Origin of the sequence: Paraburkholderia sp. SARCC-3016 (assembly GCF_031119615.1) — a bacterium.
Taxonomy (GTDB): domain Bacteria; phylum Pseudomonadota; class Gammaproteobacteria; order Burkholderiales; family Burkholderiaceae; genus Paraburkholderia.
Window position 1 is genome coordinate 114,422 of record NZ_JAVHZD010000018.1, and the last position, 57,252, is coordinate 171,673.

Here is a 57,252-nt window from a genome sequence, read left to right on the forward strand (position 1 = left end):
CGTGTGCTTGCGTCGACAGGTAGTTGAACGGAAGTGTCGTGCCGTGCGGGCGTGGCGTCGAACACCCGTAGCCGGGCCGCGAGTAGAGCAGGCCGCGCATGCCGAGACGATCGCACAGCGACTGCGGCCAGTCCTTCCACATCGAGACCGAGCCGAGCCCTTCGTGCAGAAACACAGCGAGCGGCGCTTCGTGCAGATGCGCGTTCAGCCACCGGTACTCGATTGTCAGCGCGGATCGTCCGGCGTTTGCGGCGAGTACTGCAAATGCGCTGTCGGATTCTGACGGGTAGCCGCGCGCGGCGGCGGTGGAAGCGGGGTTCGGCGGGCTGTGCATCGCGTCGGAGTCCTTGGCGGACGGCGGTTTTCGGGTTCCCGGCAGCGTGACTTACGTATCGCGGCATTGCGCCGGGCTTGTTTTCGAGGGCCCGCGACGCGGTTTGCCCCGTGGAGGTGCGCATTGCCAAATGCACGGTTTCAGTCTAGTTTATTCCGCCACCGCATATAGTTAAAGCGCGAAATGCGTTGCTGAAATATAAGTCGTTTGCTACAGTCCGCGCACTCTGCGGCATGCATGATGCTGTGGTCGTCGCCTTGACGGATAGAACAAATTATCGGAGCTCACTCATGAAGTCGATTCGATCTCTTCTGGTTATCGGCCTGCTGCAGGTTGCGACCGCAACCGCCGCGTTTGCGGCGGATGGTCTCGCGCAGGTCAAATCCGCCGGCGTGTTCAAGATCGGCACCGAGGGCACGTACGCGCCGTTCTCGTTTCATGACACGTCCGGGCAACTGACGGGCTTCGACGTCGAGATCGGCCGCGAAATCGCGAAGCGCATGGGCGTGAAGCCCGAGTTCGTCGAAGGAAAGTGGGACGGCCTGATTGCCGGTCTCGACGTGAACCGCTACGACGCGGTGATCAACGAAGTCGCGATTACCGACGCGCGCAAGGTCAAATACGACTTCTCTGACCCGTATATCGTGTCGCACGCGGCGCTGATCGTCCGTTCGGACAATACGACGATCAAATCGTTCGACGACCTCAAGGGCAAGAAGTCGGCCAATACGCTCACGAGCAACTTCGGCAAACTCGCGGCGGCGCACGGCGCGGAGGTCGTGCCGGTGCAGGGTTTCAACGAGTCGATCGATCTGCTGACCTCGGGCCGCGTCGATGCAACGGTCAACGATTCGTTGTCGTTCCTCGACTTCAAGAAGCACAAGCCGGACGCCAAGGTGAAGATTGCCGCGATCGACACGGGCGAGCAAAGCGACAAATCCGCCGTGCTGATCCGCAAGGGCAATCCTGAACTGAAAGCCGCCATCGACAAGGCACTGCGCGATATGAAGGCCGACGGCACATATGCGAAGATCTCCGACAAGTACTTCGGCAAAGACGTCTCGCAATGAGCGCGACTGCGTACACGCCTGATCGCTTTCACGCCGCATCGACAACCCGAATCACGCGAGCCTGAATCATGCCTGCCTGGCTGCATCTGATGGGGCAGTCCTTGTGGCCCCTCCTGTACGCGGGCCTCGTCTTCACCGTGCCGCTGACGCTTGTTTCGTTCGCGCTCGGGTTGACGCTCGCGTTTATCGTCGCGCTGGTGCGACTGTTCGGGCCGCCGTGGGCCGTCGCCATCGTGCGCTTTTACGTGTGGCTGATCCGCGGGTCGCCGCTGCTCGTGCAACTGTTCGTCATTTTCTACGGCTTGCCGAACGTCGGCATCGTGCTCGATCCGTTGACGGCGGCGATTATCGGCTTTTCGCTCAATGTCGGCGCGTACAATTCGGAAGTGATCCGCGGCGTCATCGAGTCGATTCCGAAAGGGCAGTGGGAAGCGTCGTATTCGATCGGTATGACGCGCGGCCAGGCATTATGGCGCGTGATCCTGCCGCAGGCGGCGCGCGTTGCGCTGCCGCCGCTGTCGAACTCGTTTATCTCGCTTGTCAAAGATACGTCGCTCGCGGCCGTGCTGACGGTGCCGGAGATTTTCCAGGCAGCGCAACGGATCGCGTCCGTCACCTATGAACCGCTGATCCTCTATACGGAAGCCGCGCTGATCTATCTCGTGTTCAGTTCGGTGCTGTCTTCCGCGCAAGTGCGTCTCGAACGCAGGTTCGCGCGGCATGCGCTTTTCCAGTCGAGCAGCTGATGATCCGTCTCGAGAAAATCGACAAGTATTTCGGCAGCCATCGTGTGCTTTCCGCCGTCGACCTCGCGCTCGAACCGGGCAGCGTCACGGCGCTGATCGGTCCGTCGGGCAGCGGCAAGAGCACCTTGCTGCGCTGTGTGAACCTGCTTGAAATTCCGGAGGCAGGCACGCTCGAACTCGGCGATCTGCGCGTCGAATTCAGCCGCACGACGAAGCCGCCGCGCGACACCGTGCTTGCGATTCGCCGTCGCACGGGCATGGTGTTCCAGAATTTCCAGCTGTTTCCGCACCGGACCGTGCTCGAGAACGTGATGGAAGGGCTCGTGACCGTGCAGAAGTGGGACGTCGAACGCGCGCGTGCGCGGGCGCAGGAACTGCTCGCGAAAGTCGGGATCGCGCACAAGGCGGACGCGTGGCCAACTACGTTATCGGGCGGCCAGCAGCAGCGTGTCGCGATTGCGCGCGCGCTTGGGCCGTCGCCCGACGTGCTGTTGTGCGACGAGCCGACCTCGGCGCTCGATCCCGGTCTTGCGGCGGAAGTCGTCGAGGTGCTGCGCCAGCTTGCGCAGGAAGGGATGACGATGCTGATGGCGACGCACGACCTGCGCCTTGCGGCATCGATCTCGCGCGATGTGCTGTTTCTCAGCAACGGCGTCGTCGTCGAGGCGGGTCCGTCGCGCGAGATCTTCACGCGGCCGCGCGAGAACGAGACGGCGAACTTTGTCTCGACGCTGACGCAGAGCCTGCCCGACGCGTGGGCAAATTGATGGGGTGAGTGCGCGGCCGACAGCGCGGCCGACAGCGCGGCCGACAGCGCGGCCGACAGCGCGGCCGACTGTGTGGCTGCTTGCGGCGGCCGCCGGCCGCCGGTTACTGACGGCCGCCGTCGCGAATGTCCGGCCGGCTCCAGGCTACAATGCCCGGCAGATCAAGAACGGACGAGTTATGAACACCCGCGTTTTCACCGTTGTATCGTCTGCTGCGGCGCTTGCGCTGTTCGCCGGTTGCACCGTCTACAAGAACACTGCGGCTTGCGAAGACACGATGCGCAGCGCGGCCGCCGATCGGGCGGCATCGGAAACGTTGAAGATCAGCCATGCAGGCGCCGGTATTCACGGCAGCCGGGTGGTGGTCGAAGGTGCGTTCGAAAGCGTGGTGCCGGCCTCGTCGGTCGCGGCGATCACGGCGGCGTGGGCAAGGCCGCCTGCGTCGGACGCTGCGGAGGCTTCCGCGCCCTCCGCTGCGCGGCAGCCTTCGGCTGCGGCAACGCGCCCGGTTGCTTCCGCGACGGCATCGGCGCAGAAGTCGACCACCGGGGCCGCGCCGCAGACATCGGCCGATGTGCAACCGTCCACATCGACGCCCACGTCGGCGGGCATGGCCGGCGTTCTTGCGCCGACGTTCGCGACCTCGCAGGAGCAGACAGCGGCGGCCAGTCAGAAGCCGACCTCGCGTGCGTCGAGGAAACCGGTCAAGCTCGCCATTCCCGCGGCGATCGAATGCAGATTCGACGGCCAGAATCTCACGTCGTTCAAATGGCTCTCGCCGGGCAGACTCGTCAGTCATACCGATGGCGACGAGGCCCAGTCCGACTGAGTAGCGGGCGCACAGGCGGCGCTCCCTTACCCTTACCCGCACCCGCCTCGATCGTTTCGCGGCACGCGCCGACGCACTCGCGGCTCCATTCATCGTCAGCCGTCGCTATCGCATCGCAACATGCGTATCGGCATGATTTGCGTGCGTGCATGCCGTCCAGTGCTACGATTTCCAGTGTCGCGAAGCGGGAGGTCAGTATGGACGGCTATATCAGGCACCAGATAGAAGGCGCATCGGTCGACATCGATGTCGTGCCCGTCGCCCCGCATGGCTTCTGCGCACGCTTCCGGATTTTCCGCGATGCGTCCGATGAGCCCGAATGGCATCAGGTGCATGTGTCGGGCTCTGTGTTCAATACAGCCGCGGCGGCTGAAGAGGCGGCGCGGTCGATGGCGCTCGAGAAGGTGCTGGCGCGTGGCAATGGGTAGCGCTGCGCGCCATGCCGCTAAGCCGTTAAGCCGCTAAGCCGTTAAGCCGTTAAGCCGCGCTACGTTAGCGCTTCTTTTGCCCCGTTAGCGCCGGCTCGCGGCGTTTCCATCCGCAGCGCTTCCACCAGTCGCAACACGCGCTCGCCGAATACCGACGCGTCGCCTTCGAAGTACCGGTCGACCGCTTTCGTTTCGATCAGGCGTGCGCGCAGCGCTTCGCGCTCGCCATGTCCGTCGATCATCCTGACGGCGGCGTTCACATAGTCGTCGACGGACGCGGCGATGGTCCACGCCGGCATGTCCGCACGTGCGAAGAGTGCGCCGTCGATGCGCTCGAACACTTCCGGTCCCGTGACGCAGACGCCCGGCACGCCGAGCGTGAACGCGTCGACGATGCCGTTCGTGTTGCCGAACGGGAACGGGCTCAGAAACATATCCGCGCGATGAATGCGCGCGAGATAATCGGCGTACGCGTGAAAGCCGTGCACGATCGCGCCCGGCAGTGCGAGCGCGATGATCCGGCGCATATGTTCGAGCAGCAGACCGTGCCGCGCGCCTGTCATCAAATGAAACTGCACCGGCGTTTGCGCACGCTGTCGAATCCGACGGCATGCTTCGAAGAAGCGCGGATTGAGCTTCATCTGGCTCGCCGTGACAGCGATATCGAGCGTGTCGCGCCGCGCGGGCACGGCGGGTGCGATCGGCGGCAGCGCACTCGATGCAACATACGGTTGAGCGTTGCGCGGCAACGTCAGCAGTGTTTCGCTGAAGCAGGCCGGGTCGCCGACAAAGTCCTCTTCCACGCTCACATAGTCGATTCGCGCCGAGTGCGTCGTTGCCGGGTGGCCGAGCGCCGCGATCTGCAGAGGCGCCACGCGTAGATTCGACATGAAGACGGTCAACACGAACATGCCGACGCTCGGCATATAGAGCACGTCGGCCCGTTCCGCTTGCGCGAAATCGCGCACCGTCTTCAGGCATTCGCCGATGTAGTCCGGCTCCTTCAGTTCGATAAAGCGATCGAAGAGCGCGCGGCCGGTTTCGTCGACTGCGTAGCCGAAGCCGAATCCGACGACTTCGAAATACGCGCGTGCGGCAGCGAGCGTGCGCGAATGGGTTCGGTAAATCGAATGCGCGCTGCCGAACCACTCGAGCACGACGATCATGAGCGGCTTTTTCCGCTGCTTGCGTCGAGCGGCGCGGGCGGCGTCCGGCTCGGGCACGGCGCCCGGGAACTCGAGGTCGGCGAGCCCGAGTTCGTCGAGCTTGCGCCGCACGAGCACATTGATGTCCGCCTTGATCGCATGGCGGCGCGGCGTGTCGGCGTAGCTGCAATACATGTACGCGTTATGCAGTACGCCCGTGGGTAGCGCATCGAGGTCGCCGATTTGCGCCAGCTTGCCCGGCAACCATTCGAGCAGCACCTCGCGTTTGCCGTGCGCGCTCGCGGAGCCCTGGAACTCGGCCGCTAGCAAAGCGAGCGCGAGACTTGCGGCAGCGATCGGATGGCGCGACCAGATGTCGTCGAGTTCGAGCGGCAGGTCCGATTCGCTCGAATAGAGCAGGCAGAGTTTTTCGAGTGAGCCTCGCGCGGCGCTCGACATGTGCGCGGCAGGGCTGCCTTGCCACGCGCGGTAGAGAGAACGCGCGAGGTAGTCGGCATTGCCGGGCGGCGTTGCCGCGAAAAGCGAACCGATCCACGCGTGCGCCGACATCAGCGCCTTATTGACCGGGGCGGGCGGACGAAACGAAGCATCGGCGAAGAGCACGGTAATGGCCGTAGCGGCGCGCGCGCAGAAGCGCTGCTGCTGCAACGGTCCCGGTAAATCTGCAAGACCCGACGCGCAGAAGTCGTCATCGAGCTCGCCGCGCTTTTGCTGGAGCAGCGCAAGCAGCGCGATCAGCTGTTCGGTTGCCTTATCGTGATCGTGCGTATAGACGCATTGCTCGAAGTCGTCGAGCAGGAAAGTGGTTCGCATCGGGAACATCGCCAGAAACTTTGCATCGCTAAATTGTATGGGAACACCGTTGGCGGCTCGTCAGAAAAGTTTGCTACCGACATCATTTTGAGAGTTTTCTTGTATCGAAACATTCCGAATCTTTGTAGGATTCACCTGCTGTCGACGTAAGCAAACGTGTCGGACCACGTCGTGGCTTCGTCGGTGCTGGCAGGTGCGTTGATCAGGGCGCTGATCGGCTGCGTTCACAGTTCGAAGCGGAGTGGGTGTGGCGAAGCAGCGAGGAAAGTGGTTCGTGAAGTTGCCGGTGTCATCAATTTAATTCGACGTCCATATTAATAAGCGGGCGTGAATCGAAAATCCTGGCGGTTGAAGCCGGGAGGTCGGAGTTCGCCCGGTTCAGTCGGTCATTTACGAGTATCAGGCTAGAGATGAAGAACAGACGATATGTCACGCGTGCGCGCGACAAATATGCATCGGTGGTGGGTGGCGAGCGTAGTGCGCGGCGTTGGCGGTTGCGACCGCCTGCGGGCAAGGCGCGGCTGGCGGTGCTTGCGGTCGGTGTCGGGGCGGCTTCGTTTGCGCATGCCGCCGGGGCGGCCGATGCGGCCGAAGCGCGCGAACTGGACGGCGTGCCGCTTCAGACGATGCAGCAGCTTTCCGCGCAGCAGCCGGCGCTGCCGTTGCGTGCCGCCATGCTCGCCGCGGCGCCGGTCACAGACTACATTTCGGTCAGCGCGAATACCACGCCGGGCGCACCGACACATGCATCCGACGATCTGAACGCGATGGCGGTCGGCCCGACCTCGGCGGCGTCGGGTATCAACGCGACCGCGTTCGGCGCGGGCGCGTTCGCGGCACGCAGTTATTCGACGGCGGTCGGTTCGGGCGCGGGTGCATTGGGACTGCGCTCGACCGTGATCGGCACGAGCGCGACCACGGGTTTCGACGCGGACGGCGCGGTCGCGATCGGTTATCTGGCGCGCGGCGACGGCGCCGCGACGCTCGCGATGGGCTCCGAGGCAACCGCGTCGGGCGTGCAGTCGGTCGCGCTCGGATCGAGCGCGGTTGCCTTTGCGGACGCGGCGCTCGCGCTAGGCGCTAACACGCTCGCAAGCAGCACGGGCAGCGTCGCGCTCGGCGCGGACTCGTTCGCGGACCGGCAAAACGCCGTGTCGGTCGGCAATGCGAAACTGCAGCGGCAAATCATCAACGTGGCCGCGGGCACGTCCGATACCGATGTCGTCAACATCGCGCAGTTGAAGGGCGTCGTGACGGCGCTCGGCAGCGGCGCCGCGGTGAACGCCGACGGCAGCGTGTCGTTGCCGGCCTACGGCGTCGGCGGCATGGTCTATTACACCGTCGGCGATGCCTTGAAGAATCTCGATGGGCGCGTCAAGGCGAATACGGTCCGTATCGACGATCTGACCAGCGTGGTCAATAACATCACGGGCGGGACCACCGCGGCCGTCCGCTACTTCCGCGCGAATTCCGCGTTGAGCGATGCAGCGGCGACGGGCGTCGAAGCGGTCGCCATCGGTGGCAATGCACGCGCGACGGCGGAGGGGTCGATCGCGCTCGGCGCGAACTCGATCGCGGACCGCGAGAACGTCGTGTCGATCGGTTCGGCCGGGTACGAGCGTCAGATCGCAAACGTGGCGGCGGGCGTCGCCGATACCGACGCAGTCAACGTGGCCCAGCTGAACAGCGCGATCAGCCAGGTCATCATCAACGACCAGCCGCGCGCGGCGAGCCCGTTCGTCGCCGTGAACGGCAATGCGGCGACCGAAGCCGCGCAGGCGAGCGGCACGCGTGCCGCGGCGCTTGGCGCCAACGCGTCGGCAAATGGCGAAGCGGCGCTTGCGTTCGGTGCGAATGCGAACGCGACCGGCGACACGGCGAGTGCGATCGGGGCTCAAGCCGTCGCGAAAGGTAATGGTGCATCGGCGTTCGGCTGGAACAGCGCCGCCTCCGCCGACGGCGCGGTTGCGCTCGGCGCCGGGTCGGTTGCCGATCGTGCGAATGCGGTGTCGGTCGGCAGCGCGGGCGCCGAGCGGCAGATCACGAACGTCGCACCGGGCACGCGCGGCACCGACGCGGTCAATCTCGATCAGTTGAATGCCTCGTTCAACCAGGCGAACCAGGCGCTCAACGATCTCGACCGCAGCACGCGCAAAGGCATCGCATCGGCGTCCGCGCTGCAGATCGTCACGCCGTATCTCCCCGGGCGCACGACACTCAATGCAGGTGTCGCCGCCTATCGCGGCCAGGCGGCGCTCGCGATCGGTGTGTCGCGCTGGAGCGAGAAGGGCACGTTCAACGTCAACGCGGGCGTTGCTTCGTCAGGCGGCAACAGCACGATTGTTCGCGCGGGAGTGGGCATCGTGATTGGAGACTGACGCGCCGCGCTCAGCCGTCGAAGCAAACCAGATCAATGAACGAGCGCCGTGCGTGCGGAGTTTTGCCGGATGCACGCGCGGCGCGTATGCCTAAGGGAATGAAATGAAGCAATGGGTCGTCGCTGCGGCCGCGCTTGCCGCCTTTTCAGGGTGCACAAGCGAGGTGGCGCGCGAAAAGCTCGCCATTCGCGATCCGTCGGTTGCGCAGCGCGGATTCGGCACGCCGCAAGACGCAGCGGCGGGCGCAGCAGTCAAACAATGGACCGACACTTATACGCCGATCAAGCGCCGCGGCGCGACGCTCGATGCGTTGCAGACGAGGCTCGACCGGCTCGGGGCGAAGAAAGATTCGTACGCGGGCGCGAAGGCGCAATGCTGGATCGACACGGGCAAAGCGGCCTTCGCGGCGCATGACGAATGGGGCTTCGTCGAGGAATCGATCGGCGAGGCCGCGGCGCTGATCGACGGGCTCGAATCGGGCCCGGGCCCGGGCACGGGCACGGGCACGGGCGTCGGCCATGGCGGGGCAGCCGAAGCGCAACATCTGCGCACCTCGGTACCGGTGCGCCCCGATCTGTGGACGCAACTGAATGCGCTCAAGGCCGATAGCCGTTTCGCCGCGTGCATACCGGCGCAAAGGCGGGCCGCATGCGCGGAAGTCGCATTGACGCGCGCCGGACATGATGCATGGACGCGCGCTTTCGCGACCGCACAGCTACGTGCCGACCAACTGCAAACTCCTTTGCGCGAAGCCGGACAGGCGCTCGCTGCGTGTACCGTCGCCCGACCAGTGCCGCACGAGCCCGAAGTCATTTCGCTGTCGGCCGACGCGCTGTTCGAGTTCGGCCGCGGCGATCTCGCGGCGATCAGCGACGAAGGGCGCCGGCAGCTCGACCGGGTCGCGGTGCGGCTGCGCGCGCTCGACACGATCGAGCGGCTCGTCGTATCGGGCTACACGGACAGGCTCGGCCCGGATGACTACAACCTGCGTCTGTCGTGGCTGCGCGCCGATACGGTGCGGCGCTATCTGATCGACAGCGGCGTGGCCGTGCCGATCGATGCGCGTGGTCTCGGCAAGGCACAGCCGGGCAGTACGTGCGCCATGCGCGATCGCGCGGCGCTGATCGATTGCCTTGCGCGCGACCGGCGCGTGGAGATTCGTGTCGTCGGCGCGCAGTCCAGGGCGCTGCAAGCCGGCTAACCGACGCGCCGCGATTCAGAAGGCGTAGTACGGCCCGTCGCCCGCGGCCGTCGCGCGCGCTTCGATCGCAGTATAGACACGCCGTCCGAAGAAGAATGGCAGCCCCCAGTCGAACATCGTGTTCGACGGCCCCGCGAGGTTGTCGAATGCGTTGTTCGTGCTGGCGAGCAGCGTCTGCGCGTTGCCGACCGGAAACGACAGCGTAATTGCAGCGCCGTCCGCGCCGGTCATCGTGGCGGTCAGCGTCGCACCGGACGGCGGGCAGTACCACAGTCCGCATTGGGCCAGCGTCGTGGCGAAGAACATGCCGTTCGAGCCGCTGTCGATGAAGCTGTTCGGCCAGGTCTGTCCGTCCGCGCTGGTGACGATGCGACCGGTTTGCGTGTTGGTTCGGATGACGGTCGCGCCGCCGAGCGTGTTGTTTGGCTGTGTGCCGATACCGAAAATCAGCTGGCCCGTGACGGACTGCGCGCCCGCGTCCGGAATCGCGGGCAACTCGATGATCACGCCGTTATTGTTTTCCGCGAAGTCGGCCACCGGGTTGCCCACTTGCGAGGTGAGCGGTTGCGAGCCTGGCGTGCAGGTGCCGCCGGACACGCAGGTGTAGTACCAGCGCGGCAGCGCGTTGCGCGTGCATGCGCTACCGCAATCGGTGCTGAACAGGCCGATGCCGAGAATGCCGTTCACGCGCAGCGTCGCCGGCGACATCATCGGTGGGCCGGAATTCGCGCAGTCGGTGGGAACGGCTGGCAACGTGGGATCGGCGATCACCTGGATCGGCAGCGCGGCGGCGATTTGCCCCGCCATCCGCACGTCCGCGGTTCGCACCGCACCCCACGTATAACCGCTGCCGAACACGCCGCACGAGCCGCTTATCGTGCCGGCGCCCGCCGCACCGCCAGCGCCGGCGACGGCCGGCAAGTCGAGCGAGGCCGGGAGCGCGGACGCCAGTATGCGCAGTCCGCTCGATCCGGTGTCGACCTGCACATTGTCGATCGTCGCGCAGTCGCTGGTGGACGGCGCGCAGACCGTGACGCTCGTCGTCAACATGTTGCGCGTGCGGGTCGGCAAGGCGTTGATCGCGATTGGCTGCACGTTCGGCGTGCTCGACTGCGGGATCGCGGGCGGCGACGATGGCGGGGAGGGCGGCGCCGGGTCGGCGGCCGGGTTGCCGTTCCCCGCCGCGACGGGCGGCTGTCCGCTGTCCGCGCCACCACCGCCACCGCCACACCCGGCCAGCGCGGCCGCCGAAACAACGACCATCGCCACCACGACGCTGTGCGTGGCAAGCCCGGCAACGAGGGCCAGTTTCGCGTAACGGACCTGCAAATGGTGGAGGACGAGACCGGGGTAAAGATGAAGAGCGTTTCGCGTATCCACGAGCATTCTCCTTCACTGCAAGTCCGAGGGGGAAATGCCGGGGGGGATCGCCGCCGGCAGCCATGCACGACCCACGTAACTGCGCATTTGCCCGCCGGAATCGACGATCACGTCGGGCTGCACGACGCGCGACGCGTGCAGGCTGGCTCGCGAGCCGGCAAGCTCGGCCGCTTTCGCGCGATAAGATCCGCTGTACCGGCCGAGCAACCCGTCGAGGTTGGGCATCGTCGGGCCTTCCCACGTGTAGGCGAAGATCAGTCCGTCGCCGGTTGCGTATTCGTGGATCGTCGTGCCGCCTTCGTCGGTCCACGCGCGTATCCGGATGCTGGCGTCGGCCAGATGGTTCGCGACGGCCGCGCTGCCGGCCTGCGCGGTGGCGGGCATCGTGCCGCCGAGTTGCGCGCGGGCGGGCGCCGCGATCAGGATTGCCGCCGAACCAGCCGCGAGCACGACGCCGCGGCGCATGATGCGCAGAGTTATCGCGAAATTCATTTGGCTAGGTTTCCTAACTTTATGGGGACCGTTAATTCAAGATAGCACCACGTTTGTCCGGCCCATCAACTGCGCGGGATAACGCGTGGTTTCGATCTCAAAATTAGGTATGCGGCGCGCCCGAAATTTCCAGACAAAACAATAGACTTATCTCAAATTCGATGGTTTGCTCGAATGTCGGCGAAAACCTTGCCGAGTGTTAAATTTCGGTGCGCTTGCGCGCCGAACGCGAGCCGGCCGCCCCGGTTTTTGCCATCGGGGTCGCCGGACCGGTAAAATAGCGGGTTGATCCACGGATACTGCCGTGGCGTAGCGGAAGGATTCCCCGAACATGACTGATCTTCGTCTCACCAAGCGGTTTGCAGCATTGCTGATGGCAGGCGGTCTGGTCGCCGGCTGCGGCACGTCGTCGCCGACCAAAATCGACTACAAAAGCGACCAGAAATCGAAGGAAGTGTCGCTCGCCGTCCCGCCGAACATGATCGACGAGACTGCCGATCAGCGTTCGCTGCCGCCGCAAAGCGGCCAGACGTCCCTGTCCGCGCTGCAGCAGGTGCAAAGCTCGGCGCCGCCTGATACGGCGGTCGTGCCGGCCGTCTCCAACATGCATATCCAGCGCGATGGCACCGAAAGCTGGCTCGTCGTCGACAACGAATCGCCCGATCAGGTGTGGCCCCAAGTGCGCCGCTTCTGGCAGGAACAGGGCTTTCTGCTGGTCGTCGACGACCGTAAGCGCAACGTGATGGAAACGGACTGGAACGAAACCCATCCGGCAATCAACGACGGTCTGATCCGCAGCACGCTGACAAAAGCGCTGGGCAATTCGTATGTGACTGCCGAGCGCAACAAGTACCGCACGCGTCTCGAGGCGGCGCCGAACGGCGGCACGTATGTATTCGTGAGTCAGAAGGGGCTGCGCGAACAGCTGACCGGCGCGAACAACGATTCGAGCACGTGGGCCGTGAAGCCGAACGATCCGGCGCTCGAGGCCGAATACCTGAAGCGTCTGATGGCGTCGCTCGTGCAGGCACAGGCGCGCGCGAACCCGTCCGGCACGGCGGGCGGCGGCGAGATCCAGAATGTCGCGCTGTCGCCGGCCGGCTCGCAAACGGCGCCCGGCGCCGCGTCGATCGCAGGCCCGACCGCCGCGAACTCCGCTGCAGCAGCCACGGCCGCGCAAAACGTCGCGCTGGCCGCGCAAACGCCGACGGCCGAAGAACGCGCGGCGAACGGCGCCGCCAGTGCCGGTCCGACCGCGCAGTACTCGAACGCCGAACTGATGCTTGGCGAACCGTACGATCGCGCGTGGTTGCGCGTCGGCCTCGCGCTCGATCGCAGCAACTTCACGGTCGACGATCGCGACCGTACAAAGGGCATCTACTTCGTCCGCTACGTCGATCCGAAAGACATGAGCTCCGCCGAGCAGGGCTTCTGGAGCCAGGTTTTCCACGGCCGCAAAGAGAAAGTCGCAAAGCAATATCGTGTGAACGTGCGTGCGATTACGCCGAACCAGACGCGTGTTGCCGTCATCGACGACAAGGGCACGGTCGATACGTCGTCGCAGGCGAAGCAGATCATGTCGCTGATGGTCGATCAGCTGCACTGATTGCCGCGGTCATTGATCGGCACGGGCCGCCGCAACGGCGGTCCACGGAAAGCACAAAGCCGCGAGACGATGTTCGTCCTCGCGGCTTTTCTGTTTGCGGCTCGTCTTTCCCGGCGCCTTATGCGGCGCCGGTGCATCGAATCAATGTTTGTCGGCGGCGGCAGCGGCTGCGGCGTTTCTGCCAGCGCGTGCACCTGAACCTGGAATGCGCTTGACGACACCGGTTGCAAGCGCGGTGCCGACGAGTATCACCGCGCAGCCCGCGAGCATGCCGGCCGACACGCGCTCGCCGAGAAAGAGGGCGCCCCACAAGATGCCGAACACCGGAATCACGAACGTCACGGTGATCGCGCGCGCGGGACCGGCGACCGCGATCAGATGGAAGAACAGCATATAGGCGATACCGGTGCAGCCGATGCCGAGCCCGAGTATCGATGCCCACGCGTGCAGCGTAACCGGCGCGGCCGGCCATTGTGCGATTGCGAACGGCAGCAGCACGATGGTCGCGCCGATCATCGTGCCGGTTGCGACGCTCAACGCATCGACGCCCATCAGATGCCGCTTCGTATAGCTCGCGGCGATGCCGTACAGAAGCGTCGCGCCGAGCGCCGCGGCGGCGGCGAGCGCCGTTGTCGCGGGCGTCGCGGCGCTGCCCGCGCCGGGCGCGACGATCTGGTCCCAGACCAGCATCAGCACACCGGCAAAGCCGATCGCGAGGCCGACGCTGCGCAGCGCGTTGAGCCGGTCCTTGAGCCACGCGAACGCGACGAGCGCGCCCCATAGCGGCGTCGTCGCATTGATGACCGACGTCACGCCGGCGGAGAGCGTGAGCTCGGCATAGGCGAACAGGCAGAACGGCGCGGCTGAATTGAGCACGCCGACCACGGCGAGCGGCCACGCACGCTGCCTGAGCGTATCGATCGACGCACGCAACGGCCGCCGGATAATCAGTACGACGACGAGAAACAATGCACCGATGCCGACGCGCAGCGCCATCAACGGCGCGACGCCGAAATCGGCCACGCCGATGCGAATGAACAGAAACGATGCGCCCCATAGCGCGGCGAGGATCAACAGTTGAACGATATTGACTGGAGTCATGGGCGGGACGTCGCGCGCAGTTGAGTCGCGACGCGCACGCATGGTATCACCGGGGGTAAGCGCGACGGTTCACGATGGAATGAAATAGCAAGAAACAGGAAGGGGAATGGAAGTAGATAACGCGCCCTGCGCGTGGCGCGGCACATATGAAAACGGGCGGCGCTTTAGCGGCGCCGCCCGTCAGGCGATCACTTCAGACAACCGCGCGCGCGGCGCGGTCTGCTGCGATCAGTCGATCAATCGATCAATCGATCAATGCGGAATCATCCCTTGCAGGTAATTCTGCTGCAGCCAGACAAGAATGCCGAGCACGATCGTGAGGATGATGGAGTGCTTGAAGGTCTTCGCGAAGACGACGCCTTCCTTGCCTTTCAGTTCTGTTGTCGCGACACCGGTCGAGATGTTTTGCGGCGAAATCATCTTGCCCATCACGCCGCCCGACGAGTTGGTCGCGGCCATCAGCACCGGATGCAGCCCCAGCTGATTGGCGGCGACTACCTGCAGGTTGCCGAACAGCGCATTGCCTGACGTATCGCTGCCCGACAGGAACACCGCGACCCAGCCGAGGAACGCCGACACGAGCGGGAAGAACGCGCCGACCGACGCAACGCCGAGACCCAGCGTGTAGTTGAGGCCCGAGTAGTTCATCAGATACGCGAGACCGACGATCGTCGCGACCGTGAAGATCGCGATGCGCGTCTGCACCCACGTGTCGACGACCGCGCGGCCGAACTCCGACGGCTTCAGGCCGACGACGAACGACGTGATGATCGCCGCGACGAGAATCGCGGTGCCGGTTGCGAGCGGCTGGAAGTCCCAGATCGCGCCATACGGCTGGTTATACAGCGTGATGTAGACCGCCTTGTCGAGACCCGGCCATGGCACCTTGACGTCGCCGATCAGGAAGACCTTCGCGACGGTCCAGATGATCACGACTGCCGAGACGATCAGCCACGGATACCAGCCCTGAATGCCGCTGATCTCGCTGCGCACTTCGCTCGCGCGATCGACGTTGATCGCGAATTCCGGATCGGGCGCGGGGCGCCAGACACGCAGAAAGAGAATCGTGACGACCAGCGACACGAGCGACGACAGCACGTCGGTCAGGCTGTAGTTGATGTAGTTCGACGTGACGAACTGCGTCAGCGCAAAGCTGCCACCGGCCACCAGCAGCACCGGCCAGATCGCGGCCATCTTGCGGAAGCCCGCATACACGGCCATCACATAGAACGGCAGCAGGAACGCGAAGAACGGCAACTGACGGCCGACCATCTTGCCGAGCGTATCGGCAGGCAGGTGCGTGACTGCGCCGAGCACCGTGATCGGTACGCCGAGCGCGCCGAACGCGACGGGCGCGGTGTTGAAGATCAGCGTGAAGGTCAGCGCTTCGAGCGTCGGGAAGCCCATCATGATGAGCAGCGAACTCGTGATCGCGATCGGCGTGCCGAACCCCGAGATGCCTTCGAGCAGCGCGCCGAACGAGAAGCCGATCACGACGAGCACGATGCGCCGGTCGTTGGGCAGGTGATCGATCATCCACATGCGGAAAGCCGCGAAGCGGCCCGAGCGCACCGCGATGTTGTACAGCAGGATCGCGGTCACCACGATCCACATGACGGGCCAGACGGCGAACACGGCGCCCGCGACGACCGAATTGATCGCGAGCCCGACCGGAAACTGCCACACGAAGATCGCGACCGCGAGGCCGACGATCAGGCCCGCGAGCGAAGCTTGCCATGCGGGGCGGCGAGCCCAGCCGAGCAGGACGAGTACGACGATGATGGGTAGAGCAGCGACGATGAACGACGGGAACAGCGAATTACCAATAGGCGTCAACAGCTGGTGAAACATCACGTCTCCTTCTTTGTTGTTCGACTCGACATGGCTCTGGCTTTACCGCGCATCGCATGGCGAATCGAGGGCGAGCAGTACGGATGAAGATGGCGCCGCGCGAACGCGGTTCCCCTTTTTTAAGCAGGCGTAGCAGTGGCAACCGCAAGGATAGAGCGCGCGCGAATGCAGTCAATAGGGAAACAACCTCGAAGCGCGCGTCGACCTCGCGAAGTTCGCCAGAAGAGGTCAACACTTCACGTCGACCACTATTCCTTGGTAATTAAAATGAATGGTTGATGCGGGGCATTTGGAAGGATGTGCGCGGTGCCGCCAACATCGGCTAGTGATGATGGCCATAGTGGCCGTAGTGACCGTAGAAGCCGAAGTTGAGCGAGACGCCCGGTCCCCACCAGCCCGGGCCGCCGTAGCCGTACGGCGGATAGTATGCGGGATAGGCAGGATAAACGGGATAGTAGGCAGGTGCAGCCACGACTGGCGCAGGCGCATAAGCTGCATCGGGCGGTGGCGCTTGCGGGGCCTGTTGTGCGTTCGGATCGAACTGCGAGCTGGCCGCCTGGTCGTCGGGACCGGCAGGTGCAACGTATGGGTTGTTTGATTCGTCGCCTTGCGCAACGTCCGGTGTGCCTTGCGCCGTTCCTTGCGTTGCATAAGCGGCGGGATAGGGCGCTGCGCCGTAAGAACCGTATGGGTAGGGGCCGACGTAATAGCAGCCCGATAGGACCGATAAGCCGAGGGCGACAGCAGTAGTGCCGCTCACGCGAGCCGCGGCGGATGAGTGGTTCATGAGGTGCTCCTGATACGGCCTCGCGACGCCATGCCGCCATGGCGCGCGTTCGAACGATGCGAGGAGCTTACGTCAGCGGTGCAACGCGCGCGTTGCAAAGTGGTTACTGCATATTTCACAGCGTTGCAAAACATCGCGACGCGTGACTTCACGCGTAACTCACTTCGCACGCTCGCGCAGCCGGTTGGCGACGTCGGCTGGTGGACCATTGTCGCCGATGTTTACAGGTTACTTGCCCACTTCGTGACCGATCAGGCCGCCAGCCGCAGCGCCACCGACCGTCGACAGACCCGTGCCGCCGATAGCCGCGCCGGCCGCCGCGCCGACACCGGCGCCGACCGCGGTATCGCGACCCTGTCGCGACATGCCACCGCACGCCGACAGACCCGCGACGAAAACCGCGATCACCGTACACGCTCCGATTCGCTTCAACGCTTTCATGATCTCGCTCCTTATTCTTGAACGGGCGGGCTACGAGCCGTCCGTAGCCTTGAACCCCTCACGCATCATGGTATCGCCGGGTGCGGTTTCGATTTGTATGGGCTTGTCAGCAAAGTGTCCGTTCGGTAATCAAATGTTTCGCTGCGGCCCGAATCTTGCAGCGAACCCGAGGCCTGGCCGCGTCAGGCGCAAAAAAACCCGCGCGCGCGGAAGCACGGCGGGCTTGGCTTCACGCGCATCGCGGAAAGTTTGCGTGATGCGCGAGCGTGATGGCCTGCGACAAGGCGCTTTTACTGCCGCTGATAAATCTCGGCGCCGCTCTTCACGAATTCGACGGCCTTCACTTCCATGCCTTTGCGCAGCGCTTCGTCGTCGCTGACACCCTGTTGCGCGGCGAACTCGCGCACGTCCTGCGTGATTTTCATCGAGCAGAAGTGAGGGCCGCACATCGAACAGAAGTGCGCGACTTTAGCGGAGTCTTTCGGCAAGGTTTCATCGTGGAATTCGCGCGCCTTGTCCGGATCGAGACCAAGGTTGAACTGGTCTTCCCAGCGGAATTCGAAGCGCGCCTTCGAAAGCGCGTTGTCGCGCACCTGCGCGCCCGGATGACCTTTTGCCAGATCGGCTGCGTGCGCCGCGAGCTTGTACGTGATGATGCCTTCCTTCACGTCGTCCTTGTTCGGCAGGCCGAGGTGTTCCTTCGGCGTGACGTAGCACAGCATCGCGGTGCCGAACCAGCCGATCATCGCCGCGCCGATGCCCGACGTGATGTGATCGTAGCCCGGCGCGATATCGGTCGTGAGCGGTCCGAGCGTGTAGAACGGCGCTTCCTTGCACCAGTCGAGCTGCAGGTCCATGTTCTCCTTGATCAGCTGCATCGGCACATGGCCCGGACCTTCGATCATCGTTTGCACGTCGTGCTTCCACGCGATCTGCGTGAGTTCGCCGAGCGTCTTCAGCTCGCCGAGCTGGGCTTCGTCGTTCGCGTCGTAGATCGAGCCGGGGCGCAGGCCGTCGCCGAGCGAGAAGCTTACGTCGTAGGCTTTCATGATCTCGCAGATGTCCTCGAAGTGCTCATAGAGGAACGACTCGCGATGATGCGCAAGACACCACTTCGCCATGATCGACCCGCCGCGCGACACGATGCCGGTCATGCGGTTGGCCGTGAGCGGCACGTATTGCAGCCGCACGCCCGCATGAATCGTGAAGTAGTCGACGCCCTGTTCGGCCTGCTCGATCAGCGTGTCGCGGAAGATTTCCCACGTCAGTTCCTCGGCCTTGCCGTTGACCTTCTCGAGCGCCTGGTAGATCGGCACCGTGCCGATCGGCACCGGGCTATTGCGGATGATCCATTCGCGCGTCTCATGAATGTGCTTGCCGGTCGACAGATCCATGACCGTGTCGCCGCCCCAGCGGATCGCCCACGTCATCTTGTCGACTTCCTCGCCGATCGACGACGTGACAGCCGAGTTGCCGATATTCGCGTTGACCTTCACGAGGAAGTTGCGGCCGATGATCATCGGCTCGCTTTCCGGGTGATTGATGTTGGCCGGAATGATCGCGCGGCCGCGCGCGACTTCTTCGCGCACGAACTCGGGCGTGATTTCGTTCAGTGCATTCGTGCCGGACGCCGCTGCGCCGAATGCGGTCGCGCCGAACGCCTGGCCCGGATGCTGGCGGCCCATCATGTCGGCCAGCTTGGCGCCGGTCGGGCCGCTCGCACGCAGGCTTTCGATATATTCGGCGCGCCGCTGGTTCTCGCGAATCGCGATGTATTCCATCTCGGGCGTGACAATGCCTTTCCTTGCATAGTGCATTTGCGACACGTTCGCGCCGGCCGCCGCGCGGCGCGGCGTGCGGTGCAGACCCGGGAAGCGCAGTTGCGCGGTGGCCGGGTCGGCTGCGCGCTCGCGGCCGTAATCGCTCGACAGGCCGTCGAGCGCTACGGTGTCGCCGCGCGCTTCGATCCAGCGCTGGCGCAGCGCAGGCAGGCCCGCGCGGATGTCGATGCGCGCGTCGGGGTCCGTGTACGGGCCCGACGTGTCGTAGACGTAGATCGGCGGATTCTTCTCGCCGCCGAAACCGGTCGGCGTGTCGGCTTGCGTAATCTCGCGCATCGGCACGCGAATATCGGGCTGCGACCCGGTGACGTAGACCTTGCGCGAATTCGGCAGCGGCTCGACGGCAGCCGCATCGACATGCGCTTCGGCGGAAATGAATTTCGGGTTGGCGTTCACGTGGCTCTCCTGTGGCGGACCGCTTCTGGTTGCGCTACACGGGAGACGAGAGGAAGTGGGACGGGTTCGCGAGAGGCTTGCAACTGAAGGGCGAAACCCGAACGCTTCCCTGCGCTGGCATTATCCAGATCAGGTTCAAAGGGTATTTCTCACCCACGCTACGCGATATTGTCTGCGGAACCGGTTAAAGGCGCGCTTACCGGGCGCTTACCGGGCGCTTACTGCGCGGTTAGCCCCCGCGGTTAGCCCCAGCAGTTCGCCCGAACAATCAGGCCGGATCCAGCGGACAACGATGCGTAACGCAGGACCCCCGCGTTAGCAGCGGACAAGATAACCTGGCTTGGTGCTGCTTGGCAACTGTCGATACAGGTGTTAGTCGCCCCATACCTTTGTACGGCTGGCGAGAGCCGGGTTGACTACTACAATCTTGACAGGCACGTCGAAGATAACGGGGCGCTTCGCCCTCCCTCCTGACCGGCGTGATTCATCCCGAAGAAAAAAAATTCGTGCGCGGCTGTCATATCGGCGGCGGCGCTTCGACAAACGTCCATCAACTGAATAACGGAGTCTGTCATGCAACCTTTCGCGAAGCTTGCCGCCCGACCGGGCGATCCGCAAGCCCCCGCTGACGCGGATGCCGCGCCGCCGCCCGTCGCGGGCTCGCGGACGATTCACCCGCGCTGGGTACGCATCGGGCACTGGCTCAATGCGCTTGCCGCGATTGTCATGATGCTGTCGGGCTGGCGCATCTACGACGCGTCGCCGGTATTTCACGGCTTCGAGATTCCGCCGAACCTGACCCTGGGCGGCTGGCTCGGCGGCGCGCTGCAGTGGCACTTCGCGGGCATGTGGCTGCTCGTGTTCAACGGCATCGTCTATCTCGCGCTCAACGTCGCGAGCGGACGTCTGCTGCGCAAGTTCTTTCCGCTGTCGCCGCGCGCAATCCTGCGCGACTTCGTCGCCGCGCTGACCGGCAAGCTGTCGCACGCGGACCTCTCGCATTACAACGCGGTGCAGAAGTTCGCGTATCTGTTCGTGATCTGCGATCTGATCGTGCTCGTGCTGTCGGGGCTCGCGATCTGGAAGTCGGTGCAATTCCCGCTGTTGCGCGATCTGATGGGCGGCTACGACAACGCGCGCGTCGTGCACTTCTGCGCGATGGCGTTGATGGCGGCATTTATCGTCGTGCACCTCGCGATGGTGGCGCTCGTGCCGCGCTCGCTGATCGCCATGCTGCGTGGTCGCTGAGAAGAACAGGAGAAGGTGATGAACGACAAACTCAAACCCGCGAGCAAACTCGACCGCCAGTCCATTTTGCAGGATGCCCATCGCGAACTCACGATGCCGTCGCGGCGCCTCTTCGGCAAGCAGTTGCTGACGTTGGGCGGCCTGTCGATGCTGACCGGCTGTTCGCTGACCGACGACGATTCGGTCAACAAGTTTCTCATGGCGGTGTCGCGGCTCAACGATAGCGCGCAGGCGTTGCTGTTCAGTCCGACGCAGCTTGCGCCGACCTACACGGAAGCGCAGATCACGCGGCCGTTCCCATTCAATGCGTACTACGGCGTCGACCAGGTGCCGCACGTCGACGAAGCGTCGTACCGTCTGCAGTTGAGCGGCCTCGTCACCGGCAAGCGGACGTGGACGTTGCCCGAACTCGTCGCGCTGCCGCACGAGGAACAGATCACGCGGCATATCTGCGTGGAAGGCTGGAGCGCGATCGGCCGCTGGGGCGGCACGTCGTTCGGCGATTTCCTCAAGCGCGTCGGCGCCGATACGAGCGCGAAGTACGTTGGCTTCAAATGCGCGGACGACTACTACGAAAGCATCGACATGCCCACCGCGCTGCATCCGCAGACGCTGCTCACGTTCGACTACGACGGCGAGCGTCTGCCGGCCAAATACGGCTTCCCGATGAAGCTGCGGATGCCGACCAAGCTCGGCTACAAGAACCCGAAGCACATCGTCGAGATTTTCGTCACGAATAAGTACCCCGGCGGCTATTGGACCGACCAGGGGTACAACTGGTTCGGAGGCAGCTGATGCGCGTCATTGCTCGCGCGATGGCTTGCAGCAGCAGCCTCGGAAGGCACCCGGCAACGCCGGTTCATGGAAGTACACACACACGGAGTCAATCATGAAGAAATTCGCAATGGCAGCAATGGCAGCAGCCTTCCTCGTAACGGGCACGGCCGCTTTCGCACAGGCAAGCGGCGCGATGTCGAACGATGCGATGTCGAAGGACTCGATGTCGAAGGACGCAATGTCCCACGACAAGATGTCGAAAGACTCGATGTCGAAGGATGCGATGTCCCACGACAAGATGGCGAAGTCGGGTTCGAAAGACAAAATGAAGCACGACAGCATGAAGAAGGGCGACGCGATGAGCCACGAAGCGTCGGGTGCGATGAGCCAATAAACCGCCGGGCAACCGGAACCGGAACAGCGCGTCGGCGGGCGGCACGGCGCGCGAACGTTTCGTTACGAGTGCGCCGCCACGATTTCGCCGGCAAGCGGAGCGGTTACTGCATAATTGCGGGGCGTCGTTTTACACGCCCATCTATCGCTCCACTGCCATGCGTTTCCGCCCCGTCCGTCTTGCCGCCGCCGCGCCCGTTTGCGCGGCGTGCCCCGCCGTATTGCTGCCCGACCATCGTGGTCCGGCGCGAGCGACGACCGGCAGCGGCAGGCGGCGTTCATGCGCGTAAATCTGCCTGCGCGCTTTCCCTTCCGTTTGCCGGGATCGAGAGGCGGCCGCATTGCGCTTGCGCTCGCGGTCGTCTATCTGGTCTGGGGCTCGACCTATCTGTGCGTGCACGTCGCGCTCGGTTCGTTTCCGCCGCTTCTGATGTCGGGCCTGCGAAACTTTTTCGCCGGCATCGGCCTGTTCGTCTTCGCAATCCGTCGGCGTCCGTCGCTGCCGAGTCTCGAGCAGGTGCGCAATGCGGCGCTGGTCGGCACGATGCTCGTCGGGCTGTCGAGCGGCATGCTCGCCTACGGAATGCGCACGGTCGGCACCGGCACGGCGGCCGTGATGGTCGCGACGGTGCCGCTGTTCGCCACCGTGATCGCCGCGGTGGCGGGGCGCCGCATTGCGCGCGGCGAGTGGTTCGCGGTCGGCCTCGGGCTGATCGGCATCATGATCCTCAGTCATGGCGATACGTCGCCGGGCTCTGCCGGCGGCAGCCTCGCGATTCTTTGCGGCGCGCTCTTCTGGGCAGGCGGTGCCCATCTGGCCGGCCGCCTGACGCTGCCGTCCGATCTGTTTCTGTCGACCGCGTTGCAGATCGGTCTGGGCGGGGCGATCTCGACGTTCGTCGCGTGGGTGTCCGGCGAGCGGATGCTCGACCTGCACTTCGGCCCGCTGGTCGCCTTCCTCTATCTGATGCTCGTCGGCACGATGGCCGCGTACGTTGCGTACGGTTATCTGATCCGCCACACGAGTCCGATCATCGCGAGCAGCTGCATGTACGTGAATCCGCTCGTCGCGGTCGCGCTCGGCGCGCTGTTGCTGGCCGAGCCCGTCACGCGCTCGACGGTGATCGCGACGATCGTCATTCTCGCGAGCGTCGGGCTCGCGTTCTGGTTCGACTACCGGCGGCGTCCGCGCGCATGAACGCGCCGCCGCGCGCACGCAGACCCGCATCTTCGGGTTCGTTCCCGCTCGCTCCGCTTACTCGCGCGACGTGACATCCGCTGCACACGGTAACGGCTGCACATGCGTGTGTAACGTTGGCTATTCCCGGCCGGCGCTTGCGTGGTACGCCGCTTCGCAGCAAACGCCTTCGATGAAGACCTCTAAACATCGGGCGTCCTTTATCTGACAGGTCACCTTTGATGTTTGCAGTGCGTATCGCTTTCGCACGGCACACCGTTTGCTGAATGCGCACCGTCCAAACGACGCGGACAGCGACGAACGACGCAACGGCGTTCGCCGCCGCCCGTGACCCAAGGGACAGGAAAGGCATGCCGCTGTTTGGAAGGCCCGCCGCGTCGACAACGACAACCGGAAGCGCAGCGCGTCTGCGGCAAGCCGTATCAATGGGCGAGGACACGCCCGATATCAGAGAGGTGGCAAATGAAGCTCATCCGTACGATCGCGGCACTAGCTAGTGCGGCATCCTTGTTGACGGCTTGCGGCGGGGGCAGCGACGCGAGCAAGGAACTCGGTTTGACCAATCCCGAGATGCGTTTCGTGCACGCAATCGCGGGCGGTCCGGCGGTCGATTTCCTTGTCAATGGCGCCGCGTTGCAGACGAACATCAACTACAAGGGAGTCACCAATTTTGCAAACGTGAATACCGGCCAGACGGTGGTCGGCTATTCGTTGACGGGAAGCATGACCGCGCTGGCGAGCGGCACCTTCCCCGACGTCGCGAAGGGCCATGAGTACACGGTGCTGGCCGTGCCGGGTTTGACCGCGCCCGACATCGGCCTGATCGACGATCCGTTCGACAAAGGGCTCTTGTCGAATAGCGCGCGCGTGCGTGCGTACAACGCGACGGTCAACGCGCAGAACGTCGACTTCTATATCGTTCCGCAAGGGACGAACATCAACACAGTGGGCCCGACGCTGTCGGCCGTGTCGTTCAAGAACGCCGTCCCTGCGTCGGGCCAGGACTCCGTTTACATCGACGGCGGCACCTATGTGCTGATTGCGACGACGGCCAGCACGAAGACGGTCGTCTTCCAGTCGGCCCCGTTCGCGCTGTCGAACAACGCGGACTGGCTCCTGACAACGGTGCCGATCGCCGGCACGCTGAGCCAGCTGCTGCCGAACCAGATCGACGTGCTCGTCGCGCAGGGCGGTAATACATCGCAGCCGGCCGTGCTGCTGACCAATACGTTGACCGGACAATAACGACGCGGCTTCAGGGAGGAGCTGTTGAGGCGGCCCGCGTCACGCGGGCCGCTTTTTTTTGAGGACGGGTCAGGAAACTGGCGGCGCACACCTGCTGGTTGCGTTGCGGGTGGACGCCGCCAGCTACGGAATTACTCCTTCGCCTTGTCGGCGGAGTTGGTGATGGCCTGCCCACCCTTCGAGATATCCTGGCCGGCGCCGGAGACCGTATTGCACGCAGAGAGCGTGGCCGTGCCTGCCGCCACGAACAGAAGCAAAGCGATGAGTCGAGCCATGAGTCTTCCCCTTATAAGGATGCACGATGGATTCGCGCGCGCTGCTCAAGGACCGAGCGAGCCCGCGTTCATTCGACCCGGCTCAAGACAGCAGCCGATCCGGTCTGATTTCAGGGGCGAGCAAGCGGCGTTCCCGCCCTCGTCAAGACGATTCGGCGCCATATCGCGACGCGGGCCCGTTCCGTGCTAACGACCTTCATGTAAATCAATCGACCAACAGGAGGGATCCATCATGCTGAAGTGGGCGCTGTTCTTCGCAGTCGTGGCCGCGATTGCCGGGTTGCTGGGTTTTACCGGCGTAGCGGCGGGCGCGGCGGCGATCGCGAAGATTCTGTTCATCGTGTTCGTGATTCTGTGCGTTGTGTTTCTCGTACTCGGCTTCGTCGTGACGAAGAAGATCGTCGATTAGCGACAGACGTCGACGGACAAGCACGCATCGTTGAAAAGGGAGCGTCGCCATGCTGCATTACGCACTCGTATTCTTCGTGATCGCGATCATCGCCGCGGTGTTCGGATTTACCGGCATTGCGGCGGGCGCGGCCGAAATCGCAAAAATTCTGTTCTACATCTTCCTGGTGGTGTTCGTCGTCACGCTGTTGCTCGGCGTGTTCCGAACGTAGCCGAAGCATCTTTCCGATAAACGCGGCGGCACGCATGCGCATACCGCCATGATCCCCACCCATCGCATAAGGAGCCGATAAATGTCGAACTCATCTGAAGCCCAGGGCAGCGCAACGAAAGGCCCATTCGTGATGGACCTCGAAAGAATCCGCGCACAGGCGCGTCAGGATATGGACGACGGTCCGGTCACGCAAACCTACAAGGCCGATCGTGAAACCGTGCTCAAGCTGTTGAACGGTGCGCTCGCGACGGAAATCGTCTGCACGCTGCGCTACAAGCGCCACTATTTCATGGCGAAGGGCATCAATTCGGAAGGGGTCGCGCAGGAGTTTCTCGAACACGCCAATGAGGAGCAGCAGCACGCGGACCAGCTCGCCGCGCGCATCGTGCAGCTCGGCGGCGAGCCCGACTTCGCACCGGACAGCCTGACCGCGCGCTCGCACTCGGAATACAAGGAAGGCGCCGACCTCAAGGATATGATCCGCGAGAACCTCGTCGCCGAGCGGATCGCGATCGATACGTATCGCGAGATCGTGCGCTACCTCGGCGACGCCGATACGACGACGCGCCGCATCTTCGAGGAAATTCTCGCGGTCGAGGAAGAGCACGCGGACGATATGGCGGACCTGCTCTCGAGCCGCTGACCGCGTCGCGGCGGACGCAACGTGCTCGCGCGAAAACAAAGCGGCTGCGTTGCGTCTGCACTTGTTGCAGCGATCGACCTTGTTGCCGGCACTTTTTGCAACGTGGCCGCGACGTGAATGCGATGTGATCGTGCCGTGATCGCGCGCCGTTATTGCGGCGCGGCCACGACCTTGCGCCCGGTGCGCAGATGATTCCATGCGGCGAGGCCCGTGAAGAGCAGTCCCGCGATGCTCACGCCGACCCAGCCGAAGCGCGGCCACACGAGCGCTGCGGCCAGCGAGCCGAGCGACCCGCCGATGAAGTACACGACCATATAAACGGTATTCACGCGGCTGCGCGCCTCGGGCTTGAGCGCATAGATGCGCGACTGGTTCGAGATCTGCGCGGCCTGCACGCCGACGTCGAGCACGATCACGCCGATCACGAGCCCGACGAGGCTCGCCCCCGACAGTGCGAACACGACGAACGATAGCGCGCAAAGCCCGATCGACAGCGTGACGACCGCGCGCGGACCGCGACGGTCCGCCGATTTGCCGGCGAGCGGCGCAGCCAGCGCACCGGCCGCGCCGACGATGCCGAACAGGCCCGCCGCCTGCGGCCCGAGATGGAACGGCGGCCCGGCGAGCAGCAGCGCGAGCGTCGACCAGAATGCGCTGAAGCCCGCGAACAGCGACGCGCCCGTGATTGCCGCTTCGCGCAGTCCGCGCAGTTCGACGGTCAGATGCCACATCGATGCGAGCAGCTGGCCGTACGGCAGCGTCGAGGTCGGCCTGCTGTGCGGCAGGCGCATGACGATCACGGCCGCGAGCGCGATCAGTACGACGATCGACACGCCGAACACCGTGCGCCAGCCGAAATACTCCGCGATGAAACCCGCTGCCGTACGGGCGAGCAGGATGCCGAGCAGCAGCCCGCTCATCGCGATGCCGACTGCCTGGCCGCGCGCCGATGGCGGCGCGATCTCGGCCGCGAACGGCACGGCCTGTTGCGCGATCGTCGCGAGAATGCCGATTGCGAGACTGGCGGCGACGAGTATCGAAAGCGTCGGCGCGAACGTCGCGCACAGCAGCGCGATGCACATGCCGGCCGTTTGCAGCAGGATCAGCGCGCGCCGGTCGAAACGGTCGCCGAGCGGCGCGAGCAGCAGCATGCCGGCCGCATAGCCGAGTTGCGTCGAGGCCGGCACGACGCCGACCCATTCGGCGCTATGCGGATACGACTTGCGGAAGTCGTCGAGCAGAGGCTGGTTGTAGTAGATGTTCGCGACCGAGATACCGGCGATCGTCGCGAGGAGCAGCAGCAGGCCGCCTGGCGAACGATCGGACGGTCCGGAGCTTTCGGAAGTGGGCATGAGGTGCGGCTGATGGTTGAAACGGCGGAGCGCCTCGCGGCGAGGCGCCCTGATCGCACGTGCCCGATCGGGACGCGCCTGGCGAGGCCGATGATAACCCGACAGACGCCGATCGCGCAGCGAGGGGAAGGGAGAGGAAGCGCCGCGTATCGACGCCCCGCGCGTGCGCAGCAGTCTTCAGTCGATCAGCGCACCGGCGGGCTCATGGAACGGATACGGGCCGTCGCCCGCATCGACATACGCATGATGCGTGACGAGCCCCGTCGCCGCGTCGTACCGATGCAGCGCGAAAGCCGGCGCTTCCATGCGGAACGCGGATGGCCCGTCGTCGCGCAGATCGAGCGCGACCTGATGGGCAGGCGCCGGCACTGCCGACGCGATCGTGCCGGCAAAGCGCGCGAACATCGGCCGGTGCACATGTCCGCAGATCACGCGCTCGACGTTCGGATGGCGCGCGATCAACGCTTCGAATGCGCGCGCGGCCGCCGGGTCGAGGCGCACACGATCCATATGACCGATGCCGGACACGAACGGCGGATGATGGAGCGCGACGATCACCGCTTTGTCGCGCGCCGCGTCGAGTTGCTGTTCGAGCCACGCGAGGCGCGCCGCGCACAACGTGCCGCCGCTCGCGCCGGGCACGATCGAATCGAGCGCGAGCACGCGCAGCGCGCCGATGTCGACTGCGTACTGCACGAACTCGCCGCCTTCGAAGAGCTCGCGTCGTTCGCCGAACACCGTGCGCAACGCGGCGCGGTCGTCGTGATTGCCGACCAGCAGGTAGCAGGGAATCTGCAGCGGCGCGAGCAGCGTTTTGAGGTGCTCGTACTGTTCGACGTCGCCCTGATCGACGAGGTCGCCGGTCACGATCACGGCGTCCGGGCGCGGCTCGAGCGCATTGAGCGCCGCGATGCAGCGGCTGAAGTACGCGGCCGTATCGACGCGGCGGTAAGCGAGCGCGCCGGGGCGTTTGATATGCAGGTCGCTGATCTGGGCTAGCAGCATGTAAGTCTCGGACGGTTCGGAAAAAGGGGCGAGGGTCGTCGGCGGGCGGCGCGTGTCGTTCACGATAGCGCAATCAGCGCATCCTGCGCGATCGAGATGCCGACGGCCGTGCCGCGGGCGAGCTCGACGCGGCCCGCGACATCCACGATCAATGCGTCGGGTGCCGCATCGCGAATCGTGAGCCGCGTGCGTTCGCCGAGAAACGCAGCGTGCTCGACGACGCCGCGCAGCGGCGCGGTCGACGGATCGGCAAGCCATGCGTCTTCGGGGCGAAAGAAAACTTCGTGAGTATCGCTATCGCGCGCATCGCCGAATGCCTGACTATTTCGCGCGGTCTGCGCGGCGCGCGGCTCGGGCACGCGTAACGCGCCGCCGCGCGTCGTCAGCACACCGTCGCGCCACGCGCCGGCCACGCGGTTGATCGTGCCGATAAACTGCGCGACCGCGCGATTAGCAGGACGATAGTAGATGTCGCGCGGCGCGCCGATCTGTTCGATGCGTCCTTCGCTCATCACGACGATGCGGTCGCCGAGTTCCATCGCTTCGGCCTGATCGTGCGTCACGTAGACGGTCGTGATGCCGAGTTCGCGCAACAGCGCATTCATCTCGCCGCGCAGCGCATCGCGCAGCCGCGCGTCGAGCGCGGTCAACGGCTCGTCGAGCAGCAGCACGCGCGGTTGCGGCGCGAGCGCGCGGCCGAGGGCGACGCGCTGCCGCTGGCCGCCGGAAAGCCGGTCGACGGGCTTGTCCGCATGGTCGGTGAGCCGCATCATCGCGAGCAGTTCGTCGACGCGGCGCCGCGTTTCGTGAGCGGCAACGCGCCGGATCCTGAGCCCGTAGCCGACATTGCCGCGCACCGTCAGGTTCGGAAACAGCGCGTAGTTCTGAAACACCATGCCGACTGCGCGTTTTTCGATCGGCAGCGCGGTGACGTCGTCGTCGCCGAAGCGGACGCGGCCGCCCGGGTCCGGCGTTTCAAGCCCGGCGATCAGCCTTAACGTCGTGGTCTTGCCGCAGCCCGACGGGCCGAGCAGCACGAGCGTCTCGCCGGCGCCGATCTGCAATTCGAGCGGCTCGAGCACGCGCGTGCCGCGAAACGTCTTCGCGCAGTTCGACAAGGTGATGGAGACCGGGGCGAGCTTCATGATGGGGTTGAGTCGTCTGCGTAATCGGAGCGCGAAGAGCGCGCCGGCGCTGTGGCTGCGACTGCGGTTTTCGCGGTCCGCGTCGCGCGGCGCTGGCCGGTCGCGTCGACGCCGAGCCATTGCATGGCGACGAGCAGCGGCATCGTCATGATGAAAAACAGAATGGTGTACGCGCTGCCGATTTCGATGCGCATCGACGCGTACGTATCGGCGAGGCCGACGGGCAGCGTTTTCGTATCGGGCGTATGCAGCATCCACGTGAGGTTGAATTCGCCGATCGACAGCGTGAGCACGGCGAGCGCGCCCGCGACGATGCCGGGCCGGATATTCGGCAGCACGATCGTCGCGAAGCGCTGCGTGAAGGTCGCGCCGAGGCTTGCCGCACCTTCTTCGAGCGTGCGCAGTCCGGTGCCCGCACAGACGGCGGCGACCGCGCGCACCATGAACGGCAGCGTGAACACGACATGGCCGACGACGATAAACGCGGCGCTCATGCGAAACGCAGTGAAGCCGCCGTAGACGACGAGCAGCGCGAGCGCCGACGCAAGCCCGGGCAATGCCACGGGCAGGACGAGCAGTTCTTCGACGACGCGCGCAAAGCGCGTGTTGCTGCGCGCGAGCGCATAGCCGGCCGGCACGCCCGTGATCAGCGTGATGGCGAGCGCGGCCGCCGCGACTTCGAGAGACAGGAATACCGACGTGTGATACTGCGTCCACACCTCGCCGAGCCAGCGCAAGGTGAGTCCGCTCGCGACACCGCGAAAGTAATTGACGGTCAGGCCCGCGATCACCGACATCACGATCGGCACGATCAGGAATGCGCACAGCGCGAGCGTGACGAGCCATTGGCCCGCCGCGAGCCAGCCGCGCAGCGACGGCCGCGCGAGCACGCGGCGGCGTGGCTGCGCGCGCGCCTTCTGCGTGCCCGGTTCGGCGTGCCGTCGCAGCTCGGGCGCCGTATTCGCGGGCCGGCGTTCGTCTTCGTGCGCGCGCGCCATCATGCGGTGGCCGCCACGGCCGAGCCGGTCGCGCTGCGTGCCGCTGCGAGCACCGCCCACGTGACGATGCCGAGCAGGATCGACAGGCCCGCGGCCGTGACCATGTTCGCGCTCAGCGTGAACTGCGTGTAGATCGTCATCGGCAGCACGTCGATGTCGGTAGCGAGCGTGAAGGCGGTGCCGAACGCGCCCATCGAGGTCGCGAAGCATACGGCGCCTGCCGCGATCAGCCCTGGCGCAAGCGCGGGCAGCACGATGTCGCACATGATCCGCCACGGCGATGCGCCCAGCGAGCGTGCCGCTTCTTCGAGCGACGCATCGAGCCTGGTCGCCGACGCCATGACGGTGACGATCACGCGCGGAATCGAGAAGTACAGATAGCCGATGAAAAGGCCCGCCATCGAATAGGCGAACACCCAGCGCTCGCCGGTCAGTTTCATCGACAGCGTGCCGATCAGGCCCTGCCGTCCCGCCAGCATGATCACCATAAAGCCGACGACGACGCCCGGAAACGCGAGCGGAAAAGTGAGCAACGCGAGCAGCGTGCGTTTGCCGGCGAACTCGCGGCGCGCGAGCAGCAGACCGGCGATGACCGATAGAACGAGCGTGGTGACCGTCACGGCCGCCGACAGCACGACGGTCTCGCCGAGGCTTTGCATATAGCGCGCGTTGGTCAGCAGCGCCGTGTAAGTCGCAAACGGCCGGCCGTCGCCGCTCAGCTGCACGAGCGCAGCGATCGGCAGCAGCCAGAACGCGATGAATACCGACAGCGCCGGCGCAACGAATGCGATGCGCCAGAGCCGCGGGAACGTGATGTCGTTCAATGCATCACCTGCAGATATTGCTCGCCGAAGGTTTGCTGCTTGCCGGCCATCTTCGCGAAATCGACGGCTTTGGCGCGTGCGTAGTCGCTTGCGGGCAGGAATCTGCTTGCTGCATCGGCGCTTATTTCGCTCGCGCGCACCGGGCGCAGATAGGCGTTCGCCCACAGCTTCTGTCCTTCGTCGGACAATACGAAGTCGAGCACCTTCTTGCCGTTCGCGTCGTGCGGCGCGCCCTTCACGAGGCTCATCACGTACGGCACGGAAATCGTGCCTTCCTGCGGAATGACGAACTCGACGTTCGCATGGTCCTTGTATTTCGCGCGATACGCGTCGAAGTCGTAGTCGAGCAGGATCGGAATTTCGCCCGACAGAACGCGCGCATAGGCGGTTTGCTTCGGCACGATCGGATCGTTGGCTTTGAGCTTGCGGAACCAGTCGAGGCCCGGCTTGAAGTTATCGAAACTGCCGCCGAGCGCCTCGTTCACGGCGACCGCGCCCGCATAGCCGACGAACGCGCTCGATGGATCGAGATAACCGATCATCCCTTTGTATTCGGGTTTCAGCAGATCGGCCCATGAGCGCGGCACGGGCTTGCCTTCGAGCGCGTCCTTGTTGACGAAAAAGCCGAGCGTGCCCGAATGGATCGCGAACCAGTAGCCTTGCGGGTCCTTCATGTTCGCGGGGATGTCGTTCCAGTGCGCGGGCTTGTACGGCTGGATCACGCCCTTGTCCTTCGCCTGGAACGCCGACGACACGCCGAGATAGACGACGTCCGCGACCGGGCTCCTGGCTTCGGCGATCAGTTGCGCGATGGCCTGGCCGGAGTTCTTGTTGTCGACCGGCACACGGATGCCGGTCGATTGCTGGATCGCCTTGATCTGGCTCGCCCAGTCGGCCCATTCGGGCGGGCAGTTGTAGCAGATGGCGGTTTCTTCCGCGTGCGCGAGCGGAACGGCGCCCATTGTGCCGAGTGTGCCGAGCGCGGCGAGCGTCGCAGCGGCTGCTGCAAGACGGGACGCGAGCGCGGCAGCGGTGCGGCGTCGCCGGGCGAACGGACGCAGCAGCCTGTCGATGATCGTGCGGCGATGCGGATTCACAGCGTTTCTCCAAGGCGGTGTAATGGGAGTCGGCGAGTCGTGTGGCGTGGCGAAGCGCAAGCGCGGCCTGGTCTTTGACTGCTAGGTCGGGTGAAACGGCGTCACCGGGGGCGCCGCATGCGTCGCGTCGAACGCGCGCATCGTCGGCACCGTGTCGACGCTGTTCGAAATCGCCGCGATCGTTGCGCCTTCGCGCAGCGTGTGCGGCAAGGTCAGCGACAGCGAGGCGTCCGAGTATGTGCCGTCGAGCCGCCCGATCAGACGCCGCCACGCTGAGCAGCCGATCTCGCGATTCGGCGAGCCGATGCTGGCGAGCGGCGGCGCGAGCAGTTCGCCCATTGCGAGGCCGTCGAAGCCGAGAATCGACATGTCGCGCGGCACGTCGAAGCGCGCGCGGCGCAGGCCGCGCATCACGACCATGGCGAGCAGATCGTTGCTGCAGAAAAGGGCGGTCGGGCGGTGCGCGCCGGTCAGATGCGCGAGCACCGACGGCGCGAGTTCGTCGGCGTTGAAATCGATTTCGAGAGCCGGCGCTGGCGCGAGGCCGGCCTGCTGCATGGCCTGCGTGTAGCCGAGGTGGCGCAGCCGGGCGCGATCCGATGCGGCGAGCGTGCCGGCCAGCATCAGGATGCGCCGGTGGCCGTGCGCGATCAGCATGCGCACGCCTTCGAACGCCGCGAGCCGGTTATCGACCGACACCGACGGACGGCGCACCGTATCGTTGTGCATCAGCACGTAGAGCACGCCGGCACGGTCGAGTTCGTCGAGCAGCGGGTGGGTATCGGCGTCCGCGACGGTCAGGATCAGCCCCTCGACGCGCTGCTCGCGCAGCGTCTCGATCGCGTGACGTTCGCGCTCGGCGTCGTACTGCGTGGTCATCAGCATGAGGCGGTAGCCTTGAGCCGCGGCGAGTTCGTCGATGCCTTGCAGACATTCGGCGAAGACCGGATTCGCGAGCGTCGGCAGCACGACGCCGATCAGGCGGCTGCGCTCGCCGCGCAACTGGCGGCCGAGCGGGCTCGGGCGAAAGTCGAGCGCCTCGATCGACTGACGGACTTTTTCGAGCGTCACCGGGTTGACGGTGTGCGGCGCGTTGATGGCGCGCGAGACCGTGGCGATCGAAAAGCCCGCGTGCGCAGCGACATCCTTGATGGTCGGAGTCATTGTGTCGGCCCGGTTTCGTGTAAACGTTTTCGTCGCGCATTATCGGCAACGAATATGACGGAACCGTGACGTACAAAAGGCTGACACGCCGTTTTGGTGCGGCTCGCCGGGCGGTGGTAGAATCCGGTCCGCCCTTGCCGGGGTGATGAAATTGGTAAACATAGCGGACTTAAATGATTGAGTGCCCGGTCGGAAACGGCCGGTGCAGAACCCCTCAAATTCGGCGAAACCCCTGGACGGCTTATCGAGCATGAGCTTCCGCGGCAACGCCGAGCCAAGCCGGCCGCCGCCCACGAGGCGAACGCGCGGAAGGTGTAGAGACTAGACGGGGGGCGCCTAAGGCAGCACGCAGCTCGATGCTGCGGTTCGCGGCGATGGCGAAGGCATAGTCCAGCGCACGAACGGCAATACCGCCCGGTATGCGCCGGCGTCGAAAGACGTGGTGTGAAGAAAATCCGCCGCTTAACGGCTTGCCGGTTCGAGTCCGGTCCCCGGCACCACCCCATCTCCCGACAGTTCCCAGGATCTACCAGAAAACACGCTAAGTAATGGTCCCGTGTACAACGGATAAAACCGTTGCGTACAAGCATTTGACTTCGATTTTGGGTTGAACTGCCGTTATAGCGGGACTACGTACATCACATTCCACGGGAGAGCAGCTATGAACACCAAGGACACGAAGAAGACTTCCGTCTCTGGTCGCCGAAGGGACGATAGGGTTGGAGCGATTCGCGGAAATACTCTGGTTGATCGTCCTCGGGGACGATGATTTCGATCCTCTCGATTGAGGACGATCCGCGTGCTGTATCTTAGTTTGGGAGGGCCTCCTCCTCACTTGATGCGTCCGACCTGCACCGGGTTTGCGCCCATCGCGCCGAGCCGTATCTTCCCCGTGATGTGACGGCACGTCACGAAACACGAAGCGGTTTCCTCGCGCGCGGCACTCGAGGCATTGGCGCACGCGTAGCAGGCCGATGCCGAGCCACGCCCCGAGCCCGCTGCGGCGGGCTTTTTCCATTTCACGCAACCTCCTCAAGCCTCGCCCCCAATCTGCCGATATCGTCAGGCAAGCACCAGCGGTTCGCCCACCGTGGCGGCCCGCGGTATCCGGAAACCACCCCTCCGATCACCTTACATGTCGACTCCTATCAGCGGCAGTACCGTTCCCGGGTTGCTGGGCGCACTCAATCCTCAGGACCAGTCCGCCAACGCAAACCGGACCAAAGCCAGCCAGGCGGGCACGGCGTCCGATGCCGGCTCGCTGGCGGCCGCCGCGCTTGCCGCTGCGATGCAGGCGGCCGCAAGCGTAGGTCAGCTTGCGCAGGCCTTCGGACAAGCCGCGCAAGGCGCAACGACGGTCGACCCGTCGACCGGCCTGCGCGAAGTATCGGCGACGTCGAACGCCCAGCTGGGCTCGGCGCTCGACCAGTTCCTCGTGCAAAACGGCTTCAGCCAGCAGCAGGCCGACGCGGCCAGCGAAAGCTTCGTCGAGCAGCTGCAGAAGGGCGGTCCGGTCGACCTGAACGCGAGCTTCGACGAATCGACGACGGTCGCGACGGCCATCTCGTCCAGCTACGGCTCGACGACGATGTCGGCGTCGTCGGTTGCGGTCAACGAGCGCTCGGGCTCGGTCTCGATCGACTTCGATCCGACAACCGGCAAATTGTCGATTTCGCTGAAGGAGCAGCAGATCAGCTCGGTTACGTCGGTCACCGAAATTTCCGGGCCGGGCGCCGCGGCATTGCCGATCCTCGCGCTGCAGGCGCCGACCGGCATCCTGAATCTGCTGCCGGGCCACGCCGGACGCGGCAACGGCGACGGCAATGACGCAACGAACGATCAGAATCCCGCCACGCTGCCCGCCGGCACCAACAACAGCACGGCCAACGAGGCAGCCCAGGTGTTGAGCCAGTTGCTCGCCGCGCTTGCGCGTCCGACGCTGCACGGCACCGGGGACGCGTCGAACCGGCTGAGCCAGGCGAACCGGAACAAGGGGTCCGGAACGGGCAGTGCGGAGGGCGCGGACGGTGCTGACGGCACGAACAGCGCGAGCGCAACGAACGATGCGCCGTCGTCTGCCGGTCAAGCCGCTGACGAAGCCATCTCCGTGACGATCGGCTTCACGCAGGCCGTGTCGATCTCGCTGCTCGATCTGAACGGTCATGGCACGACGATTTTCCGGCGCCCCGATGGCAACACGGGCGCGATGTCGTTCGAGCCGACGCACGTCGTCGCGAGCTGAGCCCAGCTACGCGCGGCGCGATGCAGTCGCGCCGCGCATCACCTTCAAAACGCTTCCGCTCGCGGCAGCCGCGCACGCCCGCAACGTGCGCAATTGCCAGTCGCCAGTCGCCAGTTGCGCGCCATTCGTCTAAAGTAGCTGCTCCATCGTGCCGTCGCTCGCACGAGCGACCCAAAAAAAACAACCCAATAGAGGAGCGCAGACCATGCAACTGATCGGCATGCTCGATTCCCCGTTCGTCCGTCGCGTTGCGATCTCGCTCGCGATGTACGGCATCCCGTACGAGCACCGCGCGCTTTCGGTGTTTCGGCACTTCGACGAATTTTCGAACACGAACCCCGCCGTCAAGGCGCCCACGCTCGTCACCGACGACGGCACGACGTTGATCGACTCGACGCTGATCCTCGACTACCTCGAACGCATGGCCGCGCCCGAGCGGCGGCTGATGCCCGACGATCTCGGCGCACGCGCGCAAGCACTGCATCTGATCGGCTTCGCGCTCGCCGCATGTGAAAAGACCGTGCACACCGTTTACGAAAACATGCTGCGGCCCGAAGAGAAACGCCATGAGCCGTGGCTCGAGCGCGTGCAGCGGCAGTTGCATGGCGCATACGGTCAGCTGGAAGCGGCGCTCGCCGCTAGCAATGGGGAGAATCACAGCGGGACTGACCAAAGCGGGCTGAAACGCGATGCATGGCTCATCGGCGAGCGGATGATGCAACCCGACATCACGATTGCGATCGCGTGGCGGTTCACGCAGTACATGTTGCCGGGCGTCGTCGATCCGGCCCGTTATCCGGCGCTCGCCGCGTTTTCGGCGCGCGCCGAGGCGTTGCCGGTGTTCATCGATACGCCGCTCGAATAGCGGCGTCGACCGAACCGCCACGCTCGATGCCGTAGCCCGGTGCGGCCGCGTGCCGGGATTGTTGTCTTTCGTTGACAAGTGACTTCGTGCTGGCGGCATTTATCCAAGGGGCGCCCATCTCTAAAATTGCTTCCATGGAAACGCAGGTTGGCGGCGCGCTCGGGGGTGTGAGGGCTCCGCGCTTTGGGAGCAGTCATGAAAACCTTGATCGGGCGGCAGATCTACCATCCGGCAGTGGTGCTGCCGATGTTGTCGCTGATGCAAATGATGGTGTCGACCGACTTCAATCTCGGGCAGGTTGGCGTACTCGTCGCGACCAACGGTGCGCGCGCCGCACTGCAGCGCTCGCGCGAGCTGATGTGTCACATGGTCTGCCATGGCGACGAAGAGCGGGCGCATTGAACCGGCAACGTTTCAGGTAACTGCAGAGGTTTCGCAAAAATCGCTATTCAGGCCGCAACAAGGATCGAGGGTGGCGCGCGCATGACGCGCCGCCGCCGCGCAAACCGGGCGCATGTCGCCCGGTTTTCTTTTGTTGCACGCTTCTGGCATGGGGCTGTGCCCCGCGGCGGGCGCTGCGATCGCCAGGCTGGCGTAAGATGACCGATCCTCGACCGCGCTTGGGAGATCCGCCATGCCACAGCACTTCGACGCAATCGTGATCGGTACGGGACAAGGCGGTTCGCCGCTTGCGGTACGGCTCGGCAGGAGCGGCCGCAAGACCGCCATTGTCGAGCGCGAACTGTTCGGCGGCACCTGCGTGAACGTCGGTTGCACGCCGACCAAGGCTTATGTCGCGAGCGCGCGCGCGGCGCATGTGGCGCGCAACGCCGCTGCATACGGCGTGCACGTGAGCGGCGATGTGACCGTCGATCTCGCCGAGGTCAAGGCGCGCAAGGACCGGATCATCGGCCAGTCGCGCACCGGCGTCGAGAAGTGGTTGCGCTCGACGCAAAATGTGTCGGTGTTCAACGGCCATGCACGGTTTACCGGCCCGCATCGGATTTCGATTGCCGATCACGAAGGCCGCATCGTCGACGAACTCAATGCGGACGAATTCTTTCTGAACACCGGCACACGTCCGGTCATTCCGCGCATCGACGGGCTCGAGCGGATCCGCTACTTCACGAACTCGTCGCTGCTCGATCTGACCGAGCTGCCCGAGCATCTCGTGATTGTCGGCGCGAGCTATATCGCGCTCGAATTCGCGCAGGTGTTTCGCCGCTTCGGCAGCCGCGTCACGGTGCTCGCGCGCGGCGAGCGCGTGTTGTCGCGCGAAGATGCGGACTTCTCGGACGCCGTGCAAAAGGTGCTCGCGCGCGAGGGCATCGCGTTTCGTTTCAATTCGGAGCCTGTGCGCATCGAGCCGCTCGATGGCGACGGTTCGACGGCTGCGCGCGTGTCGTGCGCTTCCGGTATTCCCGTGGAAGGATCGCATCTGCTGTTCGCAACGGGCCGCCGGCCGAACACCGACGATCTCGGCCTCGACGCCGCCGGGGTCCACATGGACGCGCACGGCACGATTCCGGTCGACGGCGAGTTGCGCACGAACGTGTCCGGCGTCTGGGCGATCGGCGACGTCAACGGCCGCGGCGCATTCACGCACACGTCCTACGACGATTTCCAGATCGTCGCGGCGAATCTGCTCGATAACGGCCGGCGCAGCGCCGACGACCGCATCATGGCGTACGCGGTGTTCGTCGACCCGCCGCTCGCGCGTGTCGGTCTATCGGAAACCGAGGTTCGCCGGTCGGGCCGCGCAGCGCTGATCTCGACTATGCCGATGGCGCGCGTCGGCCGCGCGCGCGAGCGCGGCGAGACCGACGGCTTCATGAAGGTGCTCGTCGATGCGCAGACGAAACAGATTCTCGGCGCGACGATTCTCGGCATCGAAGGCGACGAGGCGATTCACACGATCATCGACATCATGACGGCGCGCGCACCGTATCCGACGCTGCAATTCGCGGTGCACATCCACCCGACGATCAGCGAGCTCGTGCCGACGCTGCTCGACGGTTTGAAGCCGCTCGAGTAAGGCGCGTTCGCATGACATCCGGCGCAAAGGAACCGCTGCCGGCCGCCGCAGCGGGCAATCTGTTCGGCGCTGTCGAACCGGGTCCGCTCGAGCATGTCGACGTGCTCGTCGAGCGCGGCGACCTGACGGTCGAGCGCATCGTGTCGATGGCGCATGCGAGTGCACCGGACTTCTGGTACGACAGCCCGCGCGAAGAATGGGTCGTGCTGCTCAGCGGCGCGGCTGCGCTCGAGTTCGAGCATGGCGAAGCACTACACGAGATGCGGCCCGGCGACTATATCCGCATCGAGGCGCATCGCCGGCATCGCGTTGCATGGACGCATCCCGATCGGCCGTCCGTGTGGCTGGCCGTGCACTACGGCGCGGCGGCGTCCGTGCTCCAGCCCGAGGTCGACAAGTCGCCTGGTGATCGCTGATAATCGGCCGCAGCGCGCCTGCTTGCCGCGCATACACCGTCGTCATCGAATCGATCAACAAGGAAACCGGCAGATGGGCAAAGGGCGTATCGAAGCGTTCAGCGACGGCGTGATCGCGATCATCATCACGATCATGGTGCTCGAACTCAAAGTACCCGAAGGGTTCGATCTCGAGTCGCTGCGCCCCGTGGTGCCGGTGTTCTGCGCATATGTGCTGAGCTTTATCTACGTCGGCATCTACTGGAACAACCATCACCATATGTTCCACACCGTGCAGAAGGTCAACGGCGCGACGCTATGGGCCAATCTGCATCTGCTGTTCTGGCTGTCGCTGCTGCCTGCGGTCACGCATTGGCTCGGCGAAAGTCATCTGTCCGCGTGGCCGACCGCGTTCTATGGCCTCGTGCTGTTCATGTCGGCGATCGCGTATTTCATTCTTGCGCACGTGATGATTCGCCAGCACGGTCCCGACTCGACGCTTGCCCGTGCGCTCGGCAGCGACAGGAAGGGCAAGCTTTCTGTGGTGCTGTATCTGGCCGGCGTCGTGTTCGCGTTCGTGCTGCCGTCGGTGTCGGCTGCGCTGTACGCGCTCACCGCGGCGATCTGGCTCGTACCCGACCGGCGCATCGAACACGTGCTCAAGGAGTGAAGGGCGATGGGTTCGACGTCTTCCGTCGGTTCGAAAGCGGTTCGCATCGGCCTCATTTCCGATACGCATAACCTCGTGCGGCCCGAGGCGCTGCGGCATCTCGAAGGTTGCGACGCCATCGTTCATGCGGGCGACATCTGCGAGCCCGCGGTGCTCGACGCATTGCGCGCAATCGCGCCGCTCACGGCGGTGCGCGGCAACAACGACATCGGCGCATGGGCCGCGGCGTTGCCGACGCACGCAACGCTCACGGTGCAGGACGTGACGATTCTCGTCGTGCACGATATCGCCGATGTCGGCAAGAACGTACAGCGCGACGGCGTGCGCATCGTCGTCACCGGCCATTCGCACAAGCCGCTGATCGACGAGCGCGACGGCGTGCTGTACGTGAACCCCGGTAGCGCCGGGCCAAGACGTTTCAAGCTGCCCATCTCCGCCGGCCTGCTGCTGATCGATGGTGCACAGGTGCGTGCGACGCTGCATACGTTGATTGCCTGACGGCATCGTGTCGCAAGCGCGCGAAGGCGCGTTGAACTCGCGATTGCGCGTTCCCCGCCCGTCCCTCAAGGTGTGCACAAAGCACTTTCATCCGCGGCACGACCCTTGCTAAATCTGCTTGTCAGGAAGCATCAGCACGCGCGGCGTCGCCGTCGCGCGCGCCTGCACCTTTGCAGGTTTCATTTAACCACTGCGCGGCCTGGCAATGCCAAGGCGAGGGATGAGCGCAAAGGGAGGAGCCGTGATCCAGCGACCGATATCTCTGTTGATGGCCGGACTCGTCGCGGCAGGCGCGACGATGAGCGTGGCGACGAGCGCCATCGCGCAAGGCGCGCCGCAGTCGGTGACGGAACGGCGCGTCGACGTCGTTCAGACGGGGCAAGGTTTTCGCGCGTCGAAGCTGGCCGGCGCGACCGTGTACAACCGCGACAAGGATCGCATCGGCACGATCGACGACCTGATTCTCTCGCCATCGGATCGCAATGCGTTCGCGATCCTGTCCGTTGGCGGCTTCCTCGGCATGGGCAAGCACTACGTCGCGATACCGTTCAGCAGCCTGCAAATCAGCGACAAGCAGGTCATGCTGCCCGATGCGACGAAGCAGTCGATCGAAGCGCTACCCGAATTCAAATACGCGCCGGACTGAACGCCGGCGCACCTTCGAGCCTCGATCAGGCCCGCACGGCAGCCGTGGCCGCATAGGCTTCATCGAGTTCTTCGGCCTCGCGCTGCCCGCGCAGCACCGCATGTGCTTCGGCGCGCGTCGCCACGCACGGCGCCGAGCCGAGCAGCGGCTTCCTCGCGGTTTCGCGCAACGCGACCACCGACACGATGCCGATCAGCGATGCGCCCATCAGGTAGTACGCGGGCATCATCAGATTGCCCGTGTGCTCGACCAGCCAGGCGGCGACGAGCGGCGTCGTGCCGCCGAACAGCGATACCGATACGTTGAAGCCGATGGCGAGCGCGCCGTAGCGGATCCTCGTCGGGAACAGCGCGGGCAGTGCCGACGGCATGACGCCGGTGAACGTCGAGAGCAGCGCGCCGAGAATCAGCAGCCCGGCAAAAACCGGCAGCACCGTGCCCACGCGGATCAGCAGCAGCGCGGGCGCCGCCAGCACGAACAGGCCCACGCAGCCGAACAGCATCACGGGCTTGCGGCCGATCGCGTCCGACAGGCGGCCGGCGAAGAGCGTCATCGGCATCATCAGCACCATCACGAGCAGCACGAGGAACAGGCCGTGCGTTTCGTTGAAGTGCAGCGTTGCCGACAGATAGCTCGGCAGATAGGACAGCGCCATATAGTCGGTCACGTTGAAGATCAGCACGAGACCCACGCACAGCAGCAGCGGCTTCCATTGCTGCGCGAGCAGCTCGCGCAGCGTCTGTTTCGGACGCGACTTTTCTTCGGCCTCGTGTACTTCGGCTTCTTTCCTGAACGCCGGCGTTTCTTCGAGCTTCAGACGGATATAGAGGCCGACGAGACCGAGCGGCCCCGCGATCATGAACGGCACGCGCCAGCCCCACGACAGCAACGCGTCCTGCGACAGCGTCGCCGTCAGCACGGCAACGGTGCCCGCGCCGAGGATATAGCCGACCAGCGTGCCGAATTCGAGGAAGCTGCCCATGAAGCCGCGCCGCCGGTCGGTCGAAAACTCGGCGATGAAGGTGGCTGCGCCGCCGTATTCGCCGCCCGTCGAAAAGCCTTGCACGAGACGCGCGACGAGCAGCAACACGGGCGCCATCACGCCGATCGACGTATAGCTCGGAATCAGGCCGATCGCGAACGTGCCGACCGCCATCATGATCATCGTCATTGCGAGTACGCGCTGGCGCCCGATGCGGTCGCCCAGAGGGCCGAACACCATGCCGCCGATCGGCCGTACGAGAAAGGCGGCTGCGAACGTGCCGAAGGTGGCGATCAACTGCGCGGACGGGCTGCTGGACGGAAAGAACACTTTGCCGAGCGTGACGGCGATGTAGCTGTACACGCCGAAGTCGAACCATTCCATGGCGTTGCCGAGCGCCATGGCGCCGACGGCACGTTTGAGAAGGCTGTTGTCGACGATCGTGATGTCGTCGAGCGAAAGACGGTTGTCGTTGTTGTTGTGTCGCCAGAAGCCGTTGCTGGAAGCGGTCAAGGTGAAAATCTCCAATGACTGCGGCCGAACGCCGATGCGTTGAGCCACGGGTGCTGGGGAAGTGCGGTTTCGTCGACGGCCGGCCTGGGACCGGTTCCCGTGGATCCGGGCCTGATGCGCGGCGGGAGCAGAAAGTAGAACGCCCCGTGCGTCGCAGGTCGTCGCGAAAGTGCACTCGGTTGGGTACTGCTGCAGGTTTGCATCGCGTCGCGGTCAAACCGCGGACCCGCGTAGCGGGCGCAGATGCAGGATGGCGTGGGCAATCTGGCGGTTTGCCGCGATTGCCTGCGCCGGTTGAAGGGCTGGCGGCGACGCTCAGCCTTCCATTGAAAACGATTCGCTACCGGAAGCGGACAGTGCGCCGCGCGTGCGTGCAATGATCCGCGCAAATGATCCGATCAAACCGGTGCGAACGGCGAAATGCAGGTTAATTGCTGTTAAAACGATGAACATGTTAGCACGATAACAGAGGATCGTGCAATCGCCTTACCCGACAAGGGCCGGCGGGAAGCGCTCTATCCCTTGCCGGGCGGGCGATACGGCTTATTTTCGAGAACTCGTCCCGAGAAGGTCAGCGCATGGCGTGCGGCCAAAGAAACAAAAAAAATCCGCGCAAAAAAGCGCGGATTCCGGGGCTTGCAGCGTGTAGTTTTTAGCGTTGGTCTTAGCCCTGCGACGGCGGCACGTAGCCAGACGCCTGATCGGCGCCTTCACCGAAGAAGAATTTTTCGGTCTGCTTCATCAGATACTGGCGCGCGCGCGGGTCGGCCATATTGAGGCGATTTTCGTTGATCAGCATTGTCTGCTGCTTGAGCCATGCCTGCCACGCTTCCTTCGACACGTTCTCATAGATCCGCTTGCCGAGTTCGCCGGGCAGCGGCGGGAAATCGAGGCCTTCGGCTTCCTTGCCGAGCTTCGTGCATTGAACCATGCGAGCCATACTGTGCTTCTCCTGAAAAATAGGGGGGCGGTCGCGGTCGCGCTCAGAGCTGCTTCATCAGCACGAGCGACTTGCGTTGCCAGTTGTAGAGACGGCGACGGTCTTCGGGCAGGTCGTCGACCGTGGCCTTCACGAAGCCGCGCTTCAGGAACCAGTGTTCGGTGCGCGTGGTAAGCACGAAGATGCGCGTCAGTCCGCGCGCCCGCGCGCGCTGCTCGATGCGGCGCAACAGCCGTTCCCCGTCGCCGGAATTTTGCGCTTCGGGCGCGACCGTCAGGCACGCCATCTCGCCGATGCGTTCCTGCGTGTACGGGTAGAGCGCCGCGCATCCGAACAGCACGCCATCGTGCTCGATCACCGAGAAGTGGTCGATGTCGCGCTCGATCTGGTGCCGGCCGCGCCGCACGAGCGTGCCGTCGCTCTCGAGCGGCTCGATCAGCGTGAGGATGCCGCCCACGTCGTCGGGGCTCGCTTCGCGCAGGCTCTCGAGGTTCTCGTACGAGATCATCGTGCCGACGCCGTCGTGCAGGAACAGTTCGAGCAGCAGGCTGCCGTCGAGCGCGTAGGGAATGATGTGGGCGCGGACGACGCCGCCGCGGCATGCACGAATCGAGTGCTTCAGATAGAAGCCCGCATCGCCTTGCACCTGGCCGCTTTCCTGCAGCCTGTACGCGTCGTCGAGCGACAGTTCGCGGATCAGCTCGCCGCCTTCGAACAGGCCATCGGTTTCGGTCAGGAACACGAGCTTGTCGGCGCGTAGCGCAATGGCCGCGGCCGAGGCGACGTCTTCCATCGCGAGGTTGAACGCTTCGCCGGTCGGCGAGAAGCCGAGCGGCGACAGCAGCACGAGCTTGCGGCTTGCGAGCGAATGGCGGATCGACTCGGCATCGATCTTGCGCACGACGCCCGTATGCTGGAAATCGACGCCGTCGAGAATGCCGACCGGCCGCGCGGTCACGAAGTTACCCGATACGACGCTAATGTGCGCATGCGCCATCGGCGTGTTCGGCAAGCCCTGGCTGATCGCGGCTTCGATATCGAGGCGTACCTCGCCGGCGGCCTCCTTCGCCGATTCGAGGGCGCGCGCATCGGTAATGCGCATACCCTGCGAGAATTCGGATTGCACGCCGTGCAGGCTCATCTGCTCTTCGACCTGCGGGCGCGAGCCGTGCACGAGCACGATCTGAATGCCCATCGCCTGCAGCAGCGCGATATCGGACACCAGCGCGTTGAGCAGCCCCTGATGCACCACCTCGCCGCCGAAGCCGACAACGAACGTCTTGTTGTGGAACGCGTGGATGTACGGGGCGACCGAGCGCATCCAGTCGACGAATTGCGCGTGCTGCACGGGACTTGCGATCGCGCCGCCGGTGGCGACCGGTGCGCTCGCGGATGCGGGGAGGAGGTCGGTTTGGGAATTCATGCCCGGGATTATAATGCGCCCCCATGTCGAATGTACCCAAAAGTCCCGCCGCGGATGACGTGAAAACCACGCCTGAGCGAGGGCCCGAGAAGTTGCCTGACACGCCTCGCAAAAGCGTTGGCGAAAGCGTTGTCAAAAGCGCCGGCGACAGCGGCGGCAAAAGCACTGGCAACAGCGCTGGCGAAAGCGCTCGCGACAGCGTGGCCCAACCCGCTGGCAAACCCGGCAGCGCAACGGCGCATGCCGGCGGCGCCGGGCGGGAAGGTGCGCGGCGCGACGATGCGCGCCCGCAGCAGCGGCGAACGCCCGAACAGCAGCAACGCCGCGCAGCGCAGCCGCCGCGCTCACCCGACGACTCGCGCGAGCCGGAACAGTCGCGCGAGTCGCGCATAGCGCGTCCCCCACGCCCGCCGCGCGCGCCCAGTCCGCCGCGCGCGCCGCGCGTCGTCGAACCGAATCCGATCCCGCCGGTTACGTTCCCCGAAGCCTTGCCCGTATCGGGCCGGCGCGACGAGATCGCGCGTGCGATCGCCGGCCATCAGGTCGTGATCGTCAGCGGCGAAACGGGCTCGGGCAAGACGACCCAGTTGCCGAAAATCTGCCTCGCGCTCGGGCGCGGGCTCGGCGCCGGCGGCAGCGGTCTGATCGGCCACACGCAGCCGCGCCGGATCGCGGCGTCGGCGACGGGCCGCCGCATTGCCGAGGAACTCGGCACGCCGTTCGGCGAAGTGGTCGGCTACAAGGTGCGTTTCACCGACAATCTTGCGCCGGGCGCGTCGGTCAAACTGATGACGGACGGCATCCTGCTTGCCGAAACGCAGACCGACCCGCTGCTTAAGGCCTACGACACGCTGATCATCGACGAGGCCCACGAGCGCAGCCTCAACATCGACTTCCTGCTCGGCTATCTGAAGGAGATCCTGCCGAAGCGGCCGGATCTGAAACTGATCGTCACCTCCGCGACGATCGATGCGGAGCGCTTCGCGCGTCACTTCGGCAGCGACGCGAAGCCTGCGCCGGTAATCGAGGTCAGCGGGCGCCTCTATCCGGTCGAGCTGCGTTATCGGCCGGTCGTCGAGGAAAGCGCGGCCGTGAAGTCCGCGCATGGCACGCCGTTGCGCGGCGACCGGCCGGAGCGCCCGAAGTCCCAGCGCGAGACCGATCGCGATCTGATCGACGCGATTGTCGATGCGGCCGACGAACTGTGTCGCGAAGGCCCGGGAGACGTGCTCGTGTTCCTGCCCGGCGAGCGCGAGATTCGCGACGCGGCCGAGGCGTTGCGCAAGCATCATCCGCCGCATACGGAAATTCTGCCGCTGTTCGCGCGGCTTTCCGCGGCCGAGCAGGAGCGCGTGTTCCGGCCGTCGAACGCGCGCCGCATCGTGCTTGCGACGAACGTCGCCGAAACCTCGCTGACGGTGCCCGGCATCCGCTATGTGATCGATACGGGTCTTGCGCGCGTGAAGCGCTATTCGTATCGCAACAAGGTCGAGCAGCTGCAGGTCGAGCCGATTTCGCAAGCGGCCGCGAACCAGCGCGCGGGCCGCTGCGGGCGCGTCGCGGACGGCATCTGCATACGTCTTTACGACGAAGCCGACTTCACCGCACGCCCGCGTTTCACCGACCCGGAAATCCTGCGTTCGTCGCTCGCAGCGGTGATCTTGCGGATGAAGTCGCTGCATCTGACCGCGATCGAGACGTTTCCGTTTATCGAGCCGCCGCCGGGACGCGCGATCGCCGACGGCTATCAGTTGCTCAACGAACTCGGCGCCGTCGACGACGACAATGCGCTGACGCCGCTTGGCCGCGAGCTCGCACGGCTGCCGCTCGACCCGCGCGTTGGCCGCATGATTCTTGCCGCGCGCGACCAGCAGGCGCTGCGCGAAGTGCTGATCATCGCGAGCGCACTGTCGGTGCAGGACCCGCGCGACCGGCCGATCGAGGCGCAGGAGCAGGCCGACCAGGCGCATCGGCGCTTTGCCGACGAGCGTTCGGAATTTCTGCAGTGGCCGAAGATCTGGGCGTGGTTCGACGAAGCGATCGCGCACAAGAAATCGAACCGGCAGCTGGCCGACGCGTGCCGCGCGAACTTCCTCTCGCATCTGCGGCTGCGCGAGTGGCGCGACGTGCACTCGCAATTGCTGACCGTGGTGCGCGAGCATGGGTGGCGGTTGAACGAATCGGACGCGACATTCGAGCAGATCCACCTTGCGTTGCTGACAGGCCTGCTCGGCAATATCGGCCTGAAGGCCGACGACGAGCCGTATTACCTCGGCGCGCGCGGCATCAAGTTCTATCTGTGGCCGGGGTCCGCGCTCGCGAAGAAAGCGGGGCGCTGGGTGATGGCCGCGGAACTGGTCGAGACGAGCCGGCTCTACGCGCGCGGCATCGCGAAGATCGAGCCCGAGTGGGTCGAGAAAATCGGCGCGCATCTGCTGAAGAAGTCGCTGTCCGAGCCGCATTGGGAGAAGCGCGCGGCGCAGGTCAGCGCGTTCGAGCGCGCGATGCTGTATGGGCTCACGATCTACCATCGGCGGCGCGTGAGCTTCGGCAGGCAGGATCCGGCGCGCGCGCGGGAGCTGTTTATTCGCGGCGCGTTCGTCGAAGGCGAGTTCGATACGAAGCTTGCGTTCTTTGCGCATAACCGCAAGCTGCTGGCCGAGATCGAGCAGCTCGAACACAAGTCGCGCCGCCAGGATGTGCTTGTCGACGACGAGCTGATCTTCGGGTTCTACGACGAGGTGATTCCGCAGGGTATCTATACGGGCGCCGCATTCGAGCGCTGGTATCGCGACGAAGTCAGGAAAAGCGGCCAGGCCGAAGACAGGCTGCGGCTGCTATATCTGTCGCGTGACGATCTGATGCGCCATGAAGCGGCCGGCGTGACGACCGACCTGTTCCCGAAGCGGTTGACGATGGCGGGCATCGAAATGGCGCTCACGTATCACTTCGAGCCCGGCTCGCCGCGCGACGGCGTGACGCTCGCGGTGCCGCTTTATGCGTTGAATCAGGTCGATGCGCGACGTGCCGAATGGCTCGTGCGCGGTATGGTGAAAGAGAAGGCGCAACTGCTGCTGAAGTCGCTGCCGCAGAAGCTGCGGCGTCATGTCGTGCCGTTGCCGCAATACGCGGCGGGCTTTGCGGAGCGCACGAGCGACGGCGCGCGCTTTGGCGCGGGCAGCCTGATCGACGCGCTGATTGCCGACGTGCGTGGCGAGACGCAGGTCGCGTTGAAGCAATCGGACTTCAAGCTCGAAACCTTGCCCGCGCATCTGTTCATGAACTTCAAGGTGATCGACGAGCACGGGCGGCAGCTTGCGATGGGGCGCAATCTCGCGCAACTGCGCGCCGAACTCGGCGGCGAGGCGCAGCAGCAGTTCCAGAAGCTGGCGGCGAACGCGACGCTCGTCGATCAGGCCGGCGATGCGTTGGGGCGAGGCGCGGACGCGCACCGAGCGCGCGGGGCGGGCGCTGGTGCTGGCGTTGGTGCTGGCGTTGGTGCCGGTTCGGGCGCTGCGGGCGTTGGCGCGGGTGCGTCGGCCGCGGCGCGTGGCGGCGCTGGCAGTGCTGCGCATACAGCGCCGCCGGGCGCGGGCGCTGCGCCTGGCACCGCGCTCTACGAAAACCTGACGACCTGGAATTTCGGCAAGCTGCCCGAACTGCTCGAGATACGCCGTCGCGGACAGACGCTGTTCGGCTATCCGGCGCTCGTCGACCGCGGCACGCATTGCGACGTCGAAGTGTTCGATTCGCCCGACGAAGCGGCGCGGATTCATCGTGCGGGCTTACGGCGCCTGTTCGCGCTGCAATTGCGCGAGCCGATCAAATACCTCGAAAAGAATCTGCCGGGCCTGCGCGAAATGGCGATGCAGTTTATGGCGCGCGCGACGCAGGAAGAGCTGCGCGACCAACTGGTCGATACCGCGCTCGACCGCGCGTGTCTGCAAGACCCGCTGCCCGACGACGACGCGAGCTTTCACGCGCGACGCGACGAGGGCCGCAGCCGCCTCACGTTGCTCGCTCAGGAAATCTCGCGGCTCGTCGGGCAAATTCTCGGCGAGTACACGACGGTGCTGAAAAAGCTCGCGCAGGCGAAGCCGTTTGCGGCCGCGTATGCGGATATGCAGAGCCAGCTCGATGCGCTGATCGGCAAGCGATTCGTGGTCGACACGCCATACACGCAGTTGACGCATTTCCCGCGCTATCTGAAAGGGATCGGCTTGCGCATCGACAAGCTGAAAGCCGACCCGGCGCGCGATACGCGGCAGTTCGCGGAATTCGCGCCGCTCGCGCAGCACTATCAGCGCGCGCTCGCGCAACGCGGCGGCGTCATGGACGCGCGGCTCGCCGAGTTTCGCTGGCTGCTCGAAGAATTACGCGTGTCGCTATTCGCTCAGGAATTGCGTACGCCGATGCCGGTTTCGGTGAAGCGGCTGTATAAGGTTTGGGAGTCGATGCAGCGGTGAGACGTCTGCCTATGGTCTCGTACGAGACAGGTGAGCCGGGCCGGGGGCTCGAGGCGAGAAAGTCGCTTCGCTGGATGTAGATGCACACCGCGAGGCGCGCGAAGCGAAGCCCGAGCGCATCATGCAGGCTCAAGCGCAAAAAGGACGCGACACCGATGGATCCCGACATCGGCATCGCGCCAAAAGATGCAGGCACATGGGGACATGCCTGCATCCGTCCCACTATTTCAGAGGGGGCGGGGGCGCGCTTAAAAATGCGCGCCCGCGCCGAGCGCCGCACCGACTTCGCCACGCGAACTCGCGGTGCCTTGCACGCTGTACGCCCATTGGCCCGTTTCCGACAACTGCGACACGCCGAACGCCAATGCGGACTGCCCGCCGTATGAACCGCCTGCCATCGCCACCATGCCGCGACCCGGCAGTACCGCGCGCGGCAACGCGGCGACCGCGAGCGCGGCCGCTGCGCCGCCGTACGCGTCGCGCCGCACCGAGCGAAGCTTGTCGTCGGTATAGCGGTTGGCTGCCGCGAGCGAGCCGCTCGTTGTCTGATTCAACTGGTTCAGGTTGACGGCGTCGGTGCCCTCCGTTGCGGGCGCGACGTGCGTGATGTGCCGCTCGTTGCCGTCCGCGCCGACCGATACGCTGTTTGCGCGGTCCGCGACCGAACCGTAGCCGAGTGCAATCGCGTTGTCGGCGCTCGCCTGAGACGTCGCACCGAGTGCGAGCGCATGGTTGCCGGTTGCGAGCGCACTTGCGCCGAGCGCGACGGATTGCGCGGCTGCGGCGTGCGCGCTCGCTCCGACAGCGACCGAATGCGCGCCGCCGGCGCGGGCTGTTTCGCTTACGGCGTCGCCCGCGGCGTCGAAGAGCGGGTTGCTCCCCGCGCTGCTGCCATTCACCGACGCGTTGCCGATCGCATCGGCGAGCATTGCCGAAAGCTGGCCGAGGTTGACCGCGTCGTGCGCGTCGCGCGCGTCGGCGACGTTGTGGATCTGCGTGCCGCCGCCGTCGGGACTGCCGGCAAGCGCGACGCCGCTGCGGTCGACGGAGCCGTCCGCGTTGGCGCTGTAGCTGAGCGTGTTCGCGAGTTGCGCGGCCGCGGCGTCGATCTTGCCGTCTAGCGCCCTGAGTTGCGCGACGTTGACCGCGTCGAGATCGGCCGCGCCGGCAGCGACACCGCTGATCGTGCGCGTGCCGATATTGAGTTCGCCGGCCGACGTTTGCGGCGCGGACAGCCCATACGCGAGATAGCCTGCGCGTGCCCCGACCGTCGTCCCCGAGCCGGCGCCGAGTGCGATGCTGTTCTCGTGCATCGCGATCGCGTTGTGGCCGACGGCAAGCGACGCGCGCGCATTGGCGCTCGCATAGGCGCCGATCGCGACCGCCTGGTCGACTGCATGAGAGAGCGCGCCAACGGCGACGCTGTCGGCATTCGAAGCGCCTGCGAGATTGCCGAGCGCCGTCGCGTGCGTGCCGTTCGCGGCGGCATTCATGCCGAAAGCCGTCGCGCCCGCTTGCGTGGCGGCCGCGGACGTGCCGACCGCCGTGGCGTCTTCGCCGGCCTTGGCCGACGCGCCGGCCGCCAGCGCGCGGTCGCCGATGGCCTGCGCCTCGGTGCCGAGCGCGATTGCCCGTTCGCCCGAAGCCGAGGCGCGGCCGCCGAGTGCGATCGCTTCGCGTCCCGACGCGTTCGACAAATGGCCCGCGGCCAGCGCATCTCGATTCGTTGCGCCCGCGCCGCCACCGAGCGCAACGGCGCCAATGCCGTCGGCCCTCGATGACGCGCCGAATGCCGATGACGTATCGCCGGTCGCGGCCGAGTACGCACCGACGGCGGTCGACAACAGCTCGGCACGAGCCTGCAGGCCGCCGGCGAACGCGCCCGTGGCGGTTGCCAGTGTCTGGTTGCCAAGTGCGATCGCGTCGGCGCCGAATGTATTGCTGCCGCTGCCGACCGCGATGCCGCCGCTAGCCATGACCCCGGCGCCGTAACCGAGCGCGATCGATTGCACGCCGAGCGCATGTGCGCCTGCGCCGGCCGCGAGCGCCTTCGTGCCGAACAGCACGGTGACCGCGTCGCTCGGATTTTGCAGCCCGTCGGCATCGAAGTAGTATTGCGCGGCCGGAATGCTGGCGCGCGCAACGGGCGCCGCGGTCACGGCGACGAGACTTGCGAGCGCAAGTTGGGCAAAGACGAGAATGCCCGGCGCACACCGATGCGCGTGTGCGATTTCCGAGGATGGGATTAAAGAACGGTGCAGGCTCTTTATTAAGTCGTTCAACTCTGATTTACGCATATCGCTTATGCCTCCAGAAACGCCAGGATGGGCCCGGCCAGCACGCAGACCGTTTGTGCCGACGTGTGCCTTGTGCCTGAACTGGCGGGTGATTCGGAAGGGCGATTTTCGAGCAATCCGCGCGGCTCGGGATATGAGTAAACTCTTAAAACCGGCCTGGCCAAAAGTAATAGGACAGTCCTTTTAATTCGAAGATTACGGCCGCGCATTTAGGACGATTATCGATCGATTGAAGACGGCTAAATGAAATCCGATTTAAAGGGCGGAAAATTGCGGTATCGAGCGGATTTGCTTCGGAAAACCAGCAGGCGAAACTCAATACTTCTGTGCTCCAGCTGCTGCGCGCAAGCTGTTGCGGCGGTGCGCCGCAATCGGAAATTCCTGCGCTCCGTCAACCGTTTCAACGCGCAAACGTTCTACAATGGCGGCTGTCTTCAGTAGTGAGTCTTCATGCGCAAATTTTCCTTCTCCGGCTTGATCGGCACGTTCCCGGCGGGCGCGGCATTGGCCGCGGCGGCAGTTTTCTTCTCCCCGGCAGTTCACGCGAATAGCGTCATCGTGCTCAATTCCGGCGAAGCGACGCTGAGCCTGATCGACGAGGCGACGCACCAGGTCGTCGAAACGGTGCCGACCGGCAAGGAACCGCACCACCTGATGGCGACGCCGGACAATACGTCGCTGATCGTCGCGAACTCGGTATCGAACAATCTGCTGTTCGTCGACCCGAAGTCGGGCAAGGTGCAGCGCTGGGTCGAGGGCATCGAGGACCCTTACCAGATCGGCTTCTCGCCGAACCGCAAGTGGCTCGTCACGACGGGCCTGCGTCTGGACCGGCTCGATATCTACCACTACGACGGCCATAACCTCGCGCTCGCGCAGCGTCTGCCGCTCGCGGTCATGCCGAGCCATATTGCGTTCTCGGCCGACAGCAAGACAGTGTTCGTCACGCTGCAGGTGTCCGGCGAACTCGCCGCCGTCGATCTGGCCACGCAGACCGTGAAGTGGAAAATGAAAGTCGGCAAGGTGCCGGCGGGCCTCTGGATGACGCCCGGCGACAAATACCTGCTCGTCGGCATGACCGGCGCCGATTACGTTGCCGTGGTCGACTGGAAGGACCAGAAGGTCGTTAAGACCATCCCCACGGGCAAGGGAGCGCACAACTTCCGCTCGCTTGCGGACGGCCGGCACGTCGCGGTGTCGAACCGTGTCGCGAACACAATCAGCATCATCGACGAAGAATCGCTCACGAACGTCGGCGACATCACCGGCCTGCTGCCGGGTCCCGACGACATGGAACTTTCCTCGGATAAACGCTATCTCTGGGTAACGTTCCGCTTTGCGAAGCACGTCGGCATTATCGATCTGACGCAACGTAAGCTGATTCAGACGATCGCCGTCGGTCGTTCTCCGCACGGCATCTATTTCTACGACCGCGCGCCGGTCACCGCACCGAACGGCGCGTAATGCAGCATACGGCAGCATACGGCAGCGTACGGCAACGTGCGGCGCAAGTCACGGCAACGGCATAACGGGTTCGACGAACAGCGGGCATCATGTTCCATCTGATCTTCTCCACGCTCGATAACGCAGTGTCCACGCTGCAGACCGTGCTGTACGAAAGCGTCGTGCAGCCACTGCTGTTTCACTTCGGCCTGATGGATTACGACGAAGACACGTACGACAGCCTGTACTGGGTCATCGTCGGCGTGTTCGAGGTGCTCGCGATGTATGCGGTGCTGCGGCCGCTCGAAGCGTTGCGCCCGGTCGAGCAGTGGGAAAACCGCAAGGCGGTGCGCGTCGACGTGCTGTACACATGGATCGCGAAGCTCGGCATCCTGAACCTGTTTTTCTTCTTCGCGCTGCAGCCGTGGTTTGATGCGGTGCAAGGCTGGCTGCGGCTGCACAACATCGCGAATCTCGAAATCGACAATCTGTGGCCGGGTGTCACGACCATTCCGATCGTCACCTTCGTCATTTATCTGCTGGTGCTCGATTTCGCGGGCTACTGGTATCACCGCTGGGAACATCGTTTCGGCGTCTGGTGGGAACTGCATGCGGTGCATCACAGCCAGCGCCAGATGTCGCTATGGTCCGACGACCGCAACCATCTGCTCGACGATCTGCTGCAGGCGTGTTTTTTCGCGCTGATCGCGTTGTTTATCGGCGTGCCGCCGTCGCAATTCGTCGTGCTCGTCGCGATCACGAATCTCGCGCAAAGCGTGCAGCACGCGAACATTCGCCTGTACTTCGGCTGGCTCGGCGAGCGCCTGCTCGTCAGCCCGACGTTCCATCGCCGTCATCACGCGATCGGCTACGGCCACGAAGGTCTCAAGTACGGATGCAACTTCGGCGTGCTGTTCCCGTGGTGGGACATGATGTTCGGCAGTGCGTCGTGGAACCGCGAGATGGAGCCGACCGGCATTCGCGATCAGCTCGACGGCCACCGCTACGGCGATGGTTTCGTTACGCAGCATTGGCTTGCGTTCGTGCGCATCGCAAGACGCCTCGCGCCGAAGCGGCGCGCGTCGCCGGGTAATGACGCCGCGGCGCTCTGAGCATCCCGTTTTCCTTCTGAAGCAGGCAGGGGGAGCCGCCAGTCGCTCCCGCACGCGCCAACCGCCGCCGTACGCGGTCGCCATCGCTGAATGCGTTCCGACACCGGCAGTTTCCGCCAGTCTGCCGCGTGGTTTATCCTGTCTACGTTTCGCACCGCTTGCTGGACTGCTTTGCACCGCTTGCCGTCCCGCTTGTTACAGCGTTCATTTCCCAACATTTCTTTCACCGGCACCCGCTCGCATGAATGACCTGTTGCGCTCGTTCGGACGCGCGCTCGCAAGCGTGCTCCACCCGCGCATGCTCTGGCTGACTCTGGCGCCGTTCCTCGCGGCGGCCGTGGTCTGGGGCGCGATCCTGTGGTTTTCGTGGCAGACGCTGATCGGCGCAACGCGCGGTTGGCTCGACAACTGGTCCTTTACGACCACGCTCTACCATCTGTTCGACTGGGCCGGCTTTTCCTCGCTGCATGCGGCCGTCGCGCCGTTTATCGTGGTCGCGATCGCGATTCCGCTGATCGTCGTTACCGTACTGCTGCTAATCGCAACGCTATCGATGCCGGCCGTCATCAAGCATCTGGCCGCGCGGCAGTTCGCGGGCCTCGAAATGCGGCACGGCGGCACCTGGTACGGCAGTCTCGCGCATTCGCTGTGGACCACGCTCGTCTGTCTCGTCGTGCTGATCGTCACGCTGCCGCTGTGGCTCATCCCACCGTTTTTCGCGCTGATTCCGCCGCTGTTGTGGGGCTGGCTCACGTATCGCGTGATGACCTACGATGCGCTCGCATTGCATGCGAGCCGCGACGAAAGGCGTATTCTCGTGCGGCGGCATCGGCTGCCGCTGCTGCTGATCGGCGTCGCGAGCGGTCTGCTCGGTTCGTTGCCGACGCTGCTGTGGGCATCGTCGGTATGGCTGATCGTGCTGTTTCCGGTGATGACCGCGGCGACGATCTGGATCTACGCGTTCATCCTCGTGTTTTCGGCGCTGTGGTTCGGCTACTACTGTCTGCGCGCGCTGCAGCGACTGCGTGCGGAAGAGCAGGGGCCGCGCGGCACCGCGCCGGTCCCTTACTGATGCGGCAATTCAAATTCGTGCATTTCATCTTCGCGAGGCGGCAATGGCATTTGGCGTGATCATCATCGGCGACGAAATACTGTCGGGCAGACGGATCGATAAACATCTGCCGAAGGTCATCGAACTTCTGAAGGCGCGCGGTTTGTCGCTTGACTGGGCCGAATATGTCGGCGACGACCCCGAGCGCATTACGGCGACGCTGCGCCGTACCTTTGCGGGCGGCGACATCGTTTTCTCGACGGGCGGCATCGGCGCGACGCCTGACGACCATACCCGTCAGTGCGCGGCCGCGGCACTCGCCGTGCCGCTCGAACTGCATCCGGAGGCCGCAGACCTGATACGCGAGCGGATTCGCGAGATGCATCCTGCCGATGCGCCGCAGCCCGTCGATTACGCGTCGCCCGAGAACCTGCACCGTTTGAACATGGGCACGTATCCGCGCGGCGCGTCGATCATTCCGAACGGCTACAACAAGATTCCGGGCTTCTCGATTCGCGACCATCATTTCGTACCCGGCTTTCCGGTCATGGCGTGGCCGATGATCGAATGGGTGCTCGACACGAAATACGCGCATCTGCATCACGCGACGCCGCATGCGGAGAAATCGCTGCTCGTGTTCGAATTGCCGGAGTCGACGGTGACGCCGTTGATGGAGAAGATCGAGCGCGACTTCCCCGGCGTGCGCGTGTTCAGTTTGCCGAGCGTCGGCGATGCGGAGCGCGGCGGCGTCTATGCGCGGCGCCATATCGATCTGGGCGTGAAGGGGGAGCCTGAGGCGGTTGCGGCGGCCTTCGTCAAATTGCGCGAAGGCGTGCATCTGCTAGGCGGCGACATTGTCGAACCGGACGCGGCTACGGTGTCGGCGAAGCCGCAACGGTGAGCTTTAAAGCGGGCGTGTGCGGCGATTGAACCGGCAAGTCTGCGGTGCGCTTCCGAAGAAGCGCACCGACTTCAGTTCGTGAAACCGATCGAAGCTCAGGCGCCGATCCACGGCAGGCCGCGGAAGCACCAGCCCGACACGGTTTTTCTGTGCCCCTGGCTGTCCTTGTCGCCTTCGAAACCCTCCAGCAGGTCCATCGCTTTCGTGAAGCCGGCCTGCGTGGCGGCAACGGCTGCGAGCTTCGAGCGCGCGGCGCTGCGGCACAGCAGCAGCACGGGCGTATCGGGCGTCGCGACCTGACGCAACTGATCGAGAAATTCGGCGTTCGGCGCGCCGCCGGGATAGCGCGTCCATTCGACATGCGCATATTGGCCGTCGCCAACGAGCGGCCGGCCGACCCAGTCGAGCTCCGCGCGCGTACGCACGTCGACGAGACGTGCGCGCGGATCCAGTTCGAGGAGCTCGAAAGCCTCGGCCGGCGACAGCGCGCCCGCGTAGGCCAACTGATTATCGATGCGGCGCTTTTCGGCCTGTGCGTATAACTGCTCAAGCGTGGTCATGACAGCGAGTCTCCTTTGGACCAAAGGATCATTCTAGCGCGCCAAGCATCGGACGCGGGTAGTTGCCCGTTGTCGATCCTGCGGGCGGGCGTTGTCTGGGCGTTGCCCGGGTCACTGCATCGCTATTCACGGAAATCGCGACGTGTGCTCCGCAGAGGTGCAAAATTGCACCATTGCACCAAATAAAGGCTCTCGTCGAGCGGCGATATCGATATTGCACGTAATTGGTGCACTCGCCCGAGTGACGCGTCATCTCAGTTCCCGCAAAACGTGCGACGATTCACGGCGGCGGTAACGGGGCAAACGCGTTCCGCGCGCCGCCGGAGCGACGGTGGCATAAAAGCTGCTTTTATCCGGCCCGTTCGACCCGCAGCACGTCGAATTAAAGCTTACTAACCCTGTAGACGCGGGGCAGCGGGTCAGCTAGATTGGGCGGCGGCTAAAACCGCCGAATTCGTTAATCAGGAGATAGGTTATGAGTAAATCCGTGGCCGACGTCATGCAACTCGTCAAGGACGAGGACGTCAAGTTTGTCGACTTCCGTTTCACCGACACGCGCGGCAAGGAACAGCACGTCTCGGTGCCGGTGTCGGCATTCGA

At 64.7% G+C, this 57,252-nt stretch carries 53 protein-coding genes and 1 riboswitch (1 of these 54 running past the window's edge); of the genes, 29 read left to right on the plus strand and 24 right to left on the minus strand.

Annotated elements, in window-relative coordinates:
• A protein-coding gene (locus QYH69_RS19260; protein ID WP_308833408.1) for an alpha/beta hydrolase crosses the window boundary here: on the minus strand, positions 1–334 show its start. 533 nt of this gene lie to the left of the window's left edge; the window shows 334 of its 867 coding nt (coding positions 1–334); the start codon lies at positions 332–334; the stop codon falls past the left edge of the window.
• A gap of 290 nt (positions 335–624) precedes the next feature.
• Here QYH69_RS19260 and QYH69_RS19265 point away from each other — a divergent pair, with 290 nt between their 5' ends.
• From QYH69_RS19265 to QYH69_RS19285, 5 genes are all read left to right on the plus strand, one after another.
• A complete protein-coding gene (locus QYH69_RS19265) occupies positions 625–1,404 on the plus strand; it encodes an amino acid ABC transporter substrate-binding protein (RefSeq protein ID WP_308833409.1) in 780 nt (259 codons plus the stop codon).
• 68 nt (positions 1,405–1,472) lie between these two features.
• Positions 1,473–2,150, plus strand: coding sequence for an amino acid ABC transporter permease (locus QYH69_RS19270; RefSeq protein ID WP_308833410.1), 678 nt, complete (start codon positions 1,473–1,475; stop codon positions 2,148–2,150).
• The gene (locus QYH69_RS19275; RefSeq protein WP_308833411.1) at positions 2,150–2,917 is read left to right on the plus strand and encodes an amino acid ABC transporter ATP-binding protein; all 768 of its coding nucleotides are present in this window, start codon (positions 2,150–2,152) and stop codon (positions 2,915–2,917) included. Before QYH69_RS19270 ends, QYH69_RS19275 begins: the two co-directional genes overlap by 1 nt.
• Before the next feature lie 178 nt (positions 2,918–3,095).
• Positions 3,096–3,746 carry a hypothetical protein gene (locus QYH69_RS19280; RefSeq protein WP_308833412.1) on the plus strand — a complete coding sequence of 217 codons (651 nt, stop codon included), beginning with the start codon at positions 3,096–3,098 and terminating at the stop codon, positions 3,744–3,746.
• A gap of 197 nt (positions 3,747–3,943) precedes the next feature.
• A complete protein-coding gene (locus tag QYH69_RS19285) occupies positions 3,944–4,174 on the plus strand; it encodes a hypothetical protein (protein ID WP_075156690.1) in 231 nt (76 codons plus the stop codon).
• Between the two features lie 59 nt (positions 4,175–4,233).
• On the opposite strand, the gene QYH69_RS19290 is transcribed toward QYH69_RS19285, so the two are convergent.
• Positions 4,234–6,153 (minus strand): glycosyl transferase family 1, encoded by a 1,920-nt coding sequence (locus tag QYH69_RS19290; protein WP_308833413.1) that lies wholly within the window; start codon positions 6,151–6,153, stop codon positions 4,234–4,236.
• Between the two features lie 410 nt (positions 6,154–6,563).
• On the opposite strand from QYH69_RS19290, the gene QYH69_RS19295 reads away from it, so the two are divergent.
• Together QYH69_RS19295 and QYH69_RS19300 are read left to right on the plus strand one after the other, a co-directional pair.
• Positions 6,564–8,531 carry a YadA-like family protein gene (locus QYH69_RS19295; RefSeq protein ID WP_308833414.1) on the plus strand — a complete coding sequence of 656 codons (1,968 nt, stop codon included), beginning with the start codon at positions 6,564–6,566 and terminating at the stop codon, positions 8,529–8,531.
• A 103-nt stretch (positions 8,532–8,634) separates the two neighbouring features.
• The gene (locus QYH69_RS19300; protein WP_308833415.1) at positions 8,635–9,732 is read left to right on the plus strand and encodes an OmpA family protein; all 1,098 of its coding nucleotides are present in this window, start codon (positions 8,635–8,637) and stop codon (positions 9,730–9,732) included.
• Positions 9,733–9,747: 15 nt separating this feature from the next.
• Here QYH69_RS19300 and QYH69_RS19305 read toward each other — a convergent pair whose 3' ends face one another.
• Both QYH69_RS19305 and QYH69_RS19310 read right to left on the minus strand, forming a co-directional pair.
• Positions 9,748–10,995, minus strand: coding sequence for a DUF3443 domain-containing protein (locus tag QYH69_RS19305; protein WP_308833459.1), 1,248 nt, complete (start codon positions 10,993–10,995; stop codon positions 9,748–9,750).
• 129 nt (positions 10,996–11,124) lie between these two features.
• A complete protein-coding gene (locus QYH69_RS19310; protein WP_308833416.1) occupies positions 11,125–11,604 on the minus strand; it encodes a DUF2844 domain-containing protein in 480 nt (159 codons plus the stop codon).
• Between the two features lie 331 nt (positions 11,605–11,935).
• Between QYH69_RS19310 and bamC the strand changes: the two genes are divergently transcribed.
• Entirely contained in the window at positions 11,936–13,210 is a 1,275-nt protein-coding gene (gene bamC / locus QYH69_RS19315) for an outer membrane protein assembly factor BamC (protein WP_308833417.1), read from the plus strand.
• 141 nt (positions 13,211–13,351) lie between these two features.
• On the opposite strand, the gene QYH69_RS19320 is transcribed toward bamC, so the two are convergent.
• The 5 genes from QYH69_RS19320 to thiC all read right to left on the minus strand — a co-directional run bounded on the left by QYH69_RS19320 (position 13,352) and on the right by thiC (position 19,627).
• Complete coding sequence (locus QYH69_RS19320; protein WP_308833418.1) at positions 13,352–14,353, minus strand: DMT family transporter; 1,002 nt, start codon at positions 14,351–14,353, stop codon at positions 13,352–13,354.
• A 210-nt stretch (positions 14,354–14,563) separates the two neighbouring features.
• Positions 14,564–16,162, minus strand: a complete 1,599-nt coding sequence (locus tag QYH69_RS19325; protein WP_308833419.1) for an L-lactate permease — start codon at positions 16,160–16,162, stop codon at positions 14,564–14,566.
• A 322-nt stretch (positions 16,163–16,484) separates the two neighbouring features.
• A complete protein-coding gene (locus tag QYH69_RS19330; RefSeq protein ID WP_308833420.1) occupies positions 16,485–16,949 on the minus strand; it encodes a hypothetical protein in 465 nt (154 codons plus the stop codon).
• A 228-nt stretch (positions 16,950–17,177) separates the two neighbouring features.
• Positions 17,178–17,390, minus strand: coding sequence for a glycine zipper 2TM domain-containing protein (locus QYH69_RS19335; protein ID WP_308833421.1), 213 nt, complete (start codon positions 17,388–17,390; stop codon positions 17,178–17,180).
• A gap of 290 nt (positions 17,391–17,680) precedes the next feature.
• On the minus strand, positions 17,681–19,627 hold the full coding sequence (gene thiC / locus QYH69_RS19340; protein ID WP_308833422.1) for a phosphomethylpyrimidine synthase ThiC: 1,947 nt from the start codon (positions 19,625–19,627) through the stop codon (positions 17,681–17,683).
• A gap of 88 nt (positions 19,628–19,715) precedes the next feature.
• Positions 19,716–19,875: riboswitch (TPP riboswitch) on the minus strand.
• 325 nt (positions 19,876–20,200) lie between these two features.
• Between thiC and QYH69_RS19345 the strand changes: the two genes are divergently transcribed.
• The 5 genes from QYH69_RS19345 (at position 20,201) to QYH69_RS19365 (ending at position 24,488) form a co-directional block, all read left to right on the plus strand.
• Positions 20,201–20,875 carry a cytochrome b/b6 domain-containing protein gene (locus QYH69_RS19345; RefSeq protein WP_308833423.1) on the plus strand — a complete coding sequence of 225 codons (675 nt, stop codon included), beginning with the start codon at positions 20,201–20,203 and terminating at the stop codon, positions 20,873–20,875.
• An 18-nt stretch (positions 20,876–20,893) separates the two neighbouring features.
• Positions 20,894–21,670, plus strand: a complete 777-nt coding sequence (locus tag QYH69_RS19350) for a molybdopterin-dependent oxidoreductase (RefSeq protein WP_308833424.1) — start codon at positions 20,894–20,896, stop codon at positions 21,668–21,670.
• A gap of 94 nt (positions 21,671–21,764) precedes the next feature.
• Entirely contained in the window at positions 21,765–22,046 is a 282-nt protein-coding gene (locus QYH69_RS19355; protein WP_075156700.1) for a pentapeptide MXKDX repeat protein, read from the plus strand.
• A 279-nt stretch (positions 22,047–22,325) separates the two neighbouring features.
• Positions 22,326–23,243, plus strand: coding sequence for an EamA family transporter (locus QYH69_RS19360; RefSeq protein ID WP_308833425.1), 918 nt, complete (start codon positions 22,326–22,328; stop codon positions 23,241–23,243).
• Between the two features lie 462 nt (positions 23,244–23,705).
• Positions 23,706–24,488: a DUF4397 domain-containing protein gene (locus tag QYH69_RS19365; RefSeq protein WP_308833426.1), complete on the plus strand. Its 783-nt coding sequence runs from the start codon at positions 23,706–23,708 to the stop codon at positions 24,486–24,488.
• Between the two features lie 131 nt (positions 24,489–24,619).
• Here QYH69_RS19365 and QYH69_RS19370 read toward each other — a convergent pair whose 3' ends face one another.
• Positions 24,620–24,763, minus strand: coding sequence for an entericidin A/B family lipoprotein (locus QYH69_RS19370; protein ID WP_075156703.1), 144 nt, complete (start codon positions 24,761–24,763; stop codon positions 24,620–24,622).
• Between the two features lie 232 nt (positions 24,764–24,995).
• On the opposite strand from QYH69_RS19370, the gene QYH69_RS19375 reads away from it, so the two are divergent.
• From QYH69_RS19375 to QYH69_RS19385, 3 genes are all read left to right on the plus strand, one after another.
• On the plus strand, positions 24,996–25,172 hold the full coding sequence (locus tag QYH69_RS19375; RefSeq protein WP_308833427.1) for a DUF1328 domain-containing protein: 177 nt from the start codon (positions 24,996–24,998) through the stop codon (positions 25,170–25,172).
• A 49-nt stretch (positions 25,173–25,221) separates the two neighbouring features.
• Positions 25,222–25,383: a DUF1328 domain-containing protein gene (locus QYH69_RS19380; protein ID WP_012400904.1), complete on the plus strand. Its 162-nt coding sequence runs from the start codon at positions 25,222–25,224 to the stop codon at positions 25,381–25,383.
• An 81-nt stretch (positions 25,384–25,464) separates the two neighbouring features.
• Positions 25,465–26,028, plus strand: a complete 564-nt coding sequence (locus QYH69_RS19385; protein ID WP_308833428.1) for a ferritin-like domain-containing protein — start codon at positions 25,465–25,467, stop codon at positions 26,026–26,028.
• A gap of 149 nt (positions 26,029–26,177) precedes the next feature.
• On the opposite strand, the gene QYH69_RS19390 is transcribed toward QYH69_RS19385, so the two are convergent.
• From QYH69_RS19390 to QYH69_RS19425, 8 genes are all read right to left on the minus strand, one after another.
• On the minus strand, positions 26,178–27,380 hold the full coding sequence (locus tag QYH69_RS19390; RefSeq protein ID WP_308833429.1) for an MFS transporter: 1,203 nt from the start codon (positions 27,378–27,380) through the stop codon (positions 26,178–26,180).
• A 177-nt stretch (positions 27,381–27,557) separates the two neighbouring features.
• Positions 27,558–28,385: a phosphodiesterase gene (locus tag QYH69_RS19395; RefSeq protein WP_308833430.1), complete on the minus strand. Its 828-nt coding sequence runs from the start codon at positions 28,383–28,385 to the stop codon at positions 27,558–27,560.
• A 59-nt stretch (positions 28,386–28,444) separates the two neighbouring features.
• Positions 28,445–29,530, minus strand: coding sequence for an ABC transporter ATP-binding protein (locus QYH69_RS19400; RefSeq protein ID WP_308833431.1), 1,086 nt, complete (start codon positions 29,528–29,530; stop codon positions 28,445–28,447).
• Entirely contained in the window at positions 29,527–30,528 is a 1,002-nt protein-coding gene (locus QYH69_RS19405) for an ABC transporter permease (RefSeq protein ID WP_374992451.1), read from the minus strand. Before QYH69_RS19405 ends, QYH69_RS19400 begins: the two co-directional genes overlap by 4 nt.
• Complete coding sequence (locus tag QYH69_RS19410; protein WP_308833433.1) at positions 30,528–31,352, minus strand: ABC transporter permease; 825 nt, start codon at positions 31,350–31,352, stop codon at positions 30,528–30,530. Before QYH69_RS19410 ends, QYH69_RS19405 begins: the two co-directional genes overlap by 1 nt.
• Positions 31,349–32,413: an ABC transporter substrate-binding protein gene (locus tag QYH69_RS19415; protein WP_374992452.1), complete on the minus strand. Its 1,065-nt coding sequence runs from the start codon at positions 32,411–32,413 to the stop codon at positions 31,349–31,351. Before QYH69_RS19415 ends, QYH69_RS19410 begins: the two co-directional genes overlap by 4 nt.
• Positions 32,414–32,530: 117 nt before the next feature.
• Positions 32,531–33,613: a LacI family DNA-binding transcriptional regulator gene (locus QYH69_RS19420; RefSeq protein WP_308833434.1), complete on the minus strand. Its 1,083-nt coding sequence runs from the start codon at positions 33,611–33,613 to the stop codon at positions 32,531–32,533.
• A gap of 831 nt (positions 33,614–34,444) precedes the next feature.
• Positions 34,445–34,636: a hypothetical protein gene (locus QYH69_RS19425; protein WP_308833435.1), complete on the minus strand. Its 192-nt coding sequence runs from the start codon at positions 34,634–34,636 to the stop codon at positions 34,445–34,447.
• A gap of 112 nt (positions 34,637–34,748) precedes the next feature.
• On the opposite strand from QYH69_RS19425, the gene QYH69_RS19430 reads away from it, so the two are divergent.
• The 8 genes from QYH69_RS19430 to QYH69_RS19465 all read left to right on the plus strand — a co-directional run bounded on the left by QYH69_RS19430 (position 34,749) and on the right by QYH69_RS19465 (position 40,964).
• Entirely contained in the window at positions 34,749–35,855 is a 1,107-nt protein-coding gene (locus QYH69_RS19430) for a hypothetical protein (RefSeq protein ID WP_308833436.1), read from the plus strand.
• A gap of 205 nt (positions 35,856–36,060) precedes the next feature.
• Positions 36,061–36,720 (plus strand): glutathione S-transferase, encoded by a 660-nt coding sequence (locus QYH69_RS19435; protein ID WP_308833437.1) that lies wholly within the window; start codon positions 36,061–36,063, stop codon positions 36,718–36,720.
• A gap of 195 nt (positions 36,721–36,915) precedes the next feature.
• Positions 36,916–37,122 carry a hypothetical protein gene (locus QYH69_RS19440; protein ID WP_308833438.1) on the plus strand — a complete coding sequence of 69 codons (207 nt, stop codon included), beginning with the start codon at positions 36,916–36,918 and terminating at the stop codon, positions 37,120–37,122.
• A gap of 232 nt (positions 37,123–37,354) precedes the next feature.
• The gene (locus QYH69_RS19445) at positions 37,355–38,755 is read left to right on the plus strand and encodes an FAD-containing oxidoreductase (RefSeq protein WP_308833439.1); all 1,401 of its coding nucleotides are present in this window, start codon (positions 37,355–37,357) and stop codon (positions 38,753–38,755) included.
• A gap of 11 nt (positions 38,756–38,766) precedes the next feature.
• Positions 38,767–39,171, plus strand: a complete 405-nt coding sequence (locus tag QYH69_RS19450) for a cupin domain-containing protein (RefSeq protein ID WP_308833440.1) — start codon at positions 38,767–38,769, stop codon at positions 39,169–39,171.
• Positions 39,172–39,244: 73 nt separating this feature from the next.
• Entirely contained in the window at positions 39,245–39,820 is a 576-nt protein-coding gene (locus QYH69_RS19455; protein ID WP_308833441.1) for a TMEM175 family protein, read from the plus strand.
• 6 nt (positions 39,821–39,826) lie between these two features.
• Complete coding sequence (locus tag QYH69_RS19460) at positions 39,827–40,318, plus strand: metallophosphoesterase family protein (RefSeq protein ID WP_308833442.1); 492 nt, start codon at positions 39,827–39,829, stop codon at positions 40,316–40,318.
• Between the two features lie 268 nt (positions 40,319–40,586).
• Positions 40,587–40,964 carry a PRC-barrel domain-containing protein gene (locus QYH69_RS19465; RefSeq protein ID WP_308833461.1) on the plus strand — a complete coding sequence of 126 codons (378 nt, stop codon included), beginning with the start codon at positions 40,587–40,589 and terminating at the stop codon, positions 40,962–40,964.
• A gap of 25 nt (positions 40,965–40,989) precedes the next feature.
• Here QYH69_RS19465 and proP read toward each other — a convergent pair whose 3' ends face one another.
• The 4 genes from proP to argA all read right to left on the minus strand — a co-directional run bounded on the left by proP (position 40,990) and on the right by argA (position 44,822).
• A complete protein-coding gene (gene proP / locus QYH69_RS19470) occupies positions 40,990–42,459 on the minus strand; it encodes a glycine betaine/L-proline transporter ProP (protein WP_308833443.1) in 1,470 nt (489 codons plus the stop codon).
• Positions 42,460–42,774: 315 nt separating this feature from the next.
• Complete coding sequence (locus QYH69_RS19475; RefSeq protein ID WP_308833444.1) at positions 42,775–42,912, minus strand: hypothetical protein; 138 nt, start codon at positions 42,910–42,912, stop codon at positions 42,775–42,777.
• A 211-nt stretch (positions 42,913–43,123) separates the two neighbouring features.
• Positions 43,124–43,399: an oxidative damage protection protein gene (locus tag QYH69_RS19480; protein ID WP_075156721.1), complete on the minus strand. Its 276-nt coding sequence runs from the start codon at positions 43,397–43,399 to the stop codon at positions 43,124–43,126.
• 43 nt (positions 43,400–43,442) lie between these two features.
• Positions 43,443–44,822, minus strand: coding sequence for an amino-acid N-acetyltransferase (gene argA / locus QYH69_RS19485; RefSeq protein WP_308833445.1), 1,380 nt, complete (start codon positions 44,820–44,822; stop codon positions 43,443–43,445).
• Between the two features lie 23 nt (positions 44,823–44,845).
• Here argA and hrpA point away from each other — a divergent pair, with 23 nt between their 5' ends.
• Positions 44,846–49,288, plus strand: coding sequence for an ATP-dependent RNA helicase HrpA (gene hrpA, locus QYH69_RS19490; protein WP_308833446.1), 4,443 nt, complete (start codon positions 44,846–44,848; stop codon positions 49,286–49,288).
• A 248-nt stretch (positions 49,289–49,536) separates the two neighbouring features.
• Here the strand turns inward: hrpA and QYH69_RS19495 are convergent, their stop codons facing one another.
• Complete coding sequence (locus QYH69_RS19495; RefSeq protein WP_308833447.1) at positions 49,537–51,447, minus strand: YadA-like family protein; 1,911 nt, start codon at positions 51,445–51,447, stop codon at positions 49,537–49,539.
• Between the two features lie 588 nt (positions 51,448–52,035).
• Here QYH69_RS19495 and QYH69_RS19500 point away from each other — a divergent pair.
• The 4 genes from QYH69_RS19500 (at position 52,036) to QYH69_RS19515 (ending at position 56,092) form a co-directional block, all read left to right on the plus strand.
• The gene (locus tag QYH69_RS19500) at positions 52,036–53,049 is read left to right on the plus strand and encodes a beta-propeller fold lactonase family protein (protein WP_308833448.1); all 1,014 of its coding nucleotides are present in this window, start codon (positions 52,036–52,038) and stop codon (positions 53,047–53,049) included.
• A gap of 89 nt (positions 53,050–53,138) precedes the next feature.
• Positions 53,139–54,140 carry a sterol desaturase family protein gene (locus QYH69_RS19505; RefSeq protein ID WP_308833449.1) on the plus strand — a complete coding sequence of 334 codons (1,002 nt, stop codon included), beginning with the start codon at positions 53,139–53,141 and terminating at the stop codon, positions 54,138–54,140.
• A 241-nt stretch (positions 54,141–54,381) separates the two neighbouring features.
• Positions 54,382–55,212, plus strand: coding sequence for an EI24 domain-containing protein (locus tag QYH69_RS19510; RefSeq protein ID WP_308833450.1), 831 nt, complete (start codon positions 54,382–54,384; stop codon positions 55,210–55,212).
• A gap of 43 nt (positions 55,213–55,255) precedes the next feature.
• Entirely contained in the window at positions 55,256–56,092 is an 837-nt protein-coding gene (locus QYH69_RS19515) for a molybdopterin-binding protein (RefSeq protein WP_308833451.1), read from the plus strand.
• Between the two features lie 95 nt (positions 56,093–56,187).
• On the opposite strand, the gene QYH69_RS19520 is transcribed toward QYH69_RS19515, so the two are convergent.
• Positions 56,188–56,652 (minus strand): rhodanese-like domain-containing protein, encoded by a 465-nt coding sequence (locus tag QYH69_RS19520; RefSeq protein WP_308833452.1) that lies wholly within the window; start codon positions 56,650–56,652, stop codon positions 56,188–56,190.
• Positions 56,653–57,252: the final 600 nt, after the last annotated feature.

Coding starts and splice junctions, on each gene's coding strand:
- QYH69_RS19265 (WP_308833409.1), top strand. CDS start 625: ATGAAGTCGATTCGATCTCTTCTGGTTATCGGCCTGCTGCAGGTTGCG.
- QYH69_RS19270 (WP_308833410.1), top strand. CDS start 1,473: ATGCCTGCCTGGCTGCATCTGATGGGGCAGTCCTTGTGGCCCCTCCTG.
- QYH69_RS19275 (WP_308833411.1), top strand. CDS start 2,150: ATGATCCGTCTCGAGAAAATCGACAAGTATTTCGGCAGCCATCGTGTG.
- QYH69_RS19280 (WP_308833412.1), top strand. CDS start 3,096: ATGAACACCCGCGTTTTCACCGTTGTATCGTCTGCTGCGGCGCTTGCG.
- QYH69_RS19285 (WP_075156690.1), top strand. CDS start 3,944: ATGGACGGCTATATCAGGCACCAGATAGAAGGCGCATCGGTCGACATC.
- QYH69_RS19290 (WP_308833413.1), bottom strand. CDS start 6,153: ATGCGAACCACTTTCCTGCTCGACGACTTCGAGCAATGCGTCTATACG.
- QYH69_RS19295 (WP_308833414.1), top strand. CDS start 6,564: ATGAAGAACAGACGATATGTCACGCGTGCGCGCGACAAATATGCATCG.
- QYH69_RS19300 (WP_308833415.1), top strand. CDS start 8,635: ATGAAGCAATGGGTCGTCGCTGCGGCCGCGCTTGCCGCCTTTTCAGGG.
- QYH69_RS19305 (WP_308833459.1), bottom strand. CDS start 10,995: ATGGTCGTTGTTTCGGCGGCCGCGCTGGCCGGGTGTGGCGGTGGCGGT.
- QYH69_RS19310 (WP_308833416.1), bottom strand. CDS start 11,604: ATGAATTTCGCGATAACTCTGCGCATCATGCGCCGCGGCGTCGTGCTC.
- bamC (WP_308833417.1), top strand. CDS start 11,936: ATGACTGATCTTCGTCTCACCAAGCGGTTTGCAGCATTGCTGATGGCA.
- QYH69_RS19320 (WP_308833418.1), bottom strand. CDS start 14,353: ATGCGTGCGCGTCGCGACTCAACTGCGCGCGACGTCCCGCCCATGACT.
- QYH69_RS19325 (WP_308833419.1), bottom strand. CDS start 16,162: ATGTTTCACCAGCTGTTGACGCCTATTGGTAATTCGCTGTTCCCGTCG.
- QYH69_RS19330 (WP_308833420.1), bottom strand. CDS start 16,949: ATGAACCACTCATCCGCCGCGGCTCGCGTGAGCGGCACTACTGCTGTC.
- QYH69_RS19335 (WP_308833421.1), bottom strand. CDS start 17,390: ATGAAAGCGTTGAAGCGAATCGGAGCGTGTACGGTGATCGCGGTTTTC.
- QYH69_RS19345 (WP_308833423.1), top strand. CDS start 20,201: ATGCAACCTTTCGCGAAGCTTGCCGCCCGACCGGGCGATCCGCAAGCC.
- QYH69_RS19350 (WP_308833424.1), top strand. CDS start 20,894: ATGAACGACAAACTCAAACCCGCGAGCAAACTCGACCGCCAGTCCATT.
- QYH69_RS19355 (WP_075156700.1), top strand. CDS start 21,765: ATGAAGAAATTCGCAATGGCAGCAATGGCAGCAGCCTTCCTCGTAACG.
- QYH69_RS19360 (WP_308833425.1), top strand. CDS start 22,326: ATGCGCGTAAATCTGCCTGCGCGCTTTCCCTTCCGTTTGCCGGGATCG.
- QYH69_RS19365 (WP_308833426.1), top strand. CDS start 23,706: ATGAAGCTCATCCGTACGATCGCGGCACTAGCTAGTGCGGCATCCTTG.
- QYH69_RS19370 (WP_075156703.1), bottom strand. CDS start 24,763: ATGGCTCGACTCATCGCTTTGCTTCTGTTCGTGGCGGCAGGCACGGCC.
- QYH69_RS19375 (WP_308833427.1), top strand. CDS start 24,996: ATGCTGAAGTGGGCGCTGTTCTTCGCAGTCGTGGCCGCGATTGCCGGG.
- QYH69_RS19380 (WP_012400904.1), top strand. CDS start 25,222: ATGCTGCATTACGCACTCGTATTCTTCGTGATCGCGATCATCGCCGCG.
- QYH69_RS19385 (WP_308833428.1), top strand. CDS start 25,465: ATGTCGAACTCATCTGAAGCCCAGGGCAGCGCAACGAAAGGCCCATTC.
- QYH69_RS19390 (WP_308833429.1), bottom strand. CDS start 27,380: ATGCCCACTTCCGAAAGCTCCGGACCGTCCGATCGTTCGCCAGGCGGC.
- QYH69_RS19395 (WP_308833430.1), bottom strand. CDS start 28,385: ATGCTGCTAGCCCAGATCAGCGACCTGCATATCAAACGCCCCGGCGCG.
- QYH69_RS19400 (WP_308833431.1), bottom strand. CDS start 29,530: ATGAAGCTCGCCCCGGTCTCCATCACCTTGTCGAACTGCGCGAAGACG.
- QYH69_RS19405 (WP_374992451.1), bottom strand. CDS start 30,528: ATGGCGCGCGCGCACGAAGACGAACGCCGGCCCGCGAATACGGCGCCC.
- QYH69_RS19420 (WP_308833434.1), bottom strand. CDS start 33,613: ATGACTCCGACCATCAAGGATGTCGCTGCGCACGCGGGCTTTTCGATC.
- QYH69_RS19430 (WP_308833436.1), top strand. CDS start 34,749: ATGTCGACTCCTATCAGCGGCAGTACCGTTCCCGGGTTGCTGGGCGCA.
- QYH69_RS19435 (WP_308833437.1), top strand. CDS start 36,061: ATGCAACTGATCGGCATGCTCGATTCCCCGTTCGTCCGTCGCGTTGCG.
- QYH69_RS19440 (WP_308833438.1), top strand. CDS start 36,916: ATGAAAACCTTGATCGGGCGGCAGATCTACCATCCGGCAGTGGTGCTG.
- QYH69_RS19445 (WP_308833439.1), top strand. CDS start 37,355: ATGCCACAGCACTTCGACGCAATCGTGATCGGTACGGGACAAGGCGGT.
- QYH69_RS19450 (WP_308833440.1), top strand. CDS start 38,767: ATGACATCCGGCGCAAAGGAACCGCTGCCGGCCGCCGCAGCGGGCAAT.
- QYH69_RS19455 (WP_308833441.1), top strand. CDS start 39,245: ATGGGCAAAGGGCGTATCGAAGCGTTCAGCGACGGCGTGATCGCGATC.
- QYH69_RS19460 (WP_308833442.1), top strand. CDS start 39,827: ATGGGTTCGACGTCTTCCGTCGGTTCGAAAGCGGTTCGCATCGGCCTC.
- QYH69_RS19465 (WP_308833461.1), top strand. CDS start 40,587: ATGGCCGGACTCGTCGCGGCAGGCGCGACGATGAGCGTGGCGACGAGC.
- QYH69_RS19475 (WP_308833444.1), bottom strand. CDS start 42,912: ATGTTCATCGTTTTAACAGCAATTAACCTGCATTTCGCCGTTCGCACC.
- QYH69_RS19480 (WP_075156721.1), bottom strand. CDS start 43,399: ATGGCTCGCATGGTTCAATGCACGAAGCTCGGCAAGGAAGCCGAAGGC.
- argA (WP_308833445.1), bottom strand. CDS start 44,822: ATGAATTCCCAAACCGACCTCCTCCCCGCATCCGCGAGCGCACCGGTC.
- hrpA (WP_308833446.1), top strand. CDS start 44,846: ATGTCGAATGTACCCAAAAGTCCCGCCGCGGATGACGTGAAAACCACG.
- QYH69_RS19500 (WP_308833448.1), top strand. CDS start 52,036: ATGCGCAAATTTTCCTTCTCCGGCTTGATCGGCACGTTCCCGGCGGGC.
- QYH69_RS19505 (WP_308833449.1), top strand. CDS start 53,139: ATGTTCCATCTGATCTTCTCCACGCTCGATAACGCAGTGTCCACGCTG.
- QYH69_RS19510 (WP_308833450.1), top strand. CDS start 54,382: ATGAATGACCTGTTGCGCTCGTTCGGACGCGCGCTCGCAAGCGTGCTC.
- QYH69_RS19515 (WP_308833451.1), top strand. CDS start 55,256: ATGGCATTTGGCGTGATCATCATCGGCGACGAAATACTGTCGGGCAGA.
- QYH69_RS19520 (WP_308833452.1), bottom strand. CDS start 56,652: ATGACCACGCTTGAGCAGTTATACGCACAGGCCGAAAAGCGCCGCATC.